The following is a 57,671-nucleotide window of genomic DNA, read 5'->3' on the forward strand; positions in this document are numbered from 1 at the left end:
TCATTAACGTAATTTTGGCTATAAATACGAGAATTTACCGTGCTATAAGGTAACCAAACATTCAGAGCATCACTATTGCCAAACGCCATTTCTCTTGCTTCGGTAACCGCGATAATACGCACTGGCAAGCGACCTAAAAAGATGACTTTGCCAAGTGCTTCACCATCAGGGAAAAGGTCATTTAAGGTATTGTTATCAATAACCGCCACTTGCTCTAGTGCATCAATACTTCCGTCATCAAATAGCTGCCCTTGTGCGACTTCAAAACCTCGAACGCGAAAGTAATCAGAACCAACACCTTGCACTTCTGCTGTCACCGCCTCATTACCATAGCGCACCGCCACATTCACACGCACAGTCGGTGTCACACTATCAACAAAGGAGAGATTCGTTAAAGCGTTTGCATCATTTGCTGTCAAGGTTCTCACTCGCCCAGCACGTCGGTCGCCCAGCCCAGAACCAGGTTTGATTTCAATAGTATTGGTGCCCATTGAAGCCATTCGTGACAAAACCTGAGCTTGAGAACCATTGCCAATCGCTACAACGGACACCACAGACGCAATACCGATGATGATCCCCAGCATCGTCAGAAACGTTCTTAGTCGATGGCTTCCCATTGCGGATAGCGACATTTTGAACGCTTCAACAACGCTGAACCACTGTGCAGAAAACGGCTTTGATATAGGTTTATTGACACTTTGTTTCTCTTCGATTCTTGTCGCTGAATATTCAGTTGAGGCGCTATCATTATTGGCACCGCTCGTTATATCACTCACGATTTCTCCATCAGAGATCTCGATTACGCGCTCCGCGGAGGCGGCGATCTTAGGGTCATGAGTAACCAGAACAATAGTATGCCCTTGTTGATGCAACTCACGAAGTAAGTCCATCATCTCTTTACCGCTATGGCTATCGAGAGCCCCGGTTGGTTCATCGGCAAGGATCACCGTACCACCATTAATCAAAGCGCGGGCGACACTAACTCGCTGTTGTTGCCCACCACTAAGTTGACTTGGCTTATGATCCATTCGCTCCGCTAGCCCCAACCTTTTTAACAGTTGCTCAGCTCGTGCTTGGCGGGACGCTTTGTTTTCGGCTGAGTAAAGCGCAGGGATCTCGACATTACCGATAGCAGTGAGATCATCTAACAAATGATAACGTTGAAATATAAAACCAAAATAGTCACGGCGTAATTCCGCTAATTGATCAGGGTTCATTACCGATGTATCTCGACCATTAACAAGATAAGTTCCTTCGCTAGGAGTATCTAAGCAACCTAAAATATTCATTAAAGTCGATTTACCCGAACCAGATGCCCCCATTATCGCGATCATTTCACCGCGACGTATGGTTAGGTTAACGTTGTTCAATACCGTTAACTGATCATCACCTGCAGGAAAACAACGACTGAGTCCTGAGATTTCTAATAGAACGTCACTCATAACTAAGGTCTCCCGCCATTACCTTGACCACGACCTCCAGGACCTCCATTACCACGACCACCTTTCTCAGGCCCTAATGTCGATGACATATCAAAACCTGATGACGATTTGGCGTTCGCTTGACCAATAACAACTCGATCTCCTAGCTCTAGCCCATCCAGAACTTGTGCATACACTTTATTATTGATGCCAATCTCAACATTTCGCATCTCTAATGCGCCTTCAACTAAAACAGGGACACGATAACGATTCTTGCCGGGAAGCTTTTTAGTCAGGACTTGAGACGGAACCAATAGTGCTTCTTGTGCATCATCTAGTACGATCGAGACTTGCGCTGTCATACCAAAGCGCAGCAACCCTTCCGTGTTATCGACATCAAATACCGCGTTATAATAAATAGCATCATTATCACCAATGTTTAGCTCGCTATCGTCGCCAGTCAAAAGGGTTGGGCCAGGCTCAATTGATTTCAGTTCACCATAAAAATTGTGTTGTGGCGCGCCTAAAATCGAAAAGTACACTTTTTGCCCCGTCGCAATGTGAATGATATCGGCTTCAGACACTTGTGCCTTGACCGTCATAACATCAAGTTGAGCGACTTCAACAATGGAAGGTGTCGATTGATTTGTGTTAACGGTTTGCCCCTCTTCAACAGAGACATAAACAACCGTGCCATCAATCGGTGATTCGATCTTTGTATAGCTTAAATCCAGTTGAGCGTCATCGACACTGATCAGCGCTTTCTCTTTTTCTGCAACCAGTTGGTCGAGTTCGGCTTCATAAACAAGAAGTTCGGCCTCTGCTGCGTCATACATGGATTGCGAGCTGGCATTTTTTAACAACATCGCCTTTTGTCGTTCAAAAGCAAGTTGTGACTGATAAATCTGCGCTTTTTTCGCTCGATATTGCGCATTAATGTTAGTGAGTGAAGCATGGGATTCTTTCAATGCGTTTTCTTGTGAAAGGTTATCAATTTGAGCAATAACATCTCCAGCTTTAAGTGTGTCACCGACCGTAACGGCTATCGACTCTAACTTGCCTGAAACTTGAGCACCCACATTCACCATTTTGTAGGGATATAGCACACCGTTAGTGAGCACAACATCTTCGATGTTACCGATGCGAACAGGCTCCGTAGAATAAGTGACGATTGAGGCATCGTTCTTCATATAAAAATAAGCGGCGACAGCACCGATAGCGATAACAAGTAAAGTGATCGTCACTAACTGTTTGATGTTTTTCATGCGAAGGTTTTCCCAATTTTTTCATTACTCCTAGGATAACGAAAAAATGTGAGGGAACTTTGAGACATTAACACCATGCAACACACTGATAATAAGTAAGTTTTATTAAAAAACATTAAATTGTGTGATAAATGTGTGGTGATAAAGAAACAACGAACAACAGAGAGACGTATAACTAAGCGTTTCTAAGTTCAGGAATGCAATCTGCATCAAGTTATTTGCAGCTATCCAATGACTCGTATAACCCCTGAGCCTTAACCCTGCCTTAACCATATAACTGCTATCCTTTTTTCTATGTTTGCAATTCTGCTTCTAGGATAAGGTTTCATTATGTTTCTACCCCGCGCGTTAAGATTGCCTTTGGGCTTACTTCTCTCTAGTTCTCTACTATTGGGCTGTGGCGAACAAGCTATGGAACAACGACCAGCCCCAGGTCCTATTCATGTCGACGTTTTAGACTTGACTCCAACAACACTGCGTTTGACGACCCAGTTGCCAGGGCGAATTGCCGCGTTCAAGCAAGCAGAAGTGAGGCCTCAAGTAACAGGGATTCTCAAAAGCCGCCTATACAAAGAGGGCTCTCACGTAGAAGCCGATGATGTACTTTATGAAATTGACCCAACCACTTATCAATCCAACGTTAATAGCGCACAAGCTCAATTAGCGAAAGCACTGACGAGCGAAGATACCGCTCGAAAAACGGCACTCCGCTATAAAGAACTATTAAGAAAAAAACTGACCAGTCAGCAAGATTTTGACGATGCAGACGCCCTTTACAAAGAAGCCCAAGCTGAAGTCGCGATCCGCCAAGCAGAATTGGATTACGCCAATATTGAACTGTCTTATACCAAAATCAAAGCGCCTATCTCAGGTCAGGCTGGTCTTTCTTTGGTCTCTGAAGGCTCTTTATTGACCTCTGAGCAGTCTTCTTACCTGACGACTATTGTGCAAACCACGAACGTTTACGTGGATATGCAGCAATCTTCGTTAGCGATTACCAAAATCAGAAAAGAGTTTGCGACCTTTACCGACAAAAATGCAGAGATCCCAGTAACGATAACGTTAGAAGACGGCAGTGCGTATGACGAAGTCGGCCATTTAGAGTTTTCGGACACGCTCGTTTCAGACTCAACCGGTACGGTAACGCTACGTGCCATCATTCCGAACCCTGACAATACTTTACTCGCCGGTATGTACGTACGCGCCCATATTTCGATGCCAGAAGCACGAGGCTACCTTGTTGTTCCGCAATCAGCTGTAGTAAGAAGCCAGTCTGGTGATCCTTCAGTTTTTGTCGTTAACCAAGACAACAAAACAGCGAAAAAGCCAGTCGTTCTCGGCAATGAAGTGGGTAACGGTTGGGTTGTTAAAGAGGGGCTTTCTAGCGGTGAACAAGTCGTCATCACCAACATAATTAACATGAAAAATGATGTTGCGGTTGTTGTCGATAGCAGAACAGACAGTACCGTTCCTGCTTTGGCGAGCGAGGAATAAACCATGTCCTTATCGAACTTTTTTATTAACAGACCGATTTTTGCTTGGGTGATTTCCATTGTCATTATGCTTTCAGGCATTGCGGCGATCGTCTCTTTGCCTGTCGCGCAATACCCAACAATTGCACCACCAGCCGTGACTATTTCAACGTCATACCCTGGCGCGTCAGCGAAAACGATTGAAGACAGCGTAACCCAAGTCATCGAACAAGGCATGACAGGGTTAGATAACCTTCTTTACATGGCGTCGAAAAGTGACTCTTCTGGTAGTGCGAGTGTGACCTTAACGTTTAGCGCAGACACTGACCCCGATATTGCCCAGGTACAGGTGCAGAATAGCTTACAGCAAGTGAGCAATCGCCTGCCTACAGCAGTACAAAACCAAGGCACATCTGTGACCAAGAGTACGTCGGGTTTCATGTCGGTCACCAACCTCTATTCGCCTGATGGCAGCATGAGTGCGGGCGACATTCAAGATTACGCAAACTCTAACATTAAGGACATCTTAAGCCGTGTTAACGGCGTAGGCGAAGTGACTATTTTCGGTCCATCTTATGCGATGCGTATTTGGTTAGACCCTGCAAAATTGAACAGCTACAGTCTCACCCCTGTTGACGTTTCTAATGCCGTATCGGTTCAAAACAGCCAAGTTACTGTTGGACAACTAGGCGGAACGCCAGCCGTTGATTCTCAGTTAATTAATGCCAGTATCACAGCGCAAAGCCTATTAACCAGCGTTGAAGAATTTGAGGACATCTTAATTAAAGTCGACAGTGACGGATCTCAAATTAAGCTCAAAGACGTCGCACGTGTCGAGTTAGCCAGTGAAGAATCTTCATCCATTCCAGCCTACATGGGTAAGGACTCTTCAGGTATTGCGATCACCCTCGCCACCGGCGCGAATTCGTTAGACACACAAAACGCGGTTGATGCAAAACTGGAACAACTTTCAAAAGGCTTTCCAGACGGACTAGTATTGGTTAAAACAACCGATAACAACTTGTTCATTCGCCTTTCTATCACTGAAGTGGTCAAAACGCTATTTGAAGCGGTTGGGCTTGTGTTTATCGTGATGTTACTGTTTTTGCAGAACTTACGAGCAACCTTAATCCCAACCATTGCCGTGCCAGTCGTACTACTTGGTACCTTTGGTGTCATGGCCATGCTGGGTTTCTCAATCAACACACTCACCATGTTTGGTTTGGTGTTAGCGATTGGTTTGCTGGTTGATGATGCCATCGTAGTCGTGGAAAACGTTGAGCGGTTGATGCATGAAGAGAATCTATCTCCTCTTGAAGCAACTAAGAAGTCAATGGGACAAATTACCAGTGCCCTAATCGGTATTACGATGGTGTTGTCGGTTGTATTTATTCCTATGGCCTTCATGTCAGGGTCAACGGGCGTTATCTACCAACAGTTCTCTTTGACGATTGTCTCGGCAATGGTGCTATCCGTTGTCGTCGCATTGATTCTTACTCCTGTATTGTGTGCAACGCTTCTAAAGCCTGTCGATAAAGCGTCGAGCAATAAGTTTTTTGCACTGTTTAACCGAGGGTTCGACAAGCTATCCAGCCAATACCGAGGTTCAGTTAAACACGCTTTACAGCGACCACTACGCTTCGTTTTTGTTTACCTAATGCTTTTTGCCGGCACGGCTTACCTATACAACGTGCTGCCAAGTTCATTTTTACCAAATGAAGACCAAGGTGACTTCATGGTTATGGTCACCACACCAACGGGGACCACATTACAAAAGACACAAGAAGTGATGTTGGATATCAAAGATTATTTTGAAGAGAACGAGTCACACACTGTCGACCACGTGTTTACCGTGTCTGGATTCAACTTTTCAGGCTCTGGACAAAATGCAGCAATGGCATTCATTGGCTTGAAAGACTGGTCAGAAAGGACGGAGCCTGGAACCGATGTGGATTCCATTATCGGCCGTGTTATGGGTGAATTTTCAAACTACAAACATGCACAGATCTTTGCTTTTAGTAGCCCAGCGATCCGAGAGCTTGGTACTTCAACAGGCTTTAACTTCTACTTAGAAGACGTCGGTGCTGTCGGTCATGACAAGCTGATTGAGATAAGAAACCAACTACTTGGTGCTGCGGCACAAAGTCCATTATTGCAAAGTACACGTCCAAATGGCCTGGAGGATACCGCGCAACTGTTCCTTGATGTCGACTATGAGAAAGCCAAAGTGCTCGGTTTAGAAATCGATGACATCAACCAATCACTGTCGATTGCTTGGGCATCGTCATACGTGAATGACTTTATCGACCGTGGCCGCTCTAAGAAAGTTTACATTCAAGCTGATGCAGAATATCGCATGACACCAGAAGACCTGAACTTATGGTTTGTGCGTAACAACAACGACGAGATGGTGCCTATCTCAGCCTTCAGTACTTATCACTGGGGTCAAGGTTCTCCACAGTTACAACGTTATAACGGTAATCCTGCAGTGGAAATCGTCGGTGAAGCCGCCTCTGGTTATAGTACTGGTGAAGCGATGGCTGAAATCGATAGATTGGCAGCCGAGATCTCCAATGATGTACAGGTAAGCTGGACGGGAATGTCCTATCAAGAGATAGAAGCCGGCAACCAAGCGCCAATTCTGTATGCGATCTCCATCTTGATGGTCTTCCTCTGCTTAGCGGCTCTGTATGAAAGTTGGAGTATTCCAATTGCGATTATTCTGGTGGTTCCATTAGGCATACTCGGCGCACTGGCTGCGATTATGTTACGAGGGTTAGAAAACGATGTGTACTTCCAAGTAGGCGTGCTAACTACCATAGGTTTAACCGCCAAGAACGCCATTTTGATTGTTGAGTTCTCCAAAGAACTTTATGAAAAAGGCGTCAACATTATTGATGCAACGGTACAAGCATGTGAGATGCGTTTGCGCCCTATCATCATGACGTCACTGGCGTTCGGACTCGGCGTATTGCCTTTAGTGCTGAGTACGGGTGCAGGTGCTAACGCGCGTAATGCGATTGGTACGTCCGTTTTAGGCGGCATGATGGGAGCGACGTTGTTAGTGATTTACTTCGCTCCGCTATTTTTTGTCTTGATCTGCAAACTGTTCAAGTCAGATGACAAAGCAGAAATAGCAAACGACACAGAACAACCAAACTGAGCAATCACAAAACGAAGTAATAATAAAACCGAATACTAACAAAATGAAGATATGGTGAGCCTAGGAGTGGCTCATCATTACTCGCTGAAAACTTTCAAAGGATAGAAAATGACGAACAACCGACCATCTCGTATAGGAACATTATTACTAGTCATCGCTTTTACCGCATTACTCATGGTTGCGGTGATGATATTTGGATCTCGCATGGGCTTATGGGACCCTATTGTTGGCTTTGGCTACATTCGAAACTACCTCAACCCTATCGGCCTCTCTCTACTCGCTTTAAGTACACTCGGGCTCATCTACCAATGGATTACTCGTGATCGTACAGGTGCGCTCAAGTCTCTGGTTGCTGCATTCATAGGGCTTGGTCTCATCGCGCCAATGCTCCATGGCATAACTCACCCCGTAAAGCGTGAGCCTGCAATTCATGACATTACTACCGACACTATAAACCCACCTGAATTTTATAAGCTAGACGATACGCGTGCAGGTGCCAAAAACTCTCTGATTTATGCAGGAGAAGAAGTGGCTGCCATACAGAAAAAATTGTACCCATACATTAAACCTATTCAGTCGAACCTTTCTTCTGAAGATGCGTACGCAAAAGCACTGGATATAGCGAAAAATAGTGGATGGGAAGTGGTTGCAGGATACCCAGAGGCATTACGCTTTGAAGCAACGGCTCAAACAACTTTCTTTGGTTTTATGGACGATGTGGTCGTTCAAGTTACCCCAATAAACAACAAAAGCCGTATCGATATTCGTAGTGTGTCTCGAATCGGTCGCAGTGACAAAGGTGTCAATGCCGCTAGAATTGTAGAGTTCACCGAAAGTTTTAACCAGTAAGCCGTTTTAGTCACAACACCTACCTTCATTAAAGGATGAAATTAATATGAACCTAAAAAGTATGACCAACTTCATTGTTGCATCTAGCTTAATTGTTGCTCCTTCATTCCTCTTTGCAGCAGAGCCAAATGTACCGACAGAACCGCCATACATTGTCTTAAGTGATAATTTAGATGAGCCAAACGGTTATGGGTTTTGTATTGATACCTACGGACCTGGTCAATCAGAATTAATGCAAACTCATACTTGTAAACCCAAAGCGCCTGAAGGTTCTCCTCGCAACTATTCGGGTCATGATGTGAGATTTGAATTCAACAACGAAACAGACCAAATTCAGTCTTACGCGTTCGAAGGGCTGTGTATGCAAGGGCTTCTTGCGAAAGGAAAAAGCGAACTCGCGTTACTAGAGTGTAGCGACGCCAAAAACCAAGGTTTTGTTTACAGCGAAAATGATCAAACCATTCGATTAAAAGCGGACTCTAGCTACTGTTTGGCAGTGACATCAGAAACTCAAGAAGCGGGCCCATGGGTGAAACGTCCACTTGAACTGATTCAGTGTGAGGAAGCAGAACCGGTTCTAATGAAGTGGACTGTTGTTTCTAAGTAACAAGTACTCATTGGTTAATCTATTTATTTCACAACCCAATGCTTTACAGGTGACATTGCATATATGTAATGTCACCTTTATTTTGCGGGGAAATGAAAGATGGATGATTCTCATCGCTTATCACTCACCATTGAGAGTCGTAAACCGTGTTATCCAAACTTTAAAACGTTTAAATAGCATTCATTTTCGATAGCAACGAGCCTTAACTCAAGTATGTGTAAACACATAAATGAAGGCAACGTGATTTATTGCTTGTTGATGCGGTTAACAATAAAACTTAATGCCACAGCTGCAACACTAAAGCCTACTACACCTACCCAGCCGACCAATTCAAATACCTGAATACCCACAAACGAACCGAAGGCACCACCAAGATAGTAGCCAAGCATATAGACCCCATTTATACGGCTCTGAGCTTGTGGATCAATTGAAAATACGCGGACTTGATTCGATACCTGAGCACTGAACACACCAAGGTCGATAAGAATGATACCGGCGATCAACCCAATCAAGGTATCAGCAAAGAGCCCCGAAACAACAAAGCCAGCAGCAATAATGACTAACGCCATACTGATCATATTTCGAGAACCAAACTTACCTACTAATGAACCTGAAACTTTGGCACCAATCACACCAGCAAAGGCAATAACCCCAAACATCCCAGCTTGCTGAGCATTGTAATTAAATGGTGATTCGCTGACGTGCAAAGCTAACGTTGCCCAAAGTGCATTGAACGAAGCAAACCAAAGCGCGCCGGTTAAAGCAGATGTACGTAGTATCGAATGCTGCTTAATTAACGTTGCCATACTAGCAACAAGCTTAAGGTAAGGTATCTTGATTGTCGGAGTATTCGTCGGTAAAAAAGCGTATAACATTAAACCAAAGATCATCGCGATACTTGCCGACATCATAAACACAGCACGCCACCCAAACTGCTCACCAACAAAACCACTGAGTGTACGAGAAAGCAAGATGCCAACGGTCAGGCCTGTCATTAAAGTCCCAATGACTTTCCCTTTCGTTTCAGGAGTGCTTAATGACGCTGCAAATGGAATCAACTGTTGAGTGATATTGGCACTTAAGCCAATCGCAAAACACGCAACAACCAACACAATTAAGCTAGATGCAGAAAACGCAATAAATGATGACAACACTAACATTACCGATAGGATCGCAATGAGGCGTTTGCGCGGCAAAGTGTCCCCTAATGGCGATAAGAAAAGTAGCGCCACTGCATAACCAATCTGACTAGCCGCCGGCACTGCGCCGAGTTGTGCGCTTGTTAAACCGAGTTCTGTACCGATCTTGGGTAAAATCGGCTGGTTATAATAAAGATTTGCAGCGGTTGCTGAGACAGCGCTCGACATAAGTAATAAGCGCCCTGTACCCAAAGTTTCTGTCGTCACCTTTGACATGATTACACCTTAATTTTAGTTCATCGTTTTAATGAGTGATTTCGATGAAGTGAGTTTAAGGGTGACGCTTAAATAGCAAAAATACCTATTTGATGTAAATTCTATACGCAATTTGCATAGATGATTTCCTAACTCATACTCTGTTGAATTGCTTTAATTTCACTCTGTACTATCGCTGCAAATGCACTAGCAGTGGGAGATTGAGCATGTAAATGGTGTGTCATCACCAATGGCATCTCTACATCCACAGATTCAAGGTTAATAAAGACACAACCCTCACAACGTAAGTCACGAATAGCATAAGGAGCTACCGAGACACCTAAGCCAGAAGATACCTGGGTTAACACCGTTTGCATGTGGTTGGGTTGCTTTTTTATATTTGGAGAAAAACCGGATAAATCACATTGAGTAATGATGGAATCAAATAACCCCACGGCTTGCTCACGTTCAAATAAAATGAAGGGATCGAACTGCAGTTGCTTTATTTGAATGATCGAACATTGGGCGAGTTCGTGTGTGATTGGCACAACCGCAACGAGCTTATCTGCATAAATCGGAACGGAAACGTAGTCATCATCAATCAGATTTGGAAGTGGGCGAGAGAAACTGATATCAATCTCCCGCTTTTCAAGAGCTTCGATTTGTTCAGAAGCTGTCATCTCAACAAGATCGACATCAATAGTTGGATTTTCAGTAATATACTGCCGAACTAAACGAGGCAAGAAACTCAACGTTGCGCCCCCAAGGTAACCAATTGTCAAAGTACCAATATGACCAGAAGAGGCTCGAATTGCGGATTGTTTCGCTTGTTGAGTATGTTCTATGAGTTTTATGGCGTCTGTGAGTAAATGCTTTCCAGCAGCACTAATAACGACTTCGCGAGATGTGCGAAAAAATAGGCTAACCCCTAGTTCATGCTCAAGGCTTGTAATGTGGCGACTAATAGCAGGCTGAACTGTGTTCAATTCCTTTGCTGCTTTTGAAAAGCTTCTGTGTGTGGCTACAGCTACAAAACTTTTTAATACTTTGATCTCCATATGACCTCAATATAAACCTTGATGGTTAACAAGCGCGAACACTGCGCGTGTATATTATTTTATTCTCAATGACAAAGAATTGACGAGTAAACCTAAAGCCAAGAACAAGTTACAACAAACGGTTCTTATATTGTTCTGGCGTTTGGCCGGAATATTTCTTGAACATACTAATGAACGGGCTAGCTTGGTTATAGCCTAAAGTCAGTGCGACTTCTTTAACGGATTGCCCATTTCTTAACAGATCCATAGAGTACAAGTAGCGTACTCGAAGTCGCCATTCAGTAAAGCTCATCCCCAGTTCACTTTGACAGTGGCGCGATAAGGTTCGCTCTGTCGCGTGCACTTTATCGGCCCAATCTTTCAGTGAGATATCATCAGTTGGGTTCTCTTCAATCGCAGCAAGAATGGGCGCAAGATATTTATTATCAGTTGAAGGCAAAAAGTGATGCTCAACTTGACGCTCTGCCAATTGATCCAACAATACTCGCACTAATCTTTGATCTTGTTCGCTCGCAGCAACGTTAATATCACGCTGACGAAAATCATCGATAATCGAGGATACGATTGGTGTGATCTTTATTAAACTGGTTTTCTCAGGCAGATGTTGCGTTAGCTCATGGGAAATATTCAAAGAGCAATAATCTAAGGGTTTGCGATTATAACTGCAGTGCATGACTCCGGCAGGTACCCAAATAGCTAGGTGTGGCGGGGCTAGAAAGCGTGTACCTTCAGCTTCCATTTCTAGAATACCGCCACTGATCAATTGTACTTGTCCCCAAGGGTGGCTATGCACGCGAGTTTCAGTGTTCGATAAGAAAGCTTCGAAATTCATAAATACGTTGGATGGTGCCTTATCGATTGATAAGGATGGGTGAAGGTTTCTTGAGTGTTTTTTCAAACTTGTCTTCCTATCGCGCCTGATGTCTTTTTAAAGATATCTGTAAGTATAACGACCTGTCAAACTAGCCGCATCAACTCATTTGCGACGGAATTCACATGCATTATCTTTTACCATTTTTTACAGTCTGCATCTGGGGTGCAAATGCTATCGTCAATAAGCTCGCTGCAAGTACCATAGAGCCGAGCGCGATGAGTTTTTACCGTTGGTTCATTGCAATGTTGATTCTGACACCTTTCTGTATTCGGTCGGTTATCAAGCAATGGCCAATCATTAAACCTAATTTGTCTAAACTGGCGTTCCTTGGCTTTTTGGGCATGGTGTTAAACCAATCTTTGGGTTACTACGCCGGCTTAACGACAACCGCCTCTAATATGGCGTTGATCACTTCATTAGTACCATTGATCAGCGTGTTCCTTAGCGTACCCTTGTTAAGCAAGTCTATTTCTGGCCTAAGCATTGTTGGCGGCGTATTGTCGCTGTCTGGGTTAGCTCTGATGTTAGGGAAAGGCGATCCTTTATTCTTCATACATCAAGAACTGACTCAGGGTGATGGCTATATGTTAATAGCCGCATTCGTTTATGCTTCCTATTGTGTACTGCTTAAACGCTGGAAAATGCCGTTAAGTAGCTGGGTAGTGATTTATATCCAAGGATTGTTTGCGGTTTCTATGTTGACGCCACTTTGGTTAACCAGCGAACAACTGTTGCCATCCCAACAAGCTATTCCTTTGATTGCTTACGCTGCCCTTGCTGCTTCTATTTTGGCCCCTTGGATGTGGGTGAAGGCGATTGACACCATTGGCGCAGATTCAAGTGCCATGTTCATGAATTTAATGCCCGTTATCGCGATTGCACTTGCGTCTACTTGGTTAGGTGAAGAAATTAACCAATTCCATATCATTGGAGGCGTGATGGTAATCTCTGGTGTCATTCTTGCTCAAATCAAGAGGAAACCAAGGCTTGAGCTTCCGCTTCCTCAACAAAGCTAAGCTCTCCCCCCTCATTTATCAACGATGTTCTCAACGAGATATCCTCGCAGTACCTGCTACCATAGCAGGTATTTTTTAACTGCTTCAAACCACGGCTACTCATAGCTACCTCGTTTAAAACCACTTCCTTAGATAAGCTTTGTCGATCTAATTTTTTGTTAACAATCCTCTTAAAACTATTTAATCGTTGCTTCTTTTCTTGCAACAAGGTTATGATTTAATTTAAAGATCGTCATACTGTTTAGTTAAAGTATTCGCTTATCGGCAGTGTAAATAATGAAGGATTACTACTATAGTGAGCCCTTGCAACAAGTTGACCAAACGTCAGATCAACCTGAATATTTGGATCTTTTACGTGATTAAGAAAAACAACTTAATGTGTTTTTATAATTAATACCTTTACAAGATTGCGGTCAGGGCCGATCTCACTCTAATAATGACCAATCAATAACTCGACAGGCAAAGTTCACTCAAAGGATCTATACTTTGTTCAAAGAGTAAAAGTGAGCTGAATAGTAAAAAAACTTTAACTACCACTTTAGGGTTAATAAGGATAGAATCACTTTAACTTAACCAGATGAACAACGGTTAGTTGGCTAAAATAAAAAGGTACCGATATGAGTACCGAACGGCTTAGAAACACCTAGCGCTATGCTAGGTGTTTTTTTTGAAACCCACTTTCGAAATAACTTACACCCATCTTGCCCTTTCCTGTTTATCACTCGTCTCGATCGCCAGAAAACACCAATGTTCATAGGTTCGTCATCCGTTTGAAAAAATAATCTTAACAGTGAGATTATCCACTTTAATTTATGTCATCTTAAGTATATTGTTATTAGCAAGTAACAAGTATGTTATGCAGCAAAATAATAATGAAGGAAGATAGATGAGCAGTAACAACAGCCGACAAGATGGCAAACGAGACGTTACTCTGCGTTTTTTAGCTGAGCCCGGAGATGTGAACTTTGGTGGTAAAGTTCATGGTGGAGCAGTAATGAAGTGGGTCGATTTAGCAGCCTATGCTTGTTCTGCAGGTTGGAGTGGCAAATACTGCATCACCGCCTATGCAGGTGGTATTCGATTCGTAGCACCCATCCATGTTGGTAACCTTGTCGAGGTAAGTGCGAAGGTCATCTATACCGGCTCATCGTCAATGCACATTGCAATAGACGTCCAAGCTAGCGACCCCAAAGAACTCAACAATCGTCTGACGACTCACTGCATCGTGATTATGGTAGCTGTCGATGAAAATGGTACCCCAACCAAAGTGCCAGAATGGATCCCTGATACCGAAGAAGACATTGAGTTGAGAGACTCGGCTATTCGTCTTATGAACATGCGAAAGCAAATCGGTGAAGAGATGGAAGCACACGTGAAATACCTCAAGTAAGGTCAATCAAGGCTCTCACATACGCCTATTTCCATGCCAAGCAGATGCTTGGCATTTGTTTTACCTAACCCACTTTAAACACAAACGAAACAGTTCTGGTCTTGTGACTCTGCGACAAATCATTCCAAAGTAAATAAAACATCTCTAAGACCAATATTTCCGATAAAGCGTGATACTCAACCAAAGAGTTGAAATGAATCCACTATCGAATATGGATTTGCCTTCTCTGTAATAAAGTCGTCATTTTGCTCTGATTAAATACCGCCAATCATAATGGATGTATTAGAATTTTTTCGGAGCCACTCTTGAGCGTCACACGCCCCACTCTTAGCGAATCTACACTGAACAATTTGAAGGCTGTTGAGTATCAATGGGTTAGAACTTTGTACGTAGAAGGCTACGACAGCAATGAGATTAACCACTATATTCAAACTTGTTTTGGTGGTGACCACACGTTTGCCGATCTGTTTAGACGCGTAGCACTCGATCAAGAAAGTATCTATGTACTGTTACAGCATTTAGGCTGTGCGCCTTCTAGTCGAGAGTTTTAATCTTCACACAGCCTCGATTCTCTATGTCTGATAAGAGTCTAGCTCAAAGTATGCTGTTGAGATCTACTCTCAATAGGCCTGTTGTATTTAGCCTTTATAGACACTTTCGGTGAAATTCAGACGCTCGTTGCATGCAAATCATTGAAGTATCACGCATTGAATTATTAGCAACATATCAATAGACCTGCTGCCCCTTATACTGAGCGTCTGATTTATGAGACAGAGTGATTATTTTGATAATGAAAGATTTAGGCATGGAATGGCTCAAATCTAAGTCACCGAGATAAGCAGATAAGCAGATAAGCAGATAAGCAGATAAAGGCTGGTACAAATACATACCAAAAAGTAGCAGACATAAAAAAACCCAAGTAAATACCTGGGTTAGAGTTACAAAAACCACTAATCATTAATAGCGTAAGGAACCTGATTAGCGGCCAGCTATGCGTAACCTGAGGGTTATTTTTATTACTGATCGGCGGCCAAACCAAATGATGTAATAAAAATGCCAATATAGAGCGACCTAAAGGTCGCTCTTTTCTTTCTTATAGAGTACAGCTTATCCTTTTACACCACCTGCCGTCAAACCGCCAACTAACCAACGTTGAGCAAGTAAGAACACGATAGTAATCGGAAGTGCTGATAGTACAGCCGCTGCCGCAAAGTCACCCCATAGGTAGTTCTGAGGGTATAGGTACTGCTGCATACCTACTGCTAGTGTGTAAGAGTTCACATCTGTAAGTAAGATAGATGCTACTGGCACCTCACCAACTGTCGCGATGAAAGATAGAATAAACACAACCGCTAGGATTGGCACAGACAGCGGCAGTAGAACCAGTCTGAATGCTTGCCAAGGCGTTGCACCATCAAGGGCTGCTGCCTCTTCCAGAGAGTTATCAATCGTTTCAAAGCACCCCTTAATCGTCCATACGTGAAGTGCAATACCACCTAAGTAAGAGAAGATTAGACCACCGTGTGTGTTCAAGCCTAAGAACGGAATGTATTGACCAAGTTTGTCAAACAGCGCGTAGATTGCTACTAGAGCAAGTACTGCTGGGAACATTTGGAAAATCATCATCGCTTTCAGGATAGTTTCTTTACCTTTAAAGCGCATACGAGCAAATGCGTAAGCCGATGTCGTTGACAGTGCCACGATTAAAATCGATGTAACACCCGCGACTTTAATTGAGTTCCATAACCACGTTAGTACTGGGAATGGAGGTGGTGTCACCGAGCCGTCAGCATTCGTTACCGACATACCAAGAGCCAGTTTCCAGTGCTCCAGTGATGGGTTATCGGGAATCAAACTACCGGTTGCGAAGTTACCTTCACGGAACGAGATAGCGATGATCATCAGTAGTGGGAAGATAATCATTGCCAAGAAGCACCACAACACTGCATGCGTTGCCCACACTCGGTATTTAAGGCCTTTACCTTGTACCATAGCCATTGTCGTGCTCCTTAATCTTGAGACAGTTTAGTGAAACGAAGGTTTAGTAACGCTAGTGCACCAACCAATAGGAAAATAAGCGTTGCGATAGCACTTGCTAGACCGAAGTCTTGGCCGCCGCCGCCTTCGAATGCAATTCGGTACGTGTAGCTTACAAGCAAGTCTGTGTAACCGGCTGGCTCAGAAGTACCAATCATGTTCGGGCCACCGTTCGTCAATAGTTGAATCATTACGAAGTTATTGAAGTTAAAGGCAAACGCTGCAATCAATAGCGGTGTAAGCGGCTTAATCATCAATGGGAATGTAATGCGCTTGAAGTTATCAAGGAAGTTCGCACCATCAATCGCTGACGCTTCGTATAAATCATCAGGAATCGCTTTAAGCAGACCCATACATAGAATCATCATGTAAGGGAAACCTAGCCATGTGTTAACCATCAACACCATGGTTTTCGCTAAGATAGGGTCTGAGAACCAGTTCGGGCTTAAGCCGAAGATATTCTCGAGCACCATGTTGATCTCACCAAAGCTTTGGTTGAATAGACCCTTAAAGATAAGAATCGAGATAAACGCGGGGACGGCGTAAGGCAGAATCAGTAGAACACGATAAATAGAACGACCTTTCAACTCTTCCCATTGCACGATATTCGCAAGCACAAGCCCGATAACAAGCGTGAACGCTACGGTACATACCGAGAAGATAACCGTCCAAATAAAGATGCTGATAAACGGTTCTTTAATACCGTCATCTTTCCATACACGCTCAAAGTTATGTGTGCCAATACTAACCACAAAACCTGGAGAGATGGTATTACCCGTAAACTCACCGTTTGTATCAACAGGTTGGTAGAAACCCACATCCATATTTGGCTTAAGAACTTCACCCGTTTCATTGTTGATTAACGTTTCTTCATCGTCTTGTAGCGTGTAAAGCGGAGCAACAGAAGCAAACTTACGTAAGCCACTCATGCGGATGTCACCACCGTCCGGTAGATTGAAATCAACACCACTGATCGCAGCTCGGTTTTGGATGATCGCTTTGATTTTCTCTTTTTCACCTTGCGCAGACTCGATGACAGATAGGTCCATCTCTGTTGCTGTCATATTGTCTAGAGAAAATACGTCAGTCGCTAACAGTTGGTCGCCATCTTTTACGACGATCTGGTGACCGTCATCTGTCTTGTACAAAGTAAATGGGTAGCTCTCACCGCTTTGGAAAGAACGGTCTAAAAGAACGGTTTGAGTACGCTCTAGAGAAAGCTGATTTTTCGCGCTGTAGTTAGTAAACGCAAGCCCTACGGTGTATGCCAATGGGAAAAGAATGAACAGGATCATTCCGGCAATACCTGGGTAAATATAACGGTGGGCGTAAGTTTTTTTACTACCAAAAATGTAAAGTGCCAAAGCCGTTAAGATCACTGTAAGCAGCGCAAAAGCGAGCTCACCGCGAGAATACATAAGAATTGTAGCGTAGCCGTTTATTAAGCCAACGCTACCAAGCAACCCCCATTTGATGAAGACGCTTTTACTGCCTGGAAGGCTTGATGGTGCTGGGATAGCATCTGTACCTTGAACTGACTGCATAGAGGAACCTGCTAGCGATATAGATAAAAAATAGAAAAGTAAGGAGAGGTTACCCCCTCCTTAAAAGGTAGTGCTTGGGTGTTACTTAACCATACGACCTTCAGCAGCTTTTAGTGCTTGGTCTACTGATTGACGGCCGTCAACTACGTTGCCGATCGCTTCTTCCATGCTGTACCAGAATGTTGTGAACTGAGGGATGTTAGGCATGATCTCACCGTTCATCGCGTTGTCCATTGTTGCTGCAATACGAGTATCGCTGTCTAGTTGACGTTGGAAAGAGTTAAGAGCAACAGCGCCTAGTGGCTTGTCGTCGTTCAGGCTCTTCATACCTTCATCTGTTAGCAGGTAGTTTTCCATGAACTCAACAGCTAGGTCTCGGTTTGGAGACGCAGTGCTGATACCACCCGCCCATACACCAACGAAAGGTTTAGACGCTTTACCGTTGAACTTAGGTAAAGTTGTTACGCCGTAATCTACGCCAGCTTTCTTGATGTTTTCCCAACCCCAAGGACCGTTGATTGTCATTGCAACGTTGCCCGCAACAAATTCAGACTCAGCAACTGAGTAATCCATGTCTGCAGAGATAACTTTGTCTTGTACCATCTTCTCGATGAAACCTAGAGACTTCTGAACACCCTCAGTCGCTACGCCCGCATCTTTAATATCGTAACCTTCTGCCGTCTGTTTGAATGCGTAACCGCCGTCAGCTGCAAGTAGAGGCCATGTGAAGTAAGCGCCGCCACGTAGAGGCCACATGATCGCTTTTTTACCATCTTTTTGAAGCTCAGCATCAAGTGCTGGGATTTCTTCCCAAGACTTAGGTGGGTTAGGAACAAGCGCTTTGTTATAAATTAGAGAAACTGACTCAACCGCTACAGGGTATGCGATTGTTTTACCTTCGTATGAAACAGCGTCCCATGCGAAGTCTACGATACCTTCTTTAGTTTCTTTAGAAGGTTTGATATCAACAAGAAGCCCCGCTTCTGCATAGCCGCCAAAACGGTCATGTGCGTAGAAAATCATGTCTGGGCCATCGCCAGCCGCTGCAACTTGAGAGAACTTCTCTTCTAGTTTGTCAGGGAAAGCGACTGTTACTTTAACACCAGTATCTTCTTCGAAGCGTTTACCTACTTCAGCCATGCCTTCATAAGCTTTGTCACCACCTACCCAGATAGTTAGTTGTCCTTCTTCGATAGCAGCATTTGCACCAAAAGAACCCAGAGCAACTATTGTACCTAGAGCTACAGCGCTTAGAGCGTTTTTCATGTGAATATCCTTTTTATATTTATACGTAGGGCACATCTACCAAGACGAGCCAGTTTTCAGGGCTTATGATCTGAGAAAATAGCCTCTAGCTCATCATCCTAGCCACTACGCCCTAGCTATTATGGCTTAAAATCGTGATCGCCATCCGGTCAGATTAGAGATTGGAGTCACAAAACACATACTCATCGTGATCGACATCACCGTTATGGCGTGGATTTATTTGAACTGGATCGCCAATTATTAATAACCCCATTTATCTACTCCTCCCCTACTACTCCCCCTCGTTAATTTTACGTTGGGAGGATGTACCGTTTCGCTAATTCATCGAAACTGCATTCATCCAAGAGTGGATAGTAAGAACCCTTTACCAGTAAGTGTTATGTGTAACAGCATTGTTCATTTAGTTGGCTTCACTGCCCGCTAGTGTCTTTATTAAGCATTGAGTTAAATCTGTGATTGAATCACGGGGGAGGTTTGGCTCGATGTGGGGGAAATAGACACCAGTTTGGCTATGACGGGTGGGCTTGGTTAAAGAAATCCAAGTCTCACCCACTTTTTTTCTTACTCACTCAATACTTACCAATTCCTACAGTTACTGCTGACCCGAAAATTTCTTATAATGATAAGCAGTAAAACTTAAAATTTGATCGATCGAGGACAAGCTAGATGGCGAGTGTCACGTTAAAAAACGTTTATAAATCATATGGTGATGTACAGATTTCTAAGGACGTAACCTTAGACATCAACGAAGGTGAATTCGTAGTATTCGTTGGACCATCAGGTTGTGGTAAATCGACGCTATTACGTTGTATCGCAGGTCTAGAAGACATTACGTCTGGTGATTTGTACATTGGCGACCAACGCATGAATGACGTTGAACCGTCAAAGCGTGGCGTGGGTATGGTATTCCAATCATACGCGCTTTACCCTCACCTTAACCTATACGACAACATGTCTTTCGGCCTCAAATTAGCGAACGCTAACAAAGCTGAAATTGATAAGCGTGTTGAACATGCTGCAGAAATCCTTCAGCTTGGTCACCTTCTTGAGCGTCAGCCTAAAGCCCTATCTGGTGGTCAACGCCAACGTGTTGCGATTGGTCGTACTCTGGTTTCTCAACCAAATGTATTCCTACTTGATGAGCCGCTATCAAACCTTGATGCTGCTTTACGTGTTCAAATGCGTTCGCAAATCACTAAACTACAACGTCAACTTGGTTGCACCATGATCTACGTTACCCACGATCAAGTGGAAGCGATGACTATGGCCGATAAAATTGTTGTTCTTGATGGTGGTTATGTATCTCAAGTCGGAAAACCGCTTGACCTTTACCACTACCCTCAAAACCGTTTCGTTGCTGGCTTTATTGGTTCGCCGAAGATGAACTTTATGTCTGTTCACATCGAGCAAGCGGAAGCTGAACGCGTATTGGTACAACTTTCAAACGGCATGACTTTCTGGATTCCAGTCGATGGTACCACTGTCAATGCAGGTGACCGTATGTCTCTGGGCGTTCGTCCTGAGCACTTATTGTCTGCTGAAACAGGTGATGCGACGATTGAAGCTGAAGTGATGATGGTTGAGAAGCTAGGTAACGAAACACAAGTTTACCTAAACCTCGAAAGTGCCGATGCTGACGTTATCTATCGCCAGCCAGACACGTTGACGATTGAGTCTGGTGACAAGCTAGCGATTGGTATTCCTGCACACCGTTGTCACTTGTTCCACAGTGACGGTCGCGCATGTCGTCGCCTATACAAAGAGTACGGCACAGACTAATCGGTTCCGCCTTTTAAGATATAACTTGCCCATATCCAATCCCTCTTACGTTGTAAGGGGGATTTTCTATTTAGGGCGACTAGTTTTACTTTCATTAAATCACCTCGCCAGCAACTCTATAAACGTATTCAATTTTTTATTGATAGCAATAAAAAAGGCCTAGCAAGCGCTAGACCTTTATCTATGAGTCAGGCTATAAGCCCAACCACCATTATCACTTCTTTGAGACATGCACCAGTCTAAATCAACTTAGTGAATTGGCGTATCATTCTGTTTGTTGAACTGGCCAAAATGCTTCTCTAACACTTCTGGCGTTAGTTTGCCTTCTGCTTCTAGTCGTTTGAACTCAGCGACGATCGCTTTTTGCTCTTCAAGTGATGGTAGTTTTACTTCTGGCTCATCACCCATTTCTTGAGTCATCTGCTCTAGTTCTTTTTCAAAATCGCTCATGATACTTACCTAAATATTAAATCTAACGAGATTTTACTCATTTACGACCTGTGATGCTAGAGCGATTGAGTCCAAAGCCCGAAACCAGATCAAGCGAACGTCAGTTTAAACACAGGGCTGGCTTGAAATTAGAAAGAGCTGGATTCACGATTAAATGAAGCCAGCTCTCTGTCAACGTCATTAGCTCAAGCAGTATTACAGCTTAAACGAGCCAACCATCTTATCTAGACGAGAAGAAAGGTCTCTAAGCTCTTGGCTCGCTTCTGCAAGCTGCTCGGCCGTACCCGTTGTCACTTCGTTGATTGCGTTGATCTCTTCAATGTTCTGGTTGATTGTATGAACTACGGTTGATTGCTCTTCCGTTGCCGTCGCCACTTGAGTGTTACGGTCTGTAATATCAACAATACGATCTGAAATGCCACTCAGCACATCTACCGCTTCATCCGACGCCGATACACCTTCAAGCGTGATCACCTTACCCGCACTCATTGCCGTTACTGCATCTTTAGCATCGCTTTGCAGTTGGTTGATCATCTTCTGAATCTCTTCCGTAGAATCTGCAGTGCGGCTTGCTAAGTTACGTACTTCATCTGCTACAACCGCAAAACCACGACCTTGCTCGCCGGCACGGGCTGCTTCAATCGCTGCGTTCAATGCGAGTAAGTTGGTTTGATCTGAAATATCGCGGATAACACCCAGAATAGAACCGATATCTTGAGTTGTAGAAGCAAGCTGTTCAACCACTTGACCCGTGCTTTCGATATCTTGCGCTAACCGACTGATCGCGTCTTTTGCTTTGTTTACAACAGAACGACCCACTTCAGTATTACCCGAAGCTTGCGTTGCCGTTTCTGCTGCTGTTGCCGCGTTCGATGCAATCTCGCTGATGGTCATACCCATTTCATTAATGGCAGCGACCACTTGAAGGGTTTGATCACGTTGCTCTTGGCTGTTGTCGTGGGTAATGTGTGCTTTGTTAGACACGCTCTCTGCCGCCACTTGCAGTGCTTGGCTAGTCGAACACACTTCTTTCATCGACTCGTGAATCTTTTCAATGAACCCGTTAAAGCCCTTTGAAAGCTGTGCAATTTCATCGTTACCTTTCACTTCAATACGCTGTGCAAGATCACCGTCACCTTCACCAAGGTCACCAAATCGCTTAGCCAAAAGCTTAATCGGTTGAGTAATGCTATTCGCAAGTACTACGCCCATTAGGATAAATACTAATGCCACAACCGCAGTCATGATCAGCATCTTTTGCGCTGTCGCATCGAGCTCTGCAAACACTTCACCAGTCGGAACTACACCAATAACAAACCAGTCCATTGAAGACACATACAAGCTCGCCACGAACAGCTCTTGGCCTTGGCTTTCAGTGGTAATCAGGTTAAAGCCCGATTTGTTCAGTAATTGACTTGCTTGAGGACCGTAGAGTTGTTGAAGTGAAGAGTCACTGCGTGAACGCTCGCGGTGAATTTGAACATCACCTTGGCTATCGGTTAAGAATACGAAGCCTGTATTTTCAATCTTGAAACCGTTCAGTAGGTTAACCATGTCATCCATCGACTTTGATAAACCTGACATTGCCAAACCAGAAGGCTGCTGATAGTTAGCAAACATCTTCACTTCGCCATTGGCTTCTTGGAACATGCTTACCATGGTTGGTTGTCCAGATTGCGTAAAGCCAAAGAACCAACCATCTTGTTGTTGGTTTAACTGACGTAGGAAACCATTTTGGTTCCAGTAGTAAGCAGTTTGACGGTTCGCCACTGAGGCATCGTTCAACTGATATTGGTTACGAACATTATTCAGTTGTTTAACCAGCTTGTTTTCTAATGCCGGATCGCGGTCGGTCGATTCGATAGCATCAGAAATAAATTCATTTGAAGCAATTTGCTCCGCTGCTAATAATAGCTGAGACACTTCACGGTCAATTTCACCATTGATTCGCTCCAACATTCCAGGAAGCTCAATATCGATCAGTCGATGACTCAATACATCTCTTGCTTGTTGTTGTGCCATCGCGCCGACAATTACTGTCGATGCAAGAACCGCAAAGGTAATGCCAAGTACAACTTTTTGCTTGATACTCAGAGAGTTAGTTTTGAACATATTTAGACCTTTAAAAAGAATCGCTCGTTGTTTGTAAACTTTGAACAGGACTTTGTTAACGCGCCCCAACAAAGTGATGCACAATCTGAGTTATATATCGGCCACAACCAATAAAACTGGAGACTTTTCTCTCAAAAAATTGCACATATGATGTAACAACCGAAATCATCCAAATTAAATATGAATTAACTAAGCCAATATCGTACTGTCGAGAGTCGGCTTTAGCTATCAGCCCTTAGATCTAACTGAACTCAAACAACTCCCCACAGCCAAGCTTTTGTATATAAAAACCAATTGATATAGTAATACTCACAACCTAACAATATTTTTAGCTAACCACTTGTAAATCTTTCCAATTTTGAAAAAATAAATTACGCAAATGCACTGGAACTTTTTGCTACAAATCAGTGACCAATACTCAAAATAAAATCAAATGGATACCCAGAGAGTCCAAAATGCACAAAACAAATTTCGAAGTCCTTCAAAACTATCTAGAGTCTCAAATCATTGGTCAAAAAGAGCTCGTTAAGCAACTGATGATCGCCCTTTTAGCGGATGGTCATATCCTCGTTGAAGGGCCTCCCGGCTTAGCAAAAACTCGCGCCGTAAAATCACTGGCTGATTGCGTTGAGGGGGATTTCCACCGCATTCAATTCACACCTGACTTACTGCCTGCGGACTTGACTGGTACCGATATTTTCCGACCAGAAACTGGGGAATTTACCTTCCAATCAGGCCCGATTTTCAACTCGCTTATTCTAGCGGATGAGATCAACCGTGCTCCGGCGAAAGTTCAAGCAGCAATGCTGGAAGCGATGGCAGAGAAACAAGTGACTGCCGGTCGAAAGACCTATGCTCTGCCTGAACTGTTTTTGGTAATGGCGACACAGAACCCAATTGAGCAAGAAGGGACATACCCTCTGCCAGAAGCCCAGTTAGACCGATTCTTGCTTCACCTTGAGGTCGAATACCCAGATATGGAAAGCGAGCTGGAGATCTTGCGCCTGAACCGAGGCGAAGCTCAAGGTAACGAATCTATTCAGCCACAACAGATATCTCAGCAAACGATCTTTGAAGCGCGCCAAGAAGTGCTCAACATTCATATGGCAGACACCATTGAGCAATACATCATCAGACTGGTTATGGCGACTCGCCAACCCAAGCAATACAGCGATCAACTTGATCAATGGTTAGATATGGGTGTCAGCCCACGCGCAACTATTGCTTTGGATCGCTGCGCGCGTGCTCACGCATGGCTTGCTGGCCGCGATTATGTAACGCCACAAGACGTTCAAGCGATGGCATTCCCTGTGTTACGCCACCGCCTGCTCCGTAGCTACCATGCTCAAGCTGAAGGCGTTACGGCCAATCAAGTCATCGCACATCTTATTTCATTGGTTGGCAGCGCATAAGGACACGCGTATGAATAATCAACTACCCAACTATAGTGACGGCGTCACGTTGAATTTGGATGAGCTGCTGCAATACAAAGCTCAGTCTGTTCGATGGTTGCCTCCAGCCAAGAGCCTTTGGTCTCAACTTAATGGTCAACACGAGAGTAACCACAAAGGTCGCGGGATGAATTTCTCTGAAGTTCGTCAGTACCAAGCAGGAGATGATATCCGAAGCATTGATTGGCGCGTCACAGCAAGAACGGGCAAGGCGCATACCAAGCTATTCTCTGAAGAAAGAGAGCAGCCTGTCATTTTGTTTTTGGATCTATCAAGCAGCATGATTTTCGGCTCAACCTTGTTGTTGAAATCAGTTCAACTTGCACACTTTACTAGCCAACTGTGCTGGCTCACTGTGGCTCAAAAAGACCGAATTGGCGCAGTAATAGATACTGGCAAAGAGATCATTGAAATCAAGCCCAGTGCGAGTAATCATGCGCCATTACGCATTCTTCAAAAAGTCATAGAAATCAATAATGCAGCGCTGACCAACCACGACAATCACAGCGAGACAACCTTAGAGCATGGACTGACATCTCTTCATCAGCTTTGTCCAAAAGGCAGTGATATTATTATCCTCAGTGACTTTGTACGCTACCAAGAAAGTAACTACTCACTTATCAGCCAAATACGCCGGCACAACAGAGTCCGCTTCGTGCATTTTCATGATCCATTAGAGCAAGGTGAAACCGCCTACAAGGGATCTAAACAAGTGACGGACGGCAGTAAAACTCAATGGTTTAACTTCTCCTCGAATAAAGAGAAGGAAAAACTTAACCACGCGTTTTCACTAAAGAAGAAGCAGTTGCAGAAACTTGGTTTATCTCTCGCGATACCTTATAGCTCGCTGTCTAGTGCACAGTCATTAATGAGCCAGATATCAGGAGTTCAGTCATGAATCAGCCCTTAGATTTGAGCCCTGTCATTGCACCAGATGCACCGACTTGGTGGCCTTTAGCGTGGGGTTGGTGGGCATTGATTATCACGGCTATTGCTCTGATCGCCTTAGTGTTTTTCATTGTAAAACGCAGACAAAACAACCAACACGCGAAGAACGAAGCACTTGCTCGTTTTCGTCATGGTCAGTCTCCAGATAGCTTGTCTCCGCGCACAGCTCAAGACATCGTTCGTCAGGCAGCACTAAGCTATTTCCCACGCGAAAAAATTGCAGGTCTAGCAGGTGATGATTGGTTGAAGTTCTTAGATGCGCAATTAGAGAAGCCGTTATTTGTAGCAAAACAATCCCAGTGGCAGCAAGCGCTCTATCAAGATGCAGCCTTAATGAACGACGAACAGAAAATGGATCAACAGCAATTGGTTAATGATTGCGAAACTTGGCTTCGTAAAGCCCTTCCTCCAAAGCGAGGTCGTTATGAGTGATTTTCTTAGCCCTATGTTTCTAAGCAGGGACTTGCTAAACATCGAGTTCGTTTGGTGGTGGATGTTCTTCATCGCGCCACTGCCGTTTCTCGTTTACTTGTTCTCACCAAAGTCAGAATCAAGCAATGCCCTAAGGCTTCCATTTCTGCCAGAAGACAGCCATACCAAAACACCGAGCAGTCGCTTACCAAAAGCGTTGTCAGTTATTATTTGGATTCTGCTTGTTACGGCGAGCGCTCGCCCTGTATGGTATGGCGAACCGGTGAAGTTTCAGCCGAAGCATCGTGATTTGATGTTGGTTGTCGACCTCTCCTACTCGATGAGCCAAGAAGACATGCAGTTCAATGGCGAATACATCGACCGCTTGTCGGCTGTGAAACGCGTATTGAGTGACTTTATTGATCGCCGTAAAGGCGACCGAGTCGGATTAGTACTATTTGCTGATCACGCCTACTTGCAGACCCCGCTTACGCTAGATAGAAATACGCTTTCACAACAGCTCAATCAAGCAGTGTTAAAGCTGATTGGTACTCAAACTGCGATTGGCGATGGCATTGGCCTTGCGACCAAGACCTTTGTTGATAGTAATGCGCCTCAACGTGTGATGGTACTACTCAGCGACGGCAGTAATACTGCGGGGGTGTTAGACCCATTAGAGGCCGCAGACATCGCAAAAAAATACGATGCGACCATATACACCGTCGGTGTTGGCGCAGGCGAAATGATGGTCAAAGAGTTCTTCATGACTCGTAAGGTCAATACTGCTCAAGACTTGGATGAACGCACGCTAATGGAAATAGCCAAACGCACTGGCGGTCAATACTTCCGTGCGCGTGACAGCAAAGAGCTGGCGACCATTTACGACACTATCAACCAGTTAGAACCCGTGACAAATGCCACCAAGGTTTGGCGACCACAACAAGAGTGGTTCGTATGGCCTTTGTCTGCGGCAATGTTCTTCGCATTTATGCTGTTAGCCATTAGGAGAAACAATGTCTAACTTTACTTTTATCTACCCATATTGGTTCTTAGCGCTTGTCGCGTTACCCGCGATTTGGTGGCTTAGTAAGAAGCAATCTAAGCAAGGGTTATTGGCGTCTCATATCGCTCGCTACTTGGCGCCAGAATCAAGCAAGCCATCAAAAAACCGCAGTACTTACTTTGGTATCTGGTGGATGATCGGTGTTATTGCATTAGCCGGCCCCAGCTTTCAAAACAATGAACAACCGAGCTTTGAAAAAACGCAGGCTCGAGTTGTGATGATGGACATGTCGATGTCTCTATACGCTACCGACATAAAACCAAATCGCCTGACTCAAGCACGATACAAGGCTCTTGACCTGCTTTCGTTGTGGAAAGAAGGCTTAACAGGAATGGTCGCGTACGCTGGCGATGCTTACACCATTAGCCCGCTAACGTCCGACATCAACACCATCAAGAGCCAAGTGCCAAACTTGTCTCCGGATATTATGCCTTACCAAGGCAGCAACGCCCCCGCTGCGGTTAAGCTTGCCATTGAGATGATGACTCGCGCTCATATCTACCACGGTGACTTGGTATTGATTGCTGATGACATAGATGACCAAGAGAAGAAAGAGATCGACTCGCTGCTATCTGGTAGCAATTGGACGCTATCCATTTTAGCGGTGGGTACTGAAAGTGGCGCACCAATCTCTTTGCCAACAGGCTCAATGCTGCAAACCAACTCAGGGCAAACTGTGGTCGCGAGAACCCACTTAGAGAACATGCGCGACCTGACTCGCAGTTATGGTGGCACGTTCACTGAGGTTCAATTTGATAACTCAGATGTTGAACATATCGCCAGTTATCTCGACCGAGTTGCAACAACCTCTGAAGTGACCAAGACCAATAACTCACTCAACACGAGAGTCAACAATGGCTTCTGGCTTCTGCCATTCCTATTACTGCCCGCACTTGGGCTGTTTCGGAAGGGTGTTGTTTGGTGCGGATTAGCTGTGGTTTTGTCGTTCAGCCAACCGAATACCGCGTTTGCAAGCCCTTGGAAAACCGACGATCAGGTGGGTTATCAGCTTTATCAAGATGAAGACTTCCAACAAGCTGCAGAGCAGTTCCAACAACAAGAGTGGAAAGGCATCGCACAATACAAAGCCGGTGACTTCGAAGCTGCAGAGCAGACACTACAAGGTTTGAATGGCGAAGATGCTCGCTACAACCTTGCAAATGCACAGGCGCAGCAAGGCAAGTACGATCAAGCGATTGAAGAGTACCAACGTATTCTCGAAAACAACCCTGAACATGCTTATGCGAAGAAAAATCTAGAGCTTGTCGAACAGGCTCAGAAGCAACAGCAACAGCAACAGCAAGACAATTCTGAGTCCAAAGACCAAAACGAACAAGGTCAGCAGGGTCAGCAGGGTCAGCAGGGTCAGCAGGGTCAGCAGGGTCAGCAGAATGATTCTTCGCAAGATTCGCAGGATCAACAACAAAGCTCTGCAAACAATGAAAGCTCGCAGAACCAAACGAATAGCCAAACTCAAAGTGCAAACCAACGGCAAGCCAAAAATCAACCGGATGAAAAAGTAGGTGAAGAAGACAGTAAGCGAGCAGCGCAATCTAAGCAGTCAGGTAAATCCGATCAGTCCGAAGAGCAAGACCAAAAGGATTCAAAACCTCAAAGTGCGAGCGCACAGCAAGCTTCAAACGAAAAAGGTGAAGGCGATGGTCGACAAGCTTTAGCGCAAACCTCAGATCAGCCGCAATCGAGCGATCCTGATATGCGAAAACTTGAGCAAGTAGAAAGCGCTCGTGACCCGAGCCAACTGCTTAAAGCGCAAATGATTCTACAAGCACGACAAAAAAGTGCTCCTAACAACCAAAACAAAAAGTGGTAACCATGCGATTTTTAAACAAGCCATTTTTATCAATGCTACTGACACTACTAATCGGTGTTTTCTCGTCACATTCTGTATTCGCAGCGACAGCTGTTGCGAGCGTTTCGCAAAACAGTGTTACCAAAGATGAAGTCTTCCTACTTAGAGTGACGACCGATGAAAAAGTATCGTCTGGAGCTTTAGATCTAGCCCCCCTTCAAAAGGATTTCTATGTCGGTACCCCAAGCTTTGGGTCGTCGATGAGAATCGTAAATGGCAGCCGCACTGTGTCTAGCGAGTGGAACATTACCCTTGCCCCACTTCGATTAGGCCGATTAGAGATTCCTAGCTTTGATATTGAAGGCGCTAAAACTAAGCCGATCACCATCAACGTTGCGGTTAACAAAGCCGCTCCAAAGCAGAGTGATATGGCCGAGTTTCAACTTAATCTGAGTAAAGACTCGCTATACCCTCAAGAGGTCGCGGAGCTTGATGTAAAACTCATCATTAAAGCTGATCCTAGAAGACTGCAAGATCCTAAAATTGCGCCACCAAGTTCAGCGCAATTAGACGTGGAACCGATTGGAGAGTCTAAGCAATTTCAAGATGTTATCAACGGACAAGAAGTCACGGTGGTCCAACAGTCGTTCCATATCTCGTCCCAAAAGCCCGGACAGTTTAAGCTCAACGGACCAAAGCTGACAGGAGCCGTTGTTTACTCAACCAACAACTCAAGCACAACGCGCCTTTTCCAGCTCGACACGCCTGTTAAAACCTTAGATGTAGCCGTCAAAGAGGTGCCAAAAGGCTACCAAGGTGAGTGGTTACCAACATCAAACTTCAAACTGATACAACAATGGTCAGATAGCCAAGGCAATGAACTGGGGAGTAGCAATGCTTTAGGTGACGACAAGCAGAAAATTGAAATGGAAGCGGGTGATTCGTTAACTCGTACCATTACTATGACGGCTAGCAACTTAACGCAGCACCAACTGCCGAAACTGAATATCACCTACCCTAAAACGGTACGTGTTTATGAAGAAAAACCGAAATTTGGCACCACCCAATCCGGTGATGCTGTCGTTGTCTATAAGCAGGTACTAATCCCTAAGGAATCAGGAAGCATCTCTCTTCCTGATGTTTCTCAAGCTTGGTTTAACACAGACTCACAATCACAAGAAACCAGTAACGCTCTTGGTCTTGAGTTGTCGGTTCAGGCAAGTGAACGCGCTAGCTCAAGCTCGCCAACGCCTGTTATGGAGACACCAACTCAGCAAGCCAGCCCGACGATTGTTACCGTTGAAAACCCAGGAATGTGGCCTTATCTAACCGCGCTGTTTGCAGCATTATGGTTAATCAGCTCAGCGTTTGCTTTCTACTTCTGGTCACGCCGCGGTACAGTAGTAAAACCAAAGCAAAAAGATGAACGTCAATCCGATACGGCAGAAGCGCTTATTGCCGCTCTGAAAATGAAAGACGGTGTGAAGACGAGAACTTTGTTCGAACAGTGGAAAACAGAAAACCCAGACTTGAGTGGTGAAACGTTGGAAACAATCGAAGCCGAGCTCGCCAAGCTAAATCAGAGTCTCTACGCTGAAGCAGATTCACCAAATCAGTCATGGGATCCTAGATTGGCGATCAATACGATTAAAAAGCCAAAGCGACTTTCTAGTAAAACTCAGAAGAGCACACTAGAGAAGCTCTAACTATACGTAACTCTAACTAAAGTACATAGACAACAACCCGGAGCCGTGATGGTCACCATTTGACTACCACGGCTTCTTGTTTTCTTAGGCTTCGTTTTAAGAAAATAGAAATAACGAGAAAACCAAATCCGTTCGATTTCGTTAGAATTTGAAAGCTAGGGTCGAGACTAAGAGCTAAGAAAGCGTTGCCGAAACCTTTCTTCTCTTGAGTGCAGAAACAATTCGATTTCGACCTGAGTCTTTGGCTTGATATAAGGCTTTATCGGCCTTGCCATACAATAAATCGAAGTCGAATTGGCGTTGATCAGAGGTGATTGACGCATAACCGACAGACGCAGTTAGATATTGGCTAGTGCTGCTTTCACAATGGAGGATCTTAGCCTCTTCAATACATTTTCGAATCGACTCCGCACGTTGCTTGGTTTTGGAGTGATTGGTACCGATCATCAATAACATGAACTCCTCACCACCAATGCGGCAGAAGGTTTCTTTGTCATTGTAAACATGATCGTTTAATATTTTACCTATCGTGCGCAAAGCTGCGTCACCTTCCGTGTGACCATAAACACTGTTGTACAAACCAAAATGATCGAGGTCGACTAGGATCAGCCCGAAAGTGACTTCATGTTGTGTGACGAACGCCCCTTGGCCGTCACAATTTAGATCATCTAAAACCTGAGTCAACATACGGCGATTACCAAGGCGGGTCAGCGGATCGAGCTTAGATATCACTTCCAACTGTTGGTTCGCCAGTTCTAATTCTTTAGTCCGCTTGCTGACTTCTTGTTCCAATGTTTCGTTAAGCTTTTTGAGCTCTTCTTGTGCCATGGTTCTTTGCAGCACTTCAGCAAGACTTGAGGCAAAGATACGAATCACTTCACGTAATTGCGAGGTTAAAGGGCTACGAGTTAACAAGTTATCTGCAGCAATAAACGCAATAGGCTCACCCGTATTGGTTGTGAGCATCGTCATGGCTGTCCAACCGACACCCACAATATTGAAGTCGTGATAGATAGGTACTGACTCTTCAAAGGCGACTTGATTCGGACAAGCCCGAGCGGCAGCAACAATATCGCGCTCCACCAGCTCAGAACGGTAGTAAGACTCATCGACAATATCGCCTTTAATATCCGTGCCCCACGTACCTTGCATGTAGCTGCAATTTTTATCAGTAAGGAAAACCGCCAGTCGATCGATCCCTAGGTGTTGAATAGCAAAACTTACCGCTGACTTGCACACTTCGCTAACAGTATCACAGCGAGATAGCTCAACCATGCTTGAATGAAGCATGCGTATATTCTGCTCCTGCCGTTTACGAATGTAGATCTGAGAAAGAAGTGAACCAAATGACTCGAGCATTTGCTTTTGATAGTTGGTAATTGGCGAGCGGTGAATGTAATTGTCCATCGCGATCCAACCCACCGGTTTCTCTCCTTCACGCAAGATAAGCATACCATTCCAGCCCTGCCCAACCACTTGCCCAGCGGTGTATAACGGAGCTTGCTCAATGATAACTAAATTGGTGTGATTATCCGACAATGCCTCAATGTACTCTGATTCTAACTGATGTAAATCATACTGAGTATGATGCTCACTGTTTGTTTTACCCGCTTCATCAGTGCCATACGTTCCACTAAAACAGCGCTTTTTCATATCCAGTAGCATGAAAATAGCTCGGTCAAAACCAAGCCTATCTCGAACAGCCTCAACAGAAGCTTTATACAAGGCATCCAAAGATTCTGGGTTAGAAAGTTCTAACGCCACCTGGTGAACCAATTTCATGTTCTCTACGAACAATTCACGGAGCTTAATTTCATCAAGATATTGAGCTTCTCGTGTGTCTCTGTGTTTTATCTCAGTGGCTGCATTCTTTTCAGCACGAATACATTGCCAACGAGCTGCTGCTAACTGTAGGACATCAAGCCCTTGGTTAAAGGTTTGATTGACCTTTTCTGTATCGCAATTTTGAACAATTAAATAAGTTCTACAGGCAGGCGCATTATCAAGCATCATGATAAATGACTCGCCACCCAACACGTCGATATGTTCCCACTTGCACGTATTGATAGCCATAGGCAGCACACCGTCAGCGGTATCGAACTGGGAAATCCAAGGCCAAAAGGTTGAAGGGTAATGAACAAGAGCAGTTAACTCGCCACAAGAAAATAGAGGTAATGAATCACTTTGCGGTGTTGGTTCCGAGAATATGCCAATTCCTTTGGGAGTCAGCACCTCCTCAAGGTAATCAAAAAGAGATTCAGCTAATAAACGGTGGTCGCGTGTTGCAGATATTTGTTTTGCAAAGGCTTTAACAGGCACAACTTCCGTCCATTGGCTAAAAAGAATAAAGCAAAAATACAGAAGCCTTGATATGCAATCAATGTAAGTAAAAATGAGATGTTAAGCGAGTCGCAATTTCGCTTTTAACATTATCACAAGCATGAGAAGGGCGACAAAAATGGGATTTCCTGCCCAATTTTCAATCGACGTTGGAGGTTTTTTAAAGGCATAAAAAAGCCCCACATAAAGTGGGGCAAAACTTCCATCGCTTATAGTTATAGTGATAATTCTGTCGATCGATTCGATTATCTAACCTGGTTTCAGTTAGCGTGCTTTGGTATTTGACAGCGGAAACAAAAGGTCATAACAACACTTAAATAATCAATTAACCAAAGTCACCGTTTACGTAACCTTTGGTACGATCATCTTTGGGTTCGCTGAAGATAACACTTGTTTCGTTGTGCTCTACAAGCTCTCCCATTAGGAAGAAAGCTGTGCGGTCTGAAATACGACGCGCTTGCTGCATAGAGTGCGTTACGATAACGATAGTGAAATTCTTCTTCAGGTCTTCCATCAACTCTTCAATTTTATGAGTCGCAATTGGGTCGAGTGCTGATGTAGGTTCATCCATCAAAATCACATCAGGTTGCATCGCGATTGTACGAGCAATACACAAACGTTGTTGTTGACCACCCGATAGGCCGAATGCGTGTGCTTTCAAACGGTCTTTCACTTCATCCCACAGCGCAGCACCACGAAGTGAACTTTCAACCACTTCATCAATATGCTTTTTGTCTTTAATACCCTGAGCACGTAAGCCGTAAGCGACATTTTCGTAAATGCTCATTGGGAATGGATTGGGCTTTTGGAAAACCATGCCCACTTTGATACGTAGGTCTGCAACATCGATATTGCCGTAGATGTTGGTACCGTCCATTTCAAGAAGGCCTGTGATTTTCACACCCTCGATAAGGTCATTCATTCGGTTAAGGCAACGCAATAATGTTGATTTACCACAACCCGACGGACCGATCAAAGCCGTCACTTGACGCTCTGGCACTGGTAAATTAATTGATTTAAGTGCTTGGTTGTCGCCGTAAAAAAGGTCTAAATCTTTAATATTAAATTTGTTCATATTCGTAATCTCGTAATTCGTCAAAGTCTGTACTGCGTTTGTTTTATGAGCTCATTTGGCTCAAGAAAGCTCTGCTTAGTAAGTTGCAGTGTTAAAACGTCTTGCGATCAACTTAGTGAGTGTGTTGATCAGCAGTACAAGAACAATCAGTACTGTTGCTGTGCCGTATGCTTGATTCCATTCTTCAATGGTAAACAGTTCCGTCGTTAACTTATATAAGTGAACAGTTAGTGTACGGCCAGAGTCCATCAATGAATCTGGGATACGAGCAACCATACCAGCGGTCAAGAATACGGGTGCTGATTCACCAATAACACGACCAATACTCAGAATAACTGAAGTGATGATACCTGGCATTGCACTTGGAAGAATCAAACGCCAGATTGTGTAGATTTTAGAAGCACCCAACCCATACGAACCTTCACGGTAAGTTTGAGAGACTGCCATCAACGCTTCTTCAGTGGTACGAATAATCACTGGAAGAATCAGGATACTCAATGTCAACGCACCCGATAGGATAGAGAAACCTAAACCTAAAATAGCCACGAAGAATGTCATACCAAACAAGCCAAAGATAATCGACGGTATGCCCGCTAATGACTCGGTACAAAAACGAATGATTTTAACTAAACGGCTGCCTACTTTTGCGTATTCAGTCAGATAGATTGCTGTCATGATGCCAAGCGGCGCCGCAACCGCGATCGAAGCGATAACCATGTAAATCGTAGAGATGATCATCGGGAAAATACCGTGCTCATCACCAGTACGAGTGTAATCGTCAGTAATGAACTTCCAATCAACGTGCTGTAGACCGTTAGAAAGGATGTACCACATTATCCAAAATAAGAAGCCCACAGTAAGAGCAGCAGCAGCCCAGATAAAGCCACTCAATACCGCATCTTTACGTGCGCGAGCTTTCTTTAGCGCAACTTTATTCATCGTTTTACCTTGCGACTTCGTAGGGTTAGCTTGAGGTGTTACGTTATTTTCTAAAGACATGATGTTTACCTCGCCTTCTCACGGTTCAAGTAAAGTAGAATCGCGTTCAGAGACATGATGAACACAAGGAGAACAACACCCGTTGCGTACAACGCACTTGCGTGAATACCACTTGCGTAAGACATTTCAATCGCAATATTCGCCGTCAGTGTACGAGCTGAATCTAAAATACCTTCAGGCATCGCTGGTGCATTACCCATCACCATAATGATTGCCATCGTTTCACCTAATGCACGACCAATACCAAGAATCACACCAGTCATGATGCCTGAACGAGCAGCAGGAACGAGAAGCTTGAAGATGGTAAAGATTTTTGAAGCACCTAACGCTAAAGAGCCTTCTTTATACGTTCTTGGCACCGCGCGAATTGATGTTTCAGAAACTGTGATTACCGTAGGAAGGATCATTACACCCAATACAATAATACCAGCCAAGATCGTGTTACCCGCAGGCACTTGAAACACATTTTGAATCAGGGGAACGATAATAACGAGGCCAAAGAAGCCATAAACTACCGAAGGGATGCCCGCTAGCAATTCAACAGCAGGACGAATGATGTCTGCTAGACGCTTTGGCGCGATTTCAGCAATGAAGATTGCCGTTAATACACCAATAGGCACCCCAACTACTACCGCACCCAATGTCGATACGACAGAAGCTACAATCATGGTAGCAACACCGTAAAGTGCTGGTGGTAGCCAGTTTTGCCCTAAAACGATACCTGATAGGCCCGCTTCACGGAATGCTGGGATACTTTCTCTAACGATGAAGTAAGCAATAACAGCAAGAGATACGATGCCGATAATTGCGCTTGTAAGAAATAAGCCGTGAAAAATACGCTCTTTCCAATCTACACGCTTCTTTTGACGTAAGCTGCGTTTCAGTTGAGTCGCTTCGCTATTCATAAGCTGTTCACTATTCGTTGCGATGGTCATAACAAGTCTCACATATCGATAATCCTCAACACGCTATGTAAGCGCAGGATTAACTCGAAGTGGGATAGAAAAGGCTCAGCCTGAAAAGGTAGGCTGAGCAATATTATTAATTTGGGTTTAGATTAGTTAACTGCGATGTAGCCTTTGCTCTCAACAAGAGACTGAGCTTCGTCAGTTAGCATCCAATCTAGGAACTTTTGAGTTTCAGCAGAAGGTTGACCTTCTTTGTAAAGCACTAGGAAAGGACGAGCCACTTTGTAAGAACCGTTCTTAACGTTGTCTACTGATGCTTCAGTACCGTCGATAGCAAGTGCGTTAACTGAGCTATCCACTGTACCTAGAGAGATATAGCCGATTGCGTAAGGGTTAGATGCAACCATTGTTTTTAGTGCGCCATTGCCGTTCGCAACTTGAGCACGTTGAGAGATTGCCGATACCTTTGTACCAGAAATTTCCATTTTAAGAGCCATGATGTCTTCGAATGCACCACGAGTACCAGATGCCGTATCACGAGTGATTGCTACGATTGGCTTGTCTGCACCACCAACGTCTTTCCAGTTTGTTACTTCACCCTTGTAGATAGCCGTTACTTGCTCAGCTGTTAGTCCGTCAAGACCATTCTTAGGGTTAACAACAACTGCGATACCGTCACGAGCAACCACTTCTTCAACGAGTGTTGCTTCTTTCTCGCTATCTTTAAGATTACGAGAAGACATACCTAAATCTGCACTACCGTTCTTAGCTGCTTTTACACCAGCAGAAGAACCTGGGCCTTGTACTTCAACAAATACGTTTGAATTCGTTTTCATGTATGTTTCAGAGAAAACTTCCATCAGTGGAGTCACGCTGCTTGAACCAACTGCTGAAATAGTTTCTTTAGCTGAAGCTGGAGTCACTGTTAGTGCACCTAAAAGAGCGATTGCACCGATAACTGTCTTTTTCATCACAAATTTCCTTTAATGGCGTTATTGCCGTAATGTTGTGTTTTGCTTGAACGGTGCCCACTTTAGAATCCAAATATGACAGTTGTGTTTCACTTAATTGAAGCCTATATGACAACTGCAAATTAATGGCTCATTTTTCCTCTTTTTAATGAATCGGTAGTTACACATCCATCAGGTTCGCTTATCTCCACACTTATTTGTGTAGAATTCAGACGCCAAACAACCAACCTCCCTTCTATTTATATCGAACGACAACCAATATATTTCTATGTTTTTCAATCAAATAGGCGTAACACAATTGAGAGTAATGTGCAGCTAAATCGCAATTTTGAACAATAAACAATCATGTATATCAAATACCTATCGCATATAACAAAATGAATACCTTTACTGATTGAATTGTCAGTCTCATTAGTTAGAATCCCCAATCAATTTTAATAATAATAATTCTCATCTACTAAATTATTCAAAGAGGGACATTAAATGCGCCAACTTCTCAGTGGCTTATCTATAAAAATACAGATCCTTATTCCGGTTCTATTTTCCGTCGTCTTATTATTGGCTGGCGTCATTATCGGTGGGGATAAACTCGAAAGTGCTTTTAAAGATGTGTCAGTTTCAACCGATGAGTTGATCCTACATAAAGAAGAACTCAGTGAAATCGTCGACAACAGTTACGGTATGCGTATCAAAGCGATTTACAGCTTATTTAATGCAGACGATGTGAAAACCTTAGTTGAGACACTAAACCAAAAACGTGACCAAAATGCGCGTCTATTAGATTCATTGAACACCGTTACAGGAATGCAGGAAGAAGTCACTGCAATGCGTAAAGCGATGAATCACTATGTCGATTTTTCGTAATCGTTCACCAAGGTAACTTGACTTGATATTAACGGAGGGTGAGAGTCACCTATAGATCAAAGACGTTGGGGTACGGTCTCTTCGCCACAACAGCCGTGATGATTTCACTCAACACCGACATTGCTGATAGACCGCGCTTTTTGCAGGTTTCGATGAGTGTGTGGATACGACTACGGAATTTATCACCTGCATCCGAGGTCGTTCCGAAGCTAATTTTCCTTTGAATGACAAAACCTCTAATACATCGCTCAGCTTCATTATTGGTTAAGGGGATTGATGTTTTCTTGAGGAAAACCCACAAGCTCTCTCTATGTTTAAGCAGTAACTTGCATCGCCCTCGATACCGCTTGACCATCACATCTGTCCCTTTTCTCAACCAATGATCGAACGATTTTTGTAGCCTGTGCATTCGCCGCAAGTACAGTGAATAATCCAATTCACCTTGTTCATAACGATGCCGAGTATGGAAAATGGCGTTCGTCAGCAAACAAAGATGTTTGCCAATATAAGCGGTGTGGCCACCGCCACTATAATCCGCCATTTGCTGAAGATTGCGCTTCACATGTGCCCAACATAACTGATGACGGTCTTCGGCTATCCAGTTATAGCTTGGGCACTGGTCACTGACCACAATACCTGCATAGTCTTCATCGATGACCTTTTTTGCTGAGGAGGTAGAGCGTGAATAGAGTATTTGTTCATAGACAAGGTCATCACTGGCCACTAACCAACACCAACGAAGGCTTGTTTCATCATTTCGGTGATGAGAGGTTTCGTCAGCATGAATCAAAGGCGCTTTCTTTAACGCTTGTTTTATCGCTTGATGCAATGGCGTTAGCATTGAAGCGACCTTCGTTTGCGCTTCGCTAATCGCACCGACCGAAAAGGTTGTGCCAAGCTGTTCTTTGAGTAGAGATTGGATTTTCCGAACGCTGAGGTGATATTGCCCTGCAAGCACGCCAATGTAACTTAATAAGTTCGGCCCTATAATCCCTTGCGATGCATCGTCAGGCTTTTGAGCCTTGACGGTTTCTTTGCAGTGCCTACATTGACCTGAAAATAAACGGTATTCGGTGATATCGACAGTGGGTTTTGGAATATCGAAGACCTGATGGCGATAGTATGGCCCACCTTGAACCTCAATGTCAGATTGAGCGCAACAAGGACAAGTTTCAGGGAAACAGTCAATGATGACATCCGTTTTTTTTAACGGTGAGAGCTTTCGTTGATGCCCTGTGTGGCCTTGTTTAGCTCCTCTCGAATTGCGACCACCAGAGCTTTCAGCTTTTTTCGCTCATGGCGATCTTTAGGATTGTCTGAAGAGGGCGATTTTGAAGAGTTTTTGGAGCTAGTGGTTAGCTTGTCTTCATAATGTCGGAGCTGTTCCCACAGCTCATCAATAAGCACCTTAGCCTCATTCAAATCTGAGACTTCAGGTGGTGCTTCTTGGTATTTAGGTGATTTTTTTCTAGTCATGAAACCATAATGGCTTCCCAGAATGATCACTCAAGACCCAAAGTGGGATCAATTGCGTAAGGTCACACTTTTTATGTCAATAGGGCTTGGTGAACACTTACGATTTTTCTCGTATCACCATGCTCCCTCTCTTGACCGCAAAACACGGCAATACAGCGCTTCCCTCTAATTTTGATGCCAGTTACCAAACCGCTATCGACCAATACCGTCACGCGGGAAATGAAATGGTACAAGCTATCAATACTCTTTCTAAAAAGCTGAATCACATTGCTACCCAAGAAGTCCACATCAACGGTCAACAACATACCAGCACGCTCAATACAGCGACGATCGCACTTTTAGTCATACTTTCTGCTGCTCTGCTTATTAGTTGGACACTGGCTGGTGTCATCGTTACACCAATCAGTAATATTCAGGAAACCATGCGTGAAGTGGCAAAGGGCAACCTGTTAGTTAAAGCAGATGAACAAGGTAACAATGAAATTTCACGTCTTGCACAAGACGTAAACCAATCTGTTGAACAACTGCGAGACACCGTAAGTTCACTATCTCGGATCAGTATCGAAGTGGCGTCAGCATCGACAGAGCTCGCGGCTGTAATGACACAATCAAGCGCAAACTCAGATCAAGAGAAGCAAGAAGTGGAGCAAGTTGCTTCTGCTGTAAACCAACTTGAGAGCACAGCATCGCACGTAAACGAGAATGCAGTACAAGCCGACTCAGCTTCCAAGCAAGCCGACGAAATGGCAACACACAGCATGAGCTTGTTTAATGAGAGCAACCAAGCTAATGAGCAAATGGCGACTCAGCTGAGCGAAGCGGCAAACGTTGTAGGCACGTTAAAAGAGCACTCCGAGCAGATTGGTAAGGTAATTGAAGTAATTCAAAGCATCTCTGAGCAAACTAACCTTCTTGCACTTAATGCAGCAATCGAAGCCGCACGAGCTGGTGAGAGTGGCCGTGGTTTCGCAGTGGTAGCCGATGAAGTTCGAATGCTGGCTGCTCGTACGCAAGATTCAACCAAAGAGATCCAAGCAATTATCGAAGGCTTGCAGGTTCAATCGGGTAACGCCAATGAGAGCATGAGCAGTTCACTGTCTATGTTAGAGCACAACCAAACGCTCTCAGGTGAGGTGAGTGCAGCCCTTTCTGGTATTGCTAACTCAGTAACCGACATGACAGAAATTAACACTCAGGTTGCCTCTGCCGCAGAAGAACAAAGCCAAGTGACTGCAGACATCAACCGTAATATCTCAAACATCTACAGCCTAGTAAGCCAAAACGTAACCGGTATTACTCAAGCCGCAGCAGCGAGCCACGAGCTATCTAACTTAGCCGAGCAGCAAAAGCAGCAGTTGGATTATTTTAAGGTATAGGGTTTAAAGTCTAAGCTTCAGATCTAAGTTAAGACCTATATGCCAGAACCTAAAAGGCCGTGGAAAACCACGGCCTTTTTATTTACGCATTAAGAACTAAATCATTCTGCAACTAACAAGACGCTAAATTTATATTGTGCGGCGTTGTACTGGTAAACCTCACCATTAATCGAATCAAACGTCATCACGCTCTGACCATCACTCGCAGGAGTTGAACTCCATATATAAACGGCTAAGTTTCCAGCTTCAACGTTAAACGTATCACCAAACACCTTGTGACTCATTGCTGGAGAGTGACAAGCCACTTCTTTTAATGACACTAATTCTTTGATGTTTGGCATGCGCCACTCTTTTTCACCACCGAACTTATGCAACGCATGACTGCCACTCTGATCATTGATTGATTCAACCATAGAGAGCGCACTCTGCCAGTGATACGTTTCAGCAGGCCCACTACAAGCTAATGTCTTCGTATCCCAAGTTTTACCCAGTTGGCAACGCATCCAAGTTAACCCTGTCAGTTCATCGCTAAACGTCCCATTATCATTCGCAACATAACGCGTGCTCGGAGCCGATTTTTCCATATCTAAACTGCACTCTTGTGCCATTGCACCCGCAGAAAACAGAGCCATTAAAGTGATGGAGAGTAAATTTTTCATATCTATTGACCTTGTAGTGAAACTAAACGAATTGGGAATTGGAACGAGTCATAATTATCCGAAGAATCAACATCACCTGAATAGATCTCTATAGAACCAACAACCCCTCTGTCTGAACCCTGGGTTCCAATCTCGTTGTAATAGAAGCCACCTTCAACAGCTGTGTTTGTATATTGGCTATAAGTAATGGATTGAGTCCATACCGAACCAGTGTAAGCCGTATAGTCAATACCAAGGGTTTGATGTGGGAAGTACTTGTAAGTTAAACCATAAACTTCACCATCCGAGTTGGTTTCTGTCTCACCGAAGTCGAGCACGTTGTAGAATTCATTGAATGTTGGCAAGCGCCAATCTGACTTGCCGCATAAGTTCATTGCATTGATATGTTCAACGTAATCTTGAGTGGTACATATCGCATCGCCTTTCGTTTTACACGTCGCTAAATCAACATCTTGATCGTAAGGCGTTACTAGTCCGGGTAGCTCAAGCGCTAATATGCGATCTTTATATTGAATAGAGCTTTCGTCATCCGTTTTCGATTCCCAAATCAAGCCACTGCGTTGATCCAAAACACAAGACCACTCCGCAGCATCATCAGCAAGCACCTGACCACTTGAATCTAACTTTGCGAACTGGAAACCATTGCCGGTATTGTCATTCAGCTCTGTTTTATCAAAGCCGTATTCTGCATCTTGACCTGGGAATGAACTCTGTGGTTCAACGACATTTTGTGTGTCATCGATGTCTGAGAAATAGCGTAAAACACCCGTATCATTCAATGCTGTCGCAGCTTTTAGCTCTCCTTCGAGGAAATTTGCAAAAGCAGTAACTTGGTCATTAGTGAGTACTCCACCTACATAATCGGCCGCACTCTTATCAAATTTCGCACTCAATTGAGCCAGCATGAACGCACGATTAGAGTGCTTAAACGCCTTAATTGTTGATACGATATTTTGTTCCAGACTCGCGAGTTCAGATGCAGATAAATCGTCTTGAATATCGCCAGATATAGTGATGCCACTTTTCGCCAACTGCGCTTTTAATTTGTTGTTAGCCTCAGCAACTGTCAATCCGTCCGCGACATAACCCGCCAATAGTGAACTGATACCATTAATCTCATTTCCCGTATTTTTTTGAAGACCGGGAGCGGCAATATAAGCGTAAGAAGATGCAGAAGCGCTCGTGCTATTGGCTGCAATCCCCGTATCCACCTGAGCTAACAAAGGAACCGATAAAATCGACTTCTTAGTACTAGTAATACTAAATTCGCCATTCGCGTTAGCCGCCGAGCTTGGTTCTCCACTATCACACATGTAGTTTTGATTTATGTCTGCACAGACCTTACTTTGTAAATCTACATTCTGTGCTGTCACTGTACCTGACACTGTATAGGTTGGTGCTGCTGATGCAGAGGTATCGGAACCGCCCGAACCACCGCAGCCAGCAAGAGCCAAAGAGATGGCCAAAATTGTCAATTGAGGTTTCATAGAGTTATCTTCTTGTTTTGTTTTTAAAGAGCCTTGCCATTAGAGACAAGTAACGCGTACCAAATGACCTGCCGAACGAGAGCAAGGACATGAATAGAATTGATATGAGTGAAGCTGAACCACCAGAAGAGCCACTGGTAACTGTTGGTTCTTCTGGTGAAGTCGTTGTTTCTCCACATTCGTATTTCGAAATCGTGCCAAGCCCCCACCGTTTTAAGTGCCCAGTTTCACCATTTACGTAATCGGCAATTTCTAAACGCCAAGACCCGTTAGTAGGCTCACCCTTAAACGAATCAAGAACCGAGTCATGCTTAAGTGTGAAGTAACCATCAAAGCCAGAAAATCGCGTCGATTTATGGTTAAGTAAATCGACTCGTGTTCCCTTCGGGGAAATAAGGGTCACCACTAAATCACTCAACCGAGGGTGATCGATATCTAAATACAGACCGAAATTTTCGTCTGCGGTCTGAGCCGTGCCATTTAGAGTGAAATTGAATGTTTTAAAGCCAACGATCGGCTGATTAGTTGAGCTAAACCGGCTATCAGGAAGGTAACTGTTCACTTCTTTGATATCGGATTCGAGTACAGGTAAGCCATATACAAGAGACAAATCATGCTGCCAATTGTGTAATTTGAGGGCGTCGTTGTATCGGTAGTCGACACTCGTATTCATGGCGACTGAAGAACCACACATCTCGCCGGTCGGAAGTGTCGCCTCTATCGACAACTGATCAACCGGATCGCTAACGAACGACTTCACCAATTCTGAAATATTGATTTGGCCATCCACTTGAGCCTGTCTTAATGTTGGGTACAACTCAATCGTCAACGGCTTCTTTGGATCAACATAACGGTCAGGAGCCTCTACTTTAAATGGCTCGATGATCAATCCATGCACATCAAACTTTTGCTTCAATATTTCAGCATAATCTCGATTTGGATATAGTTGTTGAGCCACAAACAGAGTGCTCTCAGCTAGGTCATGCATTTTCAATCCACGACCTAGCCCATACATAGACTCGAGTACGATTGAATCGAACTCGTTAAAAGCGATCTCACCATACTGCTCAACTGAGGCTTTCAGAGCCTGGAATAAAGGCGTTGACCAAAGCTCATCACCTAGTTCACCAGCAACACTTTCATGAGGGCGATATTCTGCTTGTCTAAAGTAACGTGCCCTTTGGTTCCACAGGCTACGCGTGGTATTCCTTACCCCGAAGTAACCATCCCAGTTAAAGACAGTATCTATCTCGAACTCTTGCCCGCGAGTCTGTGCATTTTCATATTGAATACGAAAGCTAAAACTACCCGCCCAGTAATCTCCAAACCCTTCACCGATGGCACCTGTATGGCCGTAAGCCCAATCTTTTACGATGTGATAATGAATCCCATGGCCAAGCTCATGCAGAATCACATCACCATCTAATGCATCAGGTGAGCCACCGCCAATACCAAATAAAGCCGCTTTGGGGCCATAATAGTACGTCGAGTTATCTGCAGATAAGCCTCTGCCATCGAACTCAAGAGGGGCATCAAACAGATCAAAGCCCAAGCTGCTGATATAACGTAAAGACTGATCTAGATGAGCAAATACCATCAATTGTAGGAATCGCACATCTTGCCAATCCACATTTTGCAGCTCGTTCAGATCCGCAAACTTTGTGAGCCCCTCAGCTGCGAGAAAACTTGAAGTGTCACGGTTCGTTACAGCACCTGAGTCTGGGTCAAGTGAATACAAGGCTGTTGCATCAACCTGAGATATACGAGCATTGGTAAGGTAGATACCATCGCTGTGGTTCAATACCTCCACATCCGCTTGCACGTAGTGTGGGAGGCTTGGATATTGACTCACATCGGTGAGCAAACTTTCTGGTGGCGCAGCTCTATCCATGGTTCTTAAATCAGGACTGAACACATTCACATGCGTCGCAACCACTTGGCCACTGCTTAAGCTCGGCGCACGCTCTGCTTCTAATAAGCGAGGAACTTCTAGCTCAGCAGCCGTTGTCGGATTTCCGTTGAGTAACACGGTATTTTCTAAGCTTCTGAAAACGCGTGAAACCTGCTCGTCAGAGTTAGTGGATAGAACCACAGATTTCTGTTGTTGGTACTCACCTTTGATCAATAAGTCGAAGTTATAGTGGTGTCCCAACTTAGACTGTGTTTCATAGCGAAACCTCAGCGTACCAACGTCAGGATAAGCTTCTTCTAAATACGCTTTGGCTTCCTGCTGCGTTGTTACAACAATATTACCGAGAGGGTAATCCCATTCGGCAGCACTGCTTGTTGCTGAAACCAACAACAAAGCAATGTATAGAAGACTCTTTTTCATATGTCCTCCTTAAAACGCATACTTGGCGTTAACGGTGAAGTAACGACCAGGCTCTGTAGAGTAAACTTTATTACTATCAGCTATGCCCGCGACATCTTGGTAACGGATGTATTCTTTGTCGAAAAGGTTGATAACATTAGCGCTGACATCCAAACCGAAGGTCCAAGAGTAACTTACGCCAAGGTCAACACTCGCCCAGCCAGAAGTAGTCGCACAGTCAGTAACGATACCTAAATCATCTTCACATTGAGGGACGTTATCCATCGCTTGCGCCCAATTAACCTGCGCATAAGCGGAGAAGGCGTTATCGTCATAAGTCACCTCGGCATTACCTTCCCAAGGTGTTAGCGTACGAACTTTTTCTCCGTCCTCATCTTCTCCATCAACGTAGCCGACTTTAGTACTCACACTCCAAAAATCGCTTAAACGGTGTGCAAGAGAAGCTTCAATGCCATATGTCTCGACTCCATTTACGTTTTGATACTGCTTGTAGTAGTTACCTGTATTTGGATCCGGCACAAATGAGATCTGTTTAACGTCGATAAAATTATCGAACTTTTGATAGAAAACGGCCGCATATAGCTGTGTTTGTCCATTATCAAACTTACTGCCTAATTCAAACGAATCACTGGTTTCGGCCTCTAGGTCCATATTAGGCACAATGACAAATGGGGTAATTGGGACAAAATCATGGTTCTGATAACCATAAATTTTGTCATAACCCGGTGCTCTAAAGCCGTGGTTGTACGAAAGGTATGTATTTAGCGAGTCTGTTAACTGATAACTCACCGATAAGCTAGGAGAAAACTCACTCGAATTTTGTTCCTTCACTTCATAGTCATTGATTGTGCTCTGTGATTCAGGTTTCAACTGGTGTAAATCAACACGGGCTCCTGCCGTCACAGTCCAATGGTCAATTTCAATCGCGTCACGAATAAAAGCAGCAAAATTGTACGAGCGGGCTGGAGCAAAAGGGACATCCGCGTTAAGTGACACTCCGTTCCAATCTAAAACAGAAGATTGACTTGGACGCTCATGGAGGTTGGTTTCCATATTCACACCATAAGACAAGGTATGGTTCATGTTTTGATGTTGGAATGCGCTAATAAAATCGGCGTTTACACCGAGAAGCTGATCCGTAAAACCACGAATATCAATCGTTCTACGTAACTCAGAAACGTTATTGTTGTTTCGAGACATCAAACGATTAGTGGTATCTTCATTAGTCATATCACGCCAATAAATCTTGGCATCTAATTCCTCAAACCAAGTATTGGCAGGTAGATACTCAAACCCCGCATACGCAGAGAACGTCTCGGTATAAGACTGTTGGTCAAAATCTTCAGTGTCCCATTTACCGTCCTTTTGGATCTTAGAAGACCCTTCTTTACGACTTGAATTCTCTTTGTAATACTCGACATTGCCTTTGAGCATCAGAGCGTCACTTGACCAGTAGTTCAGGGTGTAACCACCACCGACGCCATCGATACTTCGGTTATATAGGTCTTCATCAAAATTACGGGTTTCTTCACCTTCCCAATAAGAAAGATTAACCAAGCTTTCGAATTTCCCCGAACGGAAAGCAAGGTTTGTCGCACCTTTGTATTTATTACTGATACCGGTATAGGTTGCAGAGACGTCGCTATAGAAATCTTTATCGTCGAGGTAGTCTCCCGGCTTTTTAGATCTCACAACCACAACACCACCAATCGCACCGGACCCATACACAGACGAGCTCGCACCTTTGATGACTTCAATACTGTCGAGGTTCGACATATCGAATGAGTTGCGCCCTATTTTGTCGTTGATGTCATTAGCCCCAAAACCATCAGCAGATTTTATCCCGTCTTTAACAATCAAAATCCGGTTACCTGTCATACCGCGAATAGTAATGTTTTGCGGTCGGCCTGCCCCCCCAGAAACACTGACTCCAGGTTCACTTTTTATTGCGTCGTAGAGTTCTGTTGCGCCTTTTTTTTCTAGGTCTTCACCCGTGATCACAGCAACTGAACCTGCTACTTCAGATAACGGTTGCTCTATTTTGTTCGCCGTTACGAGCACCTCTTCAAAGTGGTAAACCTCAGATTCGGCGTGCACGACGTTGGCAGCAAGTACACTCAGTACTGCCGCTGATAGGGGGGAAAGCTTCATTTACTGCTCCGCTTTAATGTCTTTCAGGGTAAGTGATAAAAGGAATGCGTATTCAAACGCTTGTTGCGCTAAGGATTTTCGTCTATCTGTCGAATGTCCTTGAGTAAAGTTTGTCGACAATAAATAGGGCCCACTTCCAGTCGTTAGCTCGCTTAATTTTGCGTAATACTTAGCCCCTTCCCAATAGGGAACGCGGCGATCGTTGAGGCCAACTTGAATCAATATCGGTGGGTAATTTTGTTCGCTAAGATTCAGATAAGGGTCATATTGCTGCATGACCTTCAATTCATCGGCAATGTTTGGATTGCCCCACTCACCGTACTGCTGAGCTGTTAGAGGTAATGCAGAATCAGACATGCTATTAACAACATCAACAAATGGCGCTTTAAGGACAGCACCATCAAACAAGTCAGGAGCTTGATTTAAAGCTGCAGCAACAAGAGTGCCACCAGCACTTCCACCCATCGCATAAATAGGGCGCTTACCAAGATTGTATGCTGTCAAATCACGAGCAACTGCGATGAAATCCAAGATGGCATTTTCTTTTTTAATCCCCTTACCGGCTTGATACCAAGACTCACCATAAAACCCGCCCCCACGAACATGTGCAATTGCATAAATAACACCTTCATCAAGTAAGCTAATAATTTGTGGCATGAAATAGGGCTTCATCGCCATGCCATAAGCTCCGTATCCATACAAAAACACTGGTGTGGTCTTAGTCAATTTGTCTTTGCGATAAGCCAGTGTGACTGGAATTGTTACCCCACCAGAATTCACCATAACTTGCTCGGTTTGATACGCTGATTGTTGGTATTGAGGGTAATGGTCTTGAGAGAAGCGTTCTCGTTGTAAAGTATCAGTATTTAACCGGTCCCACTTTGCTGGCTGAGTCAAAGACATGCTGCGAATATGCAATTTGTTACTTTGGTAGTCGCCCACTTGGCTTACCCAAGCAACTTGGCCTGCGTCAGCCAATAACTGGCTTGAACGATAGCGGTTATCTTTGTCGAGAAAATTTAGAGACTGAGACGCACCACTTTGGCTAACAACCACAGCGCCGGATTCAAACAAATAGAAGTTACTGATTCTAGACTCGTCCGTTGGTTCAAAAACCGCTCGCCAGAGGTTGATATGTGGAGCCTGAGTAAGTGGTGCAGAGTAAAAAGCAAAATCATTGCGGTCGTGATTGCTGTTTGCAAACAACATAGAATCCGAAACATCAACGTAGTATTCCACCCCAGTTTTTCGTGGTAATAGTGGTTTGGAGATTTCACCGTTATCGAGGTTTAACAAACGTTGCTCGCTGGAGTTTTCACTGTTTGCCTGAACGACAGCAAATTGCTTATCACTTGAAAGGTAATACGAAAGCAACCAAGCGGAATCCAACTCTTCCGTTAATTGAATCGGCTTTGACTCATTTAAGAAGTATTTCGTTAGCGCATAAGGTCTCGAAGTTTGTTGTTCAAGTTGAATCAAATACAGAGATTGACCGTCTTTCGACCACGCAAGCGAACTGTCTACATTTTGAGCTACTAGTGTGACTTGCTGAGTTTTAAGATCAACAACACTCACTCGATACTGTTCAGTACCCGTAATATCTTCTGCTATTGCGAGCTTGGTTTTCGTTGAGTCGAGTGCCCAATCACCTAACTGATAGTAATTGTGCTCCGTAGAACGAGCATCAATGTTAAGCAACTCGGTCAAATCCTTACTCCCAACTAATCGGGACAATAAGGTTCTTTTGCCCTTGTGATTTAGGATCGCATACTCGTAGCCACCGATTTCCTGCCATGGTCTATCGGCTCGTTCAGGACGATTGTCTTGCCATTTCTTTTGTAGGGATTCGCTCAGAGATCGAATACGTTCTTGATGCAACTGAGTTTTATCATTCTGTTGATTGAGATAATTAAGTACTTTATTCGCACTACGGGAATCATCTCTGAGCCAAGAGAACTGATCCGAAGCACCAACTCCTGCCGACAAGACCAAAACAAAAGCTAACAACACAAATGCTTTCATAAACAAAACAAATCCATACGCTAAATCAATAAATTTCGCGCATGATGCACCCAAACGATAATGAGATCAATTATCATTTACATAGATATGTGATGCCAGTCACGAGAAGAACGCTAATTTATGATGCGTTACCATTGCAATATCAGGTGTTATTTAAATTTGCATATGAATAACAAATCAGTCAATAATATTGATTATATTGGATTTGTCAGCATTAATTAAAGAAAGCAATCGTTTTCTTATCTTTGATAAAATGACTTAAATCTAGAGCTTTTGAGTTAGTAGGAATCATCGACTTAACTAGTGTGGCCGGTTCGCATGGTTGATTTTGCGAACTAAATTCACAGTCCCAGACTCGCAGCTCTGATTCGTTCAATTGCTTGAACCCTTCGAACCTGTTCTGGCGCGAAGCGCGCCGCCCTAAGTTGAGCAATTGTTTCTTGTAGTTCGCTTTCTGAGAGGGCGGAGTCGTTCAAAATGTCATTTCGCTCGGCAAAGTAAACCTTCAAATTTTCTTCAAATTCGGCTCTTTGCTGATCCAGAGATTCAAGCCTTTGGGTTGCTTCTTCACCGACCAGTTCGTTTCTCTTCAAATATTTCGCTTGTTCATCTAGACCTTCAGAGCTAGAAAGCTGTTGGAGTAACACCTGGTTCTGATAACTCGACTGAACGTAATTGGGCTGTTCAGACAAATACGATTCGAACCTTTGTTGGTAATCTTGCTCGGCTAAACCTTCCTGTCTCAGAAGCAATTTCTCTAAGGCTATTTCCCTCATTTTATTGTCATGGGTAAACAGAATACTTATCTCACTCTGACTAAAAAATTGAGCCTGGAGATCGAGTAACGTTTGATTGAGCAAACGCAAATCTTCTGCTGAGATCGTATCGAATTGAACATCTATAGATGTCAACGCTGATTTGTATTCAAGATACTTGGTAAACAGTGCCTCATCGACAATGACTGTTGGTGATTGTTCGTGGTGCCTTGCGACATTGTCACGAATATCTTCAAGGGTTAATTCTGTATTGCCTGACACGAAATATTCCATCATGTCTTTGGCTGATGCGTTATCGATGTCGGTATCTTGTTGAGAGGCGACCTTTAATGAAGAAGCGCTTCGTTTTTCGTCATTGTGTAAATCTGGGTCTTCCTTTTTTAGATATAAAAAGACCGCCGCTGTGCTCATCAGGGCTATCGTGGTTATCGACAAAATGGCGGTCTTTTTCATTATGTGTTCCTTAAGGTCTTAATAAATGGGTAAGCAACCTAAAGGCCAGCCAGCTTCAATCGATTGGCGTGTTGACGATAGAGCGTCACAGGGTCGGTCTCAAAGAGATGGTGAATCCCCAGCAAACCATTAATTTCGTCTAGGTGATTCATTTTATAATCGTCGCCAATCACTTTGCCTAAGTGCGCGCTGCATGCCCCCACTAGTCCGTCATTCGGTTCATTGAAGGCTAAGCCAAGGATTGTCATCGCTCCGTCGGTAGGATCAAGAAGGTTGGTAAAAGTGGATGACCCTGTCCATGAATAGTAATAAACACCGTTATTGGCTTGCCATTCACCATCACCGCACTCAGACGTCGGAACGCCTTCAGGGTAAAACTGATTGAATGCAAGTGAGCCTTCCGTCGTTAAAGCTTCAAGAGATGCGAGACCGTCTTGGTCAAGATCCGTTCCACCAGATAACAGGTTAATGAGCGTAGTTAATCCACCAGCCAACTTAACCGCGATACCTTCTGCGGGAGAACCTTCTGACACGCTTCCACGCACGAGATCGGCAACTTTAGATCCTTTATGGACGCCACCAATACTTGTCACAGAGGCAACCAGATCAGGACGAACTGATGCGACATAACGCGCTGTCGGTCCCCCGTGGCTGTGACCGACAAGGTTCACCTTACTTGCCCCTGTCGCGGCTAACAGTGTCTCAACTTGAGCCAACAACTGCTCGCCACGGACTTCAGAGCTGTTGGTCGCTGATACTTGCGCTACATAGACGCTCGCACCATCTTTGGTTAGAGATTCAGGTACGCCATAGAAGTAATCCACACCCGCTAATGTATCGAAGCCAAACAGACCATGTACTAACATAATGGGATATTTCGTTTCTGTGTATCCACTGGCTTCTAATGCCGATGCGCTTGTGCCTGCGTAGGCTCCAAAACTGGATAGACAGGCGATCGTCCAAATTAATATCTTTTTCAATGCTCTTTCCTTAAACAGATTAGACCTCTGATGAGTAAAGGAACCCTAGGTTAGAATTTTATAAAAAAGAAAATTGGAGATTGATATTTGTGATGATGAACTTGAATTAAACAGCGGTGATTAACATTCAACCTATGTCTCCTAACAACATGCCCAACAGTAAATAACTGATTTAAATGCATTATTACATGACTTAGAAAAATCGAATTCGATTCCACAATAGTGGCTCACGTCCAGGTTACTCGTGAGTACTCACCAATGAAAGCCTACTAAGGAACAAATACTAACCAAAATCCAATGGCAAACTTCGTCTTATATTTGATTGTTCGAACAATAGAAAAGCCGTTGAAAATTTGATGCTTATGCCAGTTAGAGGACAACCAGAGGTTGAATATGTTGACGAGAATTATTGACATTAGATATAGGTCGTACCAGTTATTCGCTATTCAGTTATTAAGAATAACAAGCAACACAAAACAACGTCTTTATTTGGCTTACCTAAATACAATAAGAGATTGCAGTGATGAAAAATACGGCTTTGATGCTCGCGTTAACCATCCCTTTTGGTGCTTATGCATCTGAAGAAAATTCTATACCCACTCCTGAATCGATTACGTCTGCACAGGTTCTAAAAACACAAGGAGAACAAACCTATTCCTATGTTCGATGTTGGTATCGAACCGACGCATCACATGATTCTCCAGCCACAGATTGGCAATGGGCAAAGAAGGAAAATGGAGATTATTACACGATAAATGGATACTGGTGGTCTTCAGTCTCATTCAAGAATATGTTTTACAGTGACGCCCCACAATCTGAAATCAAACAGCGTTGTGAACAGACTCTCGGCCTCCAACATGATGTCGGAGACATCACCTATTTTGCCGCAGACAATCGCTTCTCTTACAATCACTCAATCTGGACCAACGATAACGCTGTGCAAGCCAATAGTATCAATCGTATTGTTACCTTTGGTGATAGCCTTTCTGATACTGGCAACCTATTTAATGGCTCTCAATGGGTTTTCCCAAATGCAAACTCATGGTTTCTAGGGCACTTTTCAAACGGTTTGGTTTGGACCGAATATTTAGCTAAAGCCAAAGACGTTCCTCTTTATAACTGGGCCGTGGGTGGCGCAGCAGGTACCAATCAATACGTCGCACTGACTGGTGTTTATGACCAAGTTACGTCTTACTTGACCTACATGAAAGTTGCGAAAAACTACCGCCCGGAAAATTCGTTATTTACGTTAGAATTTGGCCTCAATGATTTCATGAATTACGGCAGAGAGGTCGCCGATGTAAAAGCCGACTTCAGTAGCGCTTTGATCCGCTTAACAGAATCTGGAGCGAACAATATCTTACTCTTCACATTGCCCGATGCGACCAAGGCTCCGCAATTTAAATATTCGACCGAGCAAGAGATCATTAAAGTTCGTGGCAAGATTTTAGAGTTCAACCAATTCATCAAAGCTCAAGCCGAATATTATCAAGGCATGGGGAAAAACGTGGTGTTGTTCGATGCAAACGCACTCTTTGCCAGTATCACTAATAATCCTGAGCAGCATGGCTTTAGGAATGCGAGTGATGCCTGCCTAAATATCAACAGAAGCTCATCGACCGACTATTTACGAAGCCACAGTTTAACCAGCGACTGCGCGACATATGGCTCGGATAGTTATGTATTTTGGGGCGTGACACACCCAACGACAGCAACTCATAAATACATCGCAGACCATATCTTGGCGTACTCGTTCTCAACGTTCAATTTCTAGCGAGGAAGAGCTCATCGAGCCTCATGAGTTGCCGCCTGTAAGTACCGAAAGTTAAGGCTTACACAAGGTACAGATACAAAAAAACCGCCATCATCGGCGGTTTTTTATTTGCATCAACCTTTCAAAGCTAAGCTTTTAGGTCACGCAAGTTGATTACTCGTCGTCCGCTTTTGGAGCAACTTTCTTCTTAGGGATAAACACGGTATCACCCACTGCCACATTCTTGTGGAAGCTCTTATCGCGCTTAACCGGTTTCTTAGGCGTTTTCTTAGCTTGAGTATTGGTTTTCTTCTTCGCTGGACCGCCTTTAGCAACAGCGGGTTTACGCGGCTTAATGCCCTTAAACTTACCTTTCAAACCTTCTAAAATAGAGAAAGTAAGATCTTGCTGAAGGTAAAGTTCAACGCGCTTGAAGCTGTCCCAGTCTTTTGGACCAACCAATGAAATCGCATCACCTTTATTACCAGCACGGCCAGTACGACCAACACGGTGAACGTACTCTTCCGTGTGCTTAGGCATATCAAAGTTGATAACGTGGCTTACGTTTGGAATATCAATACCACGAGAAGCAACGTCTGTTGTTACCAAGATCTTGTATACCGCGCGCTCAAATTGGCTCATGATCGCGTTACGTTGCGTTTGGTTTAGGTTACCACTTAGTGCAACCGCTTTAAGCTTCTTCTCGTTCAGCTTTTCCGTTAGACGGTCGGTATCTGCGCGAGTTGCCGTGAAGATCATAACCTGACGGTATTCAGCTTCTTCTAATACACGGTCAAGAATCGCCTCTTTGTGGTCTAGATGATCACACAAGTAGAACTTTTGTGTGATATCTAAGTGTTGCTCGTTAGAAACACCCACCGAGATACGCTTCGGCGCGTCTAACATCTCATTTGCAATACCATTCACTTCCGCGTGATCGAGCGTTGCAGAGAACATTAGAGTCTGACGTCGACGGTGTTTAGCGGCATTCGCAATACGACGTAGTTCAGGAGCAAAGCCTAAATCAAGCATACGGTCAGCTTCATCAAGGATTAGCGTCTCAACACCATCTAAAAATAGGGAGCGGTGCTCAAGGTGATCCGCAAGACGGCCTGGAGTCGCTACAATAAAGCGAGGGTACTTACGCAGAGCTTTAACTTGGTCGTTAAAGTTTTCACCACCTAAGATAAGTGCGGCTTCGTAAGACAAACCACCAAGCATACTACGGAGTTCGCCATAAACTTGCTTAGCTAGCTCACGAGTAGGAGCCAAAATTACACCACGAGGATCTTTAGCAGAAAACGCTTTGGTTTTTAATGCTTTGTGTATCATTGGCAACACAAACGCCAACGTTTTTCCTGATCCCGTTTTTGATGAAGCCAATAGATCCTTACCGGCAATAGCAACAGGGATCGCTTTTGATTGGATCTCTGTCGCTTTCTTGAAGTCGTAATGTTTTAAGTTCTTCAGTAAGCGGTTGTCTAAGCCTAAATCTTTAAAGTGCAAAGGACTCTCCAGTCTTGATGGTATTGAATAAAATTAATTTAACGTGACATGATACCGCGAAAGTACTTTATAAGGATAGAGATCACAGTAAATTTATCCTTATATCTCAAGTTGCCTAGTATATTGTATGCATTGACACTAAAGGGATAGTCCTTCCAAATAAGACAAAAATCGATTCTAATCTCTCCATCTCATAAATGAGACAGAACGTGATGCTTAGCTAATTACCTCAAAAATTTAGCAATTTCTTTAGTTATTGTTTTTGCAGTTAAAAAATTAGTCGCTACAATCATTAATGAAGCGACTATATGATAAAGAATGTATAGCGCATCTTTTGATGATAAATAAGCAAGGAGTTCTTATGAATAAGACGTTAATCGCAGCTGCAGCCTCAGTTTTCATTTTAGCTGGTTGTTCTTCTGAGCCAGAAGAAGCTGCAATGTCAGAAATGGATCAATTGACTAACCAAGTTGCTGAACTAAGCAGCGAAGTTGAAGCGCTTAAGAGTGACAAAGCTGCCGCTGAAATGAAGGCTCAAGAAGCATCTGCAGCCGCTATGGCAGCAAAAGAAGAAGCGGATCGTGCTAACGACCGTATCGACAACATTGCAGAGTCTTACACTAAGTAATAAAGACATACGCAATTAAGCTGTAGATTATATCAGTCGCAAAATGCAGTAAATTGATAGCACCACCTCCGAATAGAGGTGGTGTTTTTTATTTGGAATAAAGAAAAAAGAAAGGGTAAAAAGAGTGAGAGAAAGTGAACAGCAGTGATGCTTTTCAAAGAACCTTTCGAACTAAAACTTAGTCACAAATGGTGCGGTGGTGCTATCTCAACCGGCACACCATTTTGAGCAAAAATAACCGCTTTAGCCTTTGAATTTGGCAAATCAGCATCTTCAAGCCACCATTTTAGTTCAACCGGAATCTGCAACGCCTTCTTAGAACCATCACTTCGCGTCAATGGTTCATGCGCTTCAACAAACACGCTTCTATCGGGTTCTAAAGAGACTTTGATCGGCTCATCGATGATTGTGACTTGCTCACCGCGGTTAACCTGTTCAAAAAGCCATTCGATATCTTTCGGTTCCATGCGAATACATCCGGAGCTGACTCGCAAGCCTATACCAAAATCTTTATTAGTGCCGTGTATAAGATAATCACCCGCACCATAAGCAAGTCGCAATGCATACTCACCTAGAGGATTCTCAGGACCCGCAGGGACCACTCGTGGTAACTCAATACCTTTCTCTAAATACTCTTTACGAATTGAATTGGGAGGAGTCCAAGTTGGATTAGGTCTTTTCTGACTTATCTTGGTGATCATCTCGGGTGTATCACGCCCTACTCGACCAATGCCTACAGGAAAAACATGAACCTGGTTCTTATCCGGCTCAAAAAAGTACAACCTTAACTCAGCAAGATTGATGACAATCCCTTCTCTTGGGGTGTCAGGCAAAATGAAACGGCTAGGAATACTTAACACGTAGCCTTCTGCAGGAAGAAAAGGATCCACCCCTTTGTTTGCTGCCATTAAAGAGAGAAAGCCAATATCGTATTGTTTCGCAATGTTGGCTAACGTTTCGCCAGCAGCCACTTCGTGTTGTTGTATCCTGCCGACGATGCGGCTTTCCGCCGGAGGTAGTTCAAAGGTCGCCGCAGACACACACGACGAAGCCATCGCCGCCACAAGCAAGGTGACCCTCACTAGAGGCAAAGCTACCTTACGTATCTGTGTTCTCATAGAGTGCAAAGGCGTAGTGTTAGCGCAATACGACATACAATTCCTTGGTTTGTCTTTTATCAAAGTTTAGATTATCGCTGATCAAATGTCTCTACAACGGTTAGTTACAACTAAAAAGCCAATCTGTTTTGAGCCAATCAGCGCGTTCTTCTCTTTATATACAACGATCTTACCAAACAAAATCGATTGCCTTTAAGCTTTCAACAGATTTGGTTATCAATATTAATAAAACTATAATGGTAGACCTGTTTTGTGACTAAAGTCTCATGGAGCCTCGTTCCAACTCGCTAATATTGCCTCAACAAAACGAATTCAATTCAACAGAATCGGTAATTGATTAAATCCTGTTCCTATCATTACCGCATAAACTTTGGAGAACGACCATGGCTACACCTCATATTAATGCTCAAGCTGGTGATTTCGCAGAAACAGTACTTATGCCGGGCGACCCGCTTCGCGCAAAATACATTGCGGAAACATTCCTTGATGACGTGAAGCAAGTTTGTGACGTTCGCAACATGTTTGGTTACACAGGCACTTACAAAGGCAAGAAAGTTTCTGTAATGGGCCACGGTATGGGTATCCCATCATGCTGCATCTACGTACATGAGCTTATCGCTGAGTACGGTGTGAAAAACGTTATTCGTGTAGGTAGCTGTGGCGCGGTACGTGACGACGTTAAACTAATGGACGTTGTTATCGGTATGGGTG

The 57,671-nt window shown here is 44.0% G+C and carries 42 protein-coding genes and 2 pseudogenes (2 of these 44 only partly in view); 19 read left to right on the forward strand and 25 right to left on the reverse strand.

What is annotated here, in order from left to right; translation table 11 throughout:
* Together OCW38_RS20450 and OCW38_RS20455 are read right to left on the reverse strand one after the other, a co-directional pair.
* Window positions 1-1,442 carry the 5' portion of a MacB family efflux pump subunit gene (locus tag OCW38_RS20450; RefSeq protein WP_016767865.1) on the reverse strand. Its footprint begins 535 nt before the window's first position, so only the first 1,442 of its 1,977 coding nucleotides appear in the window; the start codon lies at window positions 1,440-1,442; its stop codon lies beyond the left edge, outside the window.
* Between the two features lie 2 nt (window positions 1,443-1,444).
* On the reverse strand, window positions 1,445-2,686 hold the full coding sequence (locus OCW38_RS20455; RefSeq protein WP_016767864.1) for an efflux RND transporter periplasmic adaptor subunit: 1,242 nt from the start codon (window positions 2,684-2,686) through the stop codon (window positions 1,445-1,447).
* 330 nt (window positions 2,687-3,016) lie between these two features.
* Here OCW38_RS20455 and OCW38_RS20460 point away from each other — a divergent pair, with 330 nt between their 5' ends.
* From OCW38_RS20460 to OCW38_RS20475, 4 genes are all read left to right on the forward strand, one after another.
* Window positions 3,017-4,180: an efflux RND transporter periplasmic adaptor subunit gene (locus OCW38_RS20460; protein ID WP_016767863.1), complete on the forward strand. Its 1,164-nt coding sequence runs from the start codon at window positions 3,017-3,019 to the stop codon at window positions 4,178-4,180.
* Window positions 4,181-4,183: 3 nt separating this feature from the next.
* Window positions 4,184-7,321: an efflux RND transporter permease subunit gene (locus tag OCW38_RS20465; protein ID WP_016767862.1), complete on the forward strand. Its 3,138-nt coding sequence runs from the start codon at window positions 4,184-4,186 to the stop codon at window positions 7,319-7,321.
* A 108-nt stretch (window positions 7,322-7,429) separates the two neighbouring features.
* The gene (locus OCW38_RS20470) at window positions 7,430-8,170 is read left to right on the forward strand and encodes a DUF1499 domain-containing protein (protein ID WP_016767861.1); all 741 of its coding nucleotides are present in this window, start codon (window positions 7,430-7,432) and stop codon (window positions 8,168-8,170) included.
* A gap of 46 nt (window positions 8,171-8,216) precedes the next feature.
* Window positions 8,217-8,777: a ricin-type beta-trefoil lectin domain protein gene (locus OCW38_RS20475; protein ID WP_010431427.1), complete on the forward strand. Its 561-nt coding sequence runs from the start codon at window positions 8,217-8,219 to the stop codon at window positions 8,775-8,777.
* 245 nt (window positions 8,778-9,022) lie between these two features.
* Here OCW38_RS20475 and OCW38_RS20480 read toward each other — a convergent pair whose 3' ends face one another.
* From OCW38_RS20480 to OCW38_RS20490, 3 genes are all read right to left on the reverse strand, one after another.
* Window positions 9,023-10,192 carry an MFS transporter gene (locus OCW38_RS20480; RefSeq protein WP_010431430.1) on the reverse strand — a complete coding sequence of 390 codons (1,170 nt, stop codon included), beginning with the start codon at window positions 10,190-10,192 and terminating at the stop codon, window positions 9,023-9,025.
* 128 nt (window positions 10,193-10,320) lie between these two features.
* Window positions 10,321-11,229, reverse strand: a complete 909-nt coding sequence (locus tag OCW38_RS20485; RefSeq protein WP_010431433.1) for a LysR family transcriptional regulator — start codon at window positions 11,227-11,229, stop codon at window positions 10,321-10,323.
* A gap of 109 nt (window positions 11,230-11,338) precedes the next feature.
* On the reverse strand, window positions 11,339-12,127 hold the full coding sequence (locus OCW38_RS20490; RefSeq protein WP_010431438.1) for an AraC family transcriptional regulator: 789 nt from the start codon (window positions 12,125-12,127) through the stop codon (window positions 11,339-11,341).
* Between the two features lie 98 nt (window positions 12,128-12,225).
* Between OCW38_RS20490 and OCW38_RS20495 the strand changes: the two genes are divergently transcribed.
* The 3 genes from OCW38_RS20495 to OCW38_RS20505 all read left to right on the forward strand — a co-directional run bounded on the left by OCW38_RS20495 (window position 12,226) and on the right by OCW38_RS20505 (window position 15,060).
* The gene (locus OCW38_RS20495) at window positions 12,226-13,119 is read left to right on the forward strand and encodes a DMT family transporter (protein WP_261895955.1); all 894 of its coding nucleotides are present in this window, start codon (window positions 12,226-12,228) and stop codon (window positions 13,117-13,119) included.
* 886 nt (window positions 13,120-14,005) lie between these two features.
* A complete protein-coding gene (locus OCW38_RS20500) occupies window positions 14,006-14,509 on the forward strand; it encodes an acyl-CoA thioesterase (RefSeq protein WP_010431444.1) in 504 nt (167 codons plus the stop codon).
* A 305-nt stretch (window positions 14,510-14,814) separates the two neighbouring features.
* Window positions 14,815-15,060, forward strand: a complete 246-nt coding sequence (locus tag OCW38_RS20505; RefSeq protein WP_016767859.1) for a hypothetical protein — start codon at window positions 14,815-14,817, stop codon at window positions 15,058-15,060.
* A gap of 556 nt (window positions 15,061-15,616) precedes the next feature.
* On the opposite strand, the gene malG is transcribed toward OCW38_RS20505, so the two are convergent.
* The 3 genes from malG to malE all read right to left on the reverse strand — a co-directional run bounded on the left by malG (window position 15,617) and on the right by malE (window position 19,356).
* A complete protein-coding gene (gene malG, locus OCW38_RS20510; RefSeq protein ID WP_261895957.1) occupies window positions 15,617-16,507 on the reverse strand; it encodes a maltose ABC transporter permease MalG in 891 nt (296 codons plus the stop codon).
* An 11-nt stretch (window positions 16,508-16,518) separates the two neighbouring features.
* Window positions 16,519-18,090, reverse strand: coding sequence for a maltose ABC transporter permease MalF (gene malF, locus OCW38_RS20515; RefSeq protein ID WP_010431449.1), 1,572 nt, complete (start codon window positions 18,088-18,090; stop codon window positions 16,519-16,521).
* Window positions 18,091-18,171: 81 nt separating this feature from the next.
* Window positions 18,172-19,356, reverse strand: coding sequence for a maltose/maltodextrin ABC transporter substrate-binding protein MalE (gene malE / locus OCW38_RS20520; RefSeq protein WP_010431451.1), 1,185 nt, complete (start codon window positions 19,354-19,356; stop codon window positions 18,172-18,174).
* A 666-nt stretch (window positions 19,357-20,022) separates the two neighbouring features.
* Here malE and malK point away from each other — a divergent pair.
* The gene (gene malK, locus OCW38_RS20525) at window positions 20,023-21,135 is read left to right on the forward strand and encodes a maltose/maltodextrin ABC transporter ATP-binding protein MalK (protein WP_010431455.1); all 1,113 of its coding nucleotides are present in this window, start codon (window positions 20,023-20,025) and stop codon (window positions 21,133-21,135) included.
* Window positions 21,136-21,384: 249 nt separating this feature from the next.
* On the opposite strand, the gene OCW38_RS20530 is transcribed toward malK, so the two are convergent.
* The gene (locus OCW38_RS20530) at window positions 21,385-21,585 is read right to left on the reverse strand and encodes a restriction endonuclease subunit S domain-containing protein (RefSeq protein ID WP_010431457.1); all 201 of its coding nucleotides are present in this window, start codon (window positions 21,583-21,585) and stop codon (window positions 21,385-21,387) included.
* 195 nt (window positions 21,586-21,780) lie between these two features.
* The gene (locus OCW38_RS20535) at window positions 21,781-23,697 is read right to left on the reverse strand and encodes a methyl-accepting chemotaxis protein (RefSeq protein WP_010431461.1); all 1,917 of its coding nucleotides are present in this window, start codon (window positions 23,695-23,697) and stop codon (window positions 21,781-21,783) included.
* 455 nt (window positions 23,698-24,152) lie between these two features.
* Here OCW38_RS20535 and OCW38_RS20540 point away from each other — a divergent pair, with 455 nt between their 5' ends.
* Genes OCW38_RS20540 through OCW38_RS20565 form a run of 6 tightly spaced genes read left to right on the forward strand, consistent with a single transcriptional unit; the run spans window position 24,153 to window position 31,086 of the window.
* Window positions 24,153-25,109, forward strand: a complete 957-nt coding sequence (locus tag OCW38_RS20540) for an AAA family ATPase (protein WP_016767410.1) — start codon at window positions 24,153-24,155, stop codon at window positions 25,107-25,109.
* 10 nt (window positions 25,110-25,119) lie between these two features.
* Window positions 25,120-26,046, forward strand: a complete 927-nt coding sequence (locus OCW38_RS20545; protein WP_016787329.1) for a DUF58 domain-containing protein — start codon at window positions 25,120-25,122, stop codon at window positions 26,044-26,046.
* Window positions 26,043-26,528 (forward strand): DUF4381 domain-containing protein, encoded by a 486-nt coding sequence (locus OCW38_RS20550; protein ID WP_016767409.1) that lies wholly within the window; start codon window positions 26,043-26,045, stop codon window positions 26,526-26,528. The genes OCW38_RS20545 and OCW38_RS20550 overlap by 4 nt, the downstream gene beginning before the upstream one ends.
* Entirely contained in the window at window positions 26,521-27,528 is a 1,008-nt protein-coding gene (locus OCW38_RS20555; RefSeq protein ID WP_065612636.1) for a vWA domain-containing protein, read from the forward strand. The genes OCW38_RS20550 and OCW38_RS20555 overlap by 8 nt, the downstream gene beginning before the upstream one ends.
* Complete coding sequence (locus OCW38_RS20560; RefSeq protein ID WP_102385084.1) at window positions 27,521-29,401, forward strand: VWA domain-containing protein; 1,881 nt, start codon at window positions 27,521-27,523, stop codon at window positions 29,399-29,401. The genes OCW38_RS20555 and OCW38_RS20560 overlap by 8 nt, the downstream gene beginning before the upstream one ends.
* Window positions 29,402-29,403: 2 nt before the next feature.
* Window positions 29,404-31,086 (forward strand): BatD family protein, encoded by a 1,683-nt coding sequence (locus tag OCW38_RS20565; RefSeq protein WP_016767406.1) that lies wholly within the window; start codon window positions 29,404-29,406, stop codon window positions 31,084-31,086.
* A gap of 174 nt (window positions 31,087-31,260) precedes the next feature.
* Here the strand turns inward: OCW38_RS20565 and OCW38_RS20570 are convergent, their stop codons facing one another.
* The 5 genes from OCW38_RS20570 to OCW38_RS20590 form a co-directional block, all read right to left on the reverse strand.
* Window positions 31,261-33,405 carry a sensor domain-containing diguanylate cyclase gene (locus OCW38_RS20570; RefSeq protein WP_010431504.1) on the reverse strand — a complete coding sequence of 715 codons (2,145 nt, stop codon included), beginning with the start codon at window positions 33,403-33,405 and terminating at the stop codon, window positions 31,261-31,263.
* 346 nt (window positions 33,406-33,751) lie between these two features.
* Complete coding sequence (gene pstB, locus OCW38_RS20575; RefSeq protein WP_010431506.1) at window positions 33,752-34,501, reverse strand: phosphate ABC transporter ATP-binding protein PstB; 750 nt, start codon at window positions 34,499-34,501, stop codon at window positions 33,752-33,754.
* A gap of 75 nt (window positions 34,502-34,576) precedes the next feature.
* Window positions 34,577-35,440: a phosphate ABC transporter permease PstA gene (gene pstA / locus OCW38_RS20580; protein ID WP_010431509.1), complete on the reverse strand. Its 864-nt coding sequence runs from the start codon at window positions 35,438-35,440 to the stop codon at window positions 34,577-34,579.
* A 65-nt stretch (window positions 35,441-35,505) separates the two neighbouring features.
* Complete coding sequence (gene pstC / locus OCW38_RS20585; protein WP_010431512.1) at window positions 35,506-36,435, reverse strand: phosphate ABC transporter permease subunit PstC; 930 nt, start codon at window positions 36,433-36,435, stop codon at window positions 35,506-35,508.
* Between the two features lie 122 nt (window positions 36,436-36,557).
* A complete protein-coding gene (locus OCW38_RS20590; protein WP_010431515.1) occupies window positions 36,558-37,379 on the reverse strand; it encodes a phosphate ABC transporter substrate-binding protein in 822 nt (273 codons plus the stop codon).
* A gap of 483 nt (window positions 37,380-37,862) precedes the next feature.
* Between OCW38_RS20590 and OCW38_RS20595 the strand changes: the two are divergent.
* Window positions 37,863-38,240 (forward strand): annotated as a pseudogene (locus OCW38_RS20595) (methyl-accepting chemotaxis protein); the annotation flags it as partial.
* A gap of 52 nt (window positions 38,241-38,292) precedes the next feature.
* Here OCW38_RS20595 and tnpC read toward each other — a convergent pair.
* Window positions 38,293-39,719 (reverse strand): IS66 family transposase gene (gene tnpC / locus OCW38_RS20600; protein ID WP_261894982.1). Its coding sequence is split into 2 segments (ribosomal slippage): window positions 38,293-39,527 and window positions 39,527-39,719, totalling 1,428 coding nucleotides; the frame shifts between segments, so codons are not numbered across the junction.
* Window positions 39,720-39,820: 101 nt separating this feature from the next.
* On the opposite strand from tnpC, the pseudogene OCW38_RS20605 reads away from it, so the two are divergent.
* Window positions 39,821-41,095, forward strand: a pseudogene (locus OCW38_RS20605) (methyl-accepting chemotaxis protein); the annotation flags it as partial.
* Between the two features lie 101 nt (window positions 41,096-41,196).
* Here OCW38_RS20605 and OCW38_RS20610 read toward each other — a convergent pair.
* The 7 genes from OCW38_RS20610 to OCW38_RS20640 form a co-directional block, all read right to left on the reverse strand.
* A complete protein-coding gene (locus OCW38_RS20610; protein ID WP_010431524.1) occupies window positions 41,197-41,754 on the reverse strand; it encodes an Lcl C-terminal domain-containing protein in 558 nt (185 codons plus the stop codon).
* A gap of 2 nt (window positions 41,755-41,756) precedes the next feature.
* A complete protein-coding gene (locus OCW38_RS20615) occupies window positions 41,757-43,241 on the reverse strand; it encodes an Lcl domain-containing protein (RefSeq protein ID WP_016767402.1) in 1,485 nt (494 codons plus the stop codon).
* A 4-nt stretch (window positions 43,242-43,245) separates the two neighbouring features.
* On the reverse strand, window positions 43,246-45,573 hold the full coding sequence (locus tag OCW38_RS20620) for a proprotein convertase P-domain-containing protein (RefSeq protein ID WP_010431532.1): 2,328 nt from the start codon (window positions 45,571-45,573) through the stop codon (window positions 43,246-43,248).
* Between the two features lie 9 nt (window positions 45,574-45,582).
* Entirely contained in the window at window positions 45,583-47,724 is a 2,142-nt protein-coding gene (locus tag OCW38_RS20625) for a TonB-dependent hemoglobin/transferrin/lactoferrin family receptor (RefSeq protein ID WP_010431534.1), read from the reverse strand.
* Entirely contained in the window at window positions 47,725-49,746 is a 2,022-nt protein-coding gene (locus tag OCW38_RS20630) for a prolyl oligopeptidase family serine peptidase (protein ID WP_065612637.1), read from the reverse strand.
* 341 nt (window positions 49,747-50,087) lie between these two features.
* Window positions 50,088-50,975 carry a lipase secretion chaperone gene (locus tag OCW38_RS20635; protein WP_010431547.1) on the reverse strand — a complete coding sequence of 296 codons (888 nt, stop codon included), beginning with the start codon at window positions 50,973-50,975 and terminating at the stop codon, window positions 50,088-50,090.
* A gap of 38 nt (window positions 50,976-51,013) precedes the next feature.
* Entirely contained in the window at window positions 51,014-51,955 is a 942-nt protein-coding gene (locus OCW38_RS20640; protein WP_010431550.1) for a lipase family alpha/beta hydrolase, read from the reverse strand.
* Between the two features lie 523 nt (window positions 51,956-52,478).
* On the opposite strand from OCW38_RS20640, the gene OCW38_RS20645 reads away from it, so the two are divergent.
* Window positions 52,479-53,729: an SGNH/GDSL hydrolase family protein gene (locus tag OCW38_RS20645; RefSeq protein ID WP_010431553.1), complete on the forward strand. Its 1,251-nt coding sequence runs from the start codon at window positions 52,479-52,481 to the stop codon at window positions 53,727-53,729.
* A gap of 153 nt (window positions 53,730-53,882) precedes the next feature.
* Here the strand turns inward: OCW38_RS20645 and OCW38_RS20650 are convergent, their stop codons facing one another.
* Complete coding sequence (locus OCW38_RS20650) at window positions 53,883-55,214, reverse strand: DEAD/DEAH box helicase (RefSeq protein ID WP_010431556.1); 1,332 nt, start codon at window positions 55,212-55,214, stop codon at window positions 53,883-53,885.
* Between the two features lie 361 nt (window positions 55,215-55,575).
* Here OCW38_RS20650 and OCW38_RS20655 point away from each other — a divergent pair, with 361 nt between their 5' ends.
* Window positions 55,576-55,842, forward strand: coding sequence for an Lpp/OprI family alanine-zipper lipoprotein (locus tag OCW38_RS20655; RefSeq protein ID WP_016767397.1), 267 nt, complete (start codon window positions 55,576-55,578; stop codon window positions 55,840-55,842).
* A 182-nt stretch (window positions 55,843-56,024) separates the two neighbouring features.
* Here the strand turns inward: OCW38_RS20655 and OCW38_RS20660 are convergent, their stop codons facing one another.
* Window positions 56,025-56,996 (reverse strand): L,D-transpeptidase family protein, encoded by a 972-nt coding sequence (locus OCW38_RS20660; RefSeq protein WP_016789924.1) that lies wholly within the window; start codon window positions 56,994-56,996, stop codon window positions 56,025-56,027.
* A gap of 347 nt (window positions 56,997-57,343) precedes the next feature.
* Between OCW38_RS20660 and deoD the strand changes: the two genes are divergently transcribed.
* Window positions 57,344-57,671, forward strand: partial view of a purine-nucleoside phosphorylase gene (gene deoD / locus OCW38_RS20665; RefSeq protein ID WP_010431568.1) — the beginning only. The gene runs 383 nt beyond the window's last position; 328 of the gene's 711 nt are visible here — the first part of the coding sequence; its start codon is at window positions 57,344-57,346; its stop codon lies beyond the right edge, outside the window.

The organism is Vibrio cyclitrophicus, assembly GCF_024347435.1.
Taxonomy (GTDB): Bacteria; Pseudomonadota; Gammaproteobacteria; order Enterobacterales; family Vibrionaceae; genus Vibrio; species Vibrio cyclitrophicus.

Excerpts from the sequence above, each read along its gene's own strand:
- OCW38_RS20590 (WP_010431515.1), bottom strand. The coding sequence starts at position 37,379 with ATGAAAAAGACAGTTATCGGTGCAATCGCTCTTTTAGGTGCACTAACA.
- OCW38_RS20625 (WP_010431534.1), bottom strand. The coding sequence starts at position 47,724 with ATGAAGCTTTCCCCCCTATCAGCGGCAGTACTGAGTGTACTTGCTGCC.
- OCW38_RS20565 (WP_016767406.1), top strand. The coding sequence starts at position 29,404 with ATGCGATTTTTAAACAAGCCATTTTTATCAATGCTACTGACACTACTA.
- OCW38_RS20470 (WP_016767861.1), top strand. The coding sequence starts at position 7,430 with ATGACGAACAACCGACCATCTCGTATAGGAACATTATTACTAGTCATC.
- OCW38_RS20545 (WP_016787329.1), top strand. The coding sequence starts at position 25,120 with ATGAATAATCAACTACCCAACTATAGTGACGGCGTCACGTTGAATTTG.
- OCW38_RS20495 (WP_261895955.1), top strand. The coding sequence starts at position 12,226 with ATGCATTATCTTTTACCATTTTTTACAGTCTGCATCTGGGGTGCAAAT.
- pstA (WP_010431509.1), bottom strand. The coding sequence starts at position 35,440 with ATGAATAAAGTTGCGCTAAAGAAAGCTCGCGCACGTAAAGATGCGGTA.
- OCW38_RS20500 (WP_010431444.1), top strand. The coding sequence starts at position 14,006 with ATGAGCAGTAACAACAGCCGACAAGATGGCAAACGAGACGTTACTCTG.
- OCW38_RS20660 (WP_016789924.1), bottom strand. The coding sequence starts at position 56,996 with ATGTCGTATTGCGCTAACACTACGCCTTTGCACTCTATGAGAACACAG.
- OCW38_RS20530 (WP_010431457.1), bottom strand. The coding sequence starts at position 21,585 with ATGAGCGATTTTGAAAAAGAACTAGAGCAGATGACTCAAGAAATGGGT.
- OCW38_RS20645 (WP_010431553.1), top strand. The coding sequence starts at position 52,479 with ATGAAAAATACGGCTTTGATGCTCGCGTTAACCATCCCTTTTGGTGCT.
- OCW38_RS20540 (WP_016767410.1), top strand. The coding sequence starts at position 24,153 with ATGCACAAAACAAATTTCGAAGTCCTTCAAAACTATCTAGAGTCTCAA.
- malF (WP_010431449.1), bottom strand. The coding sequence starts at position 18,090 with ATGCAGTCAGTTCAAGGTACAGATGCTATCCCAGCACCATCAAGCCTT.
- OCW38_RS20485 (WP_010431433.1), bottom strand. The coding sequence starts at position 11,229 with ATGGAGATCAAAGTATTAAAAAGTTTTGTAGCTGTAGCCACACACAGA.
- pstC (WP_010431512.1), bottom strand. The coding sequence starts at position 36,435 with ATGACCATCGCAACGAATAGTGAACAGCTTATGAATAGCGAAGCGACT.
- OCW38_RS20475 (WP_010431427.1), top strand. The coding sequence starts at position 8,217 with ATGAACCTAAAAAGTATGACCAACTTCATTGTTGCATCTAGCTTAATT.
- malK (WP_010431455.1), top strand. The coding sequence starts at position 20,023 with ATGGCGAGTGTCACGTTAAAAAACGTTTATAAATCATATGGTGATGTA.
- OCW38_RS20620 (WP_010431532.1), bottom strand. The coding sequence starts at position 45,573 with ATGAAAAAGAGTCTTCTATACATTGCTTTGTTGTTGGTTTCAGCAACA.
- OCW38_RS20480 (WP_010431430.1), bottom strand. The coding sequence starts at position 10,192 with ATGTCAAAGGTGACGACAGAAACTTTGGGTACAGGGCGCTTATTACTT.
- OCW38_RS20655 (WP_016767397.1), top strand. The coding sequence starts at position 55,576 with ATGAATAAGACGTTAATCGCAGCTGCAGCCTCAGTTTTCATTTTAGCT.
- OCW38_RS20560 (WP_102385084.1), top strand. The coding sequence starts at position 27,521 with ATGTCTAACTTTACTTTTATCTACCCATATTGGTTCTTAGCGCTTGTC.
- OCW38_RS20460 (WP_016767863.1), top strand. The coding sequence starts at position 3,017 with ATGTTTCTACCCCGCGCGTTAAGATTGCCTTTGGGCTTACTTCTCTCT.
- OCW38_RS20610 (WP_010431524.1), bottom strand. The coding sequence starts at position 41,754 with ATGAAAAATTTACTCTCCATCACTTTAATGGCTCTGTTTTCTGCGGGT.
- OCW38_RS20630 (WP_065612637.1), bottom strand. The coding sequence starts at position 49,746 with ATGAAAGCATTTGTGTTGTTAGCTTTTGTTTTGGTCTTGTCGGCAGGA.
- OCW38_RS20465 (WP_016767862.1), top strand. The coding sequence starts at position 4,184 with ATGTCCTTATCGAACTTTTTTATTAACAGACCGATTTTTGCTTGGGTG.
- OCW38_RS20550 (WP_016767409.1), top strand. The coding sequence starts at position 26,043 with ATGAATCAGCCCTTAGATTTGAGCCCTGTCATTGCACCAGATGCACCG.
- OCW38_RS20555 (WP_065612636.1), top strand. The coding sequence starts at position 26,521 with ATGAGTGATTTTCTTAGCCCTATGTTTCTAAGCAGGGACTTGCTAAAC.
- OCW38_RS20455 (WP_016767864.1), bottom strand. The coding sequence starts at position 2,686 with ATGAAAAACATCAAACAGTTAGTGACGATCACTTTACTTGTTATCGCT.
- malG (WP_261895957.1), bottom strand. The coding sequence starts at position 16,507 with ATGGCTATGGTACAAGGTAAAGGCCTTAAATACCGAGTGTGGGCAACG.
- OCW38_RS20535 (WP_010431461.1), bottom strand. The coding sequence starts at position 23,697 with ATGTTCAAAACTAACTCTCTGAGTATCAAGCAAAAAGTTGTACTTGGC.
- OCW38_RS20615 (WP_016767402.1), bottom strand. The coding sequence starts at position 43,241 with ATGAAACCTCAATTGACAATTTTGGCCATCTCTTTGGCTCTTGCTGGC.
- OCW38_RS20635 (WP_010431547.1), bottom strand. The coding sequence starts at position 50,975 with ATGAAAAAGACCGCCATTTTGTCGATAACCACGATAGCCCTGATGAGC.
- malE (WP_010431451.1), bottom strand. The coding sequence starts at position 19,356 with ATGAAAAACGCTCTAAGCGCTGTAGCTCTAGGTACAATAGTTGCTCTG.
- pstB (WP_010431506.1), bottom strand. The coding sequence starts at position 34,501 with ATGAACAAATTTAATATTAAAGATTTAGACCTTTTTTACGGCGACAAC.